A 56,453-nucleotide genomic window follows, 5' to 3' on the forward strand; every position below is an offset into this window, starting at 1 on the left:
TTAAGCAGGCAATCAAAAAAGAATGGGCGACATTGTTGCCATCACCGACAAAAGCGGCTTTCAATCCTTTGAGTTTTCCTTTATGCTCCTTGATTGTAAGTAAATCAGCCAGAGCCTGGCAGGGGTGATACGAGTCCGTCAGTGCATTGATAACCGGGACATCTGCGTGCGCAGCCAGTTCCTCCACTGTTTCATGGGAGTTTGTCCGGATCATAATGCCGTCCACATAGCGGGAAAGCACGTTGGCAGTATCTTTCACCGGCTCACCGCGGCCAATCTGCATGTCCCTTGGACTTAAAAACAGAGCATGTCCTCCAAGCTGAGTCATCCCTGTTTCAAAAGAGACTCTTGTTCTCGTCGAAGCATTTTCAAAAATCATCCCGAGCGATTTCCCTTCGAGCAGAGGATACACAGGTCTTGATTTTTTGTCTTCCTTTAATGATTCCGCCAAATGAATCAGATCGTGCATTTCCTCCGCCGTGAAGTCCAGCAGCGTCAGAACGTCTCTGTTTTTAAGGTTATTTAATGGTTGTACCCGTTCTGCATTATTCATCTTTCAAACTCCTTCATCAGCCGTTGTATTTGTCTCCAGCCATTCTTCTATGGAACGGGGTTCTCCTGCTGTGCCGGTCATCGCCTGCACCATGACCGCCAGTGTATCCGAATTGGTGACAATCGTTTTCCGTTGCTTCAGGGCTTCCTGGCGCATCTCTTTTCCTGTTGAATAACCGGTTTTTGGAATGCTGAACAGGGCCACCGCATCTGGATGGTGAAGCCACTCCTCAAATGTCATATCGTGACGGGTCACGATGATATATCCTTTGTCCTCCAGCGTTTTCAGAGACGGAGCAGCGGCGGTGCTTACTGTTTCATCGATGTCGCAGAAAATCAGTCCCTTCTTCTTAAAAAGAACCGGCACCTGCGCTTCCGACCAGGCAAACGCCTTATTAAATGCTTCATCCTTATCCCGTGCGATACTGATCAGTTCCCCGGTGGATTTCATTTCCGCTTCCAGAAGCGGGTCAATACCAGGAAGCCTGTCGTTGGAAAAGACCGGTGCTTTCACGGTGTAATACGACGTCTCTGTATGCAGGCCGGTCCGTCCGTTACTCCATTCTTTCAGCGGCGTTCCAAGGAACATTTCCACTGCACCTTCCACCATGTGAATGCCCGTCACTTTTGAAAAAATCGGAACGGTACGGGATGCGCGCGGATTAATCTCTATAACATAGAGGGTTTCTCCATCATAGACAAACTGAATGTTAAAGATTCCCTTAAAATCCATACCTTCAGCAATTCTTTCGGTATACTCTACGAGTTTTTGTTTCACGTCCAGTGATATGGAAAAAGGCGGCGTGACAGCCATCGAGTCACCGGAGTGTACCCCCGCCCGTTCCACATGCTCAAAAATCCCCGGCATGAAAATGTCTGTTCCATCAGTGAGCACATCCACCTCGAGCTCTGTGCCCGGCAGGTAGGCGTCAATAAGTACAGGATACTCCACTTCTTTTCCACTGTCATTAAGGTATTCAAGCAGCTCTGCTTCCGTTGTACGAACCGCCATGCCCTGTCCTCCAATGACGTAAGACGGGCGGACCAGGACCGGATATCCAATATGGGAAGCTTTTTCCATGACATCTTCCTGATTATAGGCCGTTTTTCCCGGAATGTGAGGTACCCCCACCTCATTCATAAACTCGTAAAAACGACCGCGGTCTTCAAGTTGGTCGATGGTATCCGAAGATGTTCCGAGCACCTTCCATCCTGCCTTTTCCAGCTCTTCGGTGAGCGAAATACCAGTCTGTCCGCCGAGCTGAACAATAATTCCTTCCACCTGTTCCGTTTCAGCGACATGCATCACGTCTTCCGGGGTGAGTGGTTCAAAATACAAATGATCAGCCATCTCAAAGTCTGTACTTACGGTTTCAGGATTGTTATTGACAATGACCGCTTCGAAGCCTGCTTTTTGGACTTCCATTGCGCCGTGTACCGAGCAGTAATCAAATTCAATTCCCTGGCCGATCCGGATAGGGCCGGATCCGGCAATGAGCAGTTTCGGTTTGCCGGTCTCTTTTTTGTCGTCGCCTTCTGCATACCAGCTGGAGTAGTAGTAAGGAGTTTCCGCCGTGAATTCGGCTGCGCACGTATCCACCATATGGTAAGACGGCATAAGATTCCACTGCTTTCGTTTTTGGTAAACCGCAGCCGGCTCTACGTTCCACTGAAGAGCCATCCATCCATCGGTGAAACCTGCCTTTTTCCAGCTGTACAACTGTTCTTTTGTTACATTCTCCCAGGCTTTGCTGCGGATGTCATTTTCCAGTGACACGAGCTTCTCAAACGAACGCAGGAAGAACAGATCGATGCCGGTGAGACGGTGAAGTTCAAGAGTTGTTTCCCCTCTGCGGAGGAGCTCCAGCAGGATAAAAAAGCGTTGATCATCCTGACGGTTCAATTCCGCGTAGAGGGTATCTTTTTCTTTTCCGCTCAAGCCCGGAACTTCAAGTCCCGTCGTTTTAATCTCCAGCGAACGAACCGCTTTCTGCAGTGCAGCCTCCAGGTTTCGTTCTACCGCCATGACTTCGCCGGTGGCTTTCATCTGTGTACCGAGTTGTTTATCGGCATGAACGAATTTATCAAACGGCCACCGTGGAAACTTGACGACCACATAATCCAGTGCAGGTTCAAAACTGGCATACGTATGGCCGGTTACTGGATTCAGCAGTTCGTGCAGATGGTAGCCGACGCTGATCTTCGCTGCCATACGCGCAATGGGGTACCCGGTAGCTTTGGAAGCAAGAGCCGAAGAGCGGCTGACCCGCGGGTTCACTTCGATCAGGTAATAGGATTTGCTGTGTGGATCCAGAGCAAACTGAATATTACATCCGCCTACAATACCAAGGGCACGGATCACTTTCAGTGAAGAAGCCCGCAGCATCTGATACTCTACGTCCGTCAATGTCTGGGACGGAGCCGTTACGATGGAATCTCCTGTATGAACACCGACCGGATCAACATTTTCCATATTGCATACCGTGATGCAGGTGTCATTGGCATCGCGCATAACTTCATACTCCACTTCCTTGAACCCGGCGATGCTTTTTTCAACAAGACATTGATGAATCGGGCTGGCTTCAAGACCTCCTCCGATAATATAGCGGAGTTCCGCTTCATCATGGGCAATGCCGCCCCCGCCCCCTCCAAGTGTATAGGCAGGACGCACAATAATCGGATAACCTGCAGTGGCGGCAAACTGAAGTGCTTCTTCCTTTTTCTCCACAATATCACTTTCCGGAACAGGTTCACCCAGTTCATGCATAAGCCCGCGGAATGCTTCCCGGTCTTCCCCCTGTTTAATGGAGCTCACCGGGGTTCCAAGCAGTCTCACATTGTATTTTTCGAATATATCTTCATCTTCCAGGGAAAAGGCAAGGTTCAAGCCGGTCTGGCCGCCAAGCGTAGCAAGCAGACCATCAGGCTGTTCTTTCTGAATAATTTTTTCCACGGATTCAACGGTCAACGGTTCAAAATAAACTTTATCTGCACACGCTTCATCGGTCATTACCGTTGCTGGATTGTTATTTACCAGAATAACTTCGATTCCTTCTTCACGCAGCGCCAGGCAGGCCTGTGTGCCGGAATAATCAAATTCAGCTGCCTGACCGATAACAATCGGCCCGGATCCGATGACAAGTACTTTCTCTATCGTTGTATCTTTAGGCATACGTTTTTTCTCTCCCTTTGTTCTTTAGATGTTCAAGGAACTGGTCCAGTATTTCTTCGCTGTCGGCGGGACCCGGATGAGCCTCAGGATGGAACTGAACCGTCGTAATGTCATGTGATGTGTGAGACAGTCCTTCAATGGACTGATCATTAATGTTTTTGAAACGGACGGTGAACTCACCGGCAGGAAGAGAATCTTCCTTCACAACATAACTGTGGTTCTGTGATGTCATAAACACTCTGCCCGTTGCGGTATCCTGTACCGGCTGGTTCGCCCCGCGGTGCCCGAAACGGAGCTTTTCGGTATCTGCTCCATAAGCAAGGGCAAGCAGCTGGTGCCCCATACATATACCAAGACTTGGGTACAGCCGGGATAGTTCGCGGTAATGACCCAGAAGATGATGCAGCTGCTTTGGATTCCCCGGGCCGTTGGAAAACAACAGGCCGTCCGGATGAAGTGACGCGATTTCTCTTTTGTCTGTGTCATAAGGTATAACAGTCACTTTGCATCCTTTTTCTTTTAAGCGGTGCGCCATGGAATGTTTATATCCAAAATCCAGCAGTACAATGTGCTCTTCTCCGTCTCCGATCGTTTCAGGAGTCTGAATGGTTACGTCATCAATCAGCATTTTACTGCCTATTGGTTCGTAGCTGCCGGGATCTGCTTCAGCAGGAGATGTCGTAATAACAGCTCCCATATCCCCTTTCTCCCGGATGTTTTTCACGAGCGTCCTGGTGTCAACCCCGGTAACCAGTGGAATGCCGGCATGTTCTGCGGCTTCTTTTATTGTCTGGTCTGCTTCGTAATGAAAAGCATCCGGGGAGGCTTCGCTGATAACCAGACCGGCCGGCTGCGGATGATGACTTTCATAGTCTGATGGATTCCATCCATAATTTCCGATGAGGGGATAAGTAAAAACGACAATCTGACCATAAAAAGACGGGTCCGTCATCACTTCCTGATAACCGGTCATTCCGGTAAAAAAAACAATTTCTCCGTAAATGTCCTGCTGTTCTCCTGTTTCAATCGTACCTTCAAATAGTTCCTCATTTTCGAGCTTTATATATCCCTTCATTGATACAAATCCTCCTCGAATCCTGCTTATAATCTATGACTGTATGGAAGAAAGGGCTTCTTTAATATTCTGAACGCCCTTCAGAAGTGTTTCTTCTTTCATCGTGAGAGGGGGGAGCATGCGGATGACATTCGGCCCCGCTCCAATAACAAGCATCCCTTTATCCCGAAGTTCCTTAATAACGGGCGCAGAGGACTCTGTCAATTCGACTCCGGCCATCATTCCCATGCCTCGGACGTCTTGGACAACCGGCAGGGGACGGAGCTCCTGGTCCAGTTCGTTCAGGAATCGTTCTCCCTTAGCAGCTGCCGCTTCCATCTGTCTTTCTTCAAAGAGTGTCCGCAGCGTCGCTGTGACAGCCGCCATCGCCAGCGGGTTCCCGCCAAACGTCGTGCCGTGGCTGCCGGGACCGAAGGATTCTTTCAAAAACAGTTTTCCAATCATGGCACCTACCGGGAACCCATTTCCCAGTCCCTTGGCGCTTGTTATGATGTCCGGCTCGATTCCGTATTGTTCATGGGCAAAAAAAGTACCGGTACGGCCGATGCCGGTCTGAATTTCATCGCAGACGAGCAGAGCTCCGCTTCCCTCGACCTGCTCGACCACCGCTTTGACGAACGCTTTATCAGCGGGACGGACCCCGCCTTCTCCCTGGACCATTTCAATCATGACGGCAGCGGTGTCTTCATCAATGGCTTTCTCCAGTTCACTCACGTCATTAAAAGGAAGTCGGACAAACCCTTCCGGCATCGGGCCGAATCCTTCCTGAACTGCTGTCTGTCCGGTAGCAGCCATACTGCCGAACGTCCTGCCGTGAAAAGACTGGACAAAACTGATGATTTTTTTGCGGCCGGTATGTTTTCTTGCCAGCTTAATAGCAGCTTCATTGGCTTCTGCTCCACTGTTTGCAAAGAAAACAAGATCTCCGCACGAGTGTGATGTCAAAAGATGCGCCGCTTCCTGCTGCTGATTGTAGTGGAAAAAGTTAGACGCGTGCCAGCCCTCATGCAGCTGCTTTTCCACCGCCTGCACAACAGCGGGATGACTGTGCCCGAGATTGACGACTCCGATACCGGCCATGAAGTCCTGATAGGTATTTCCGTTTGTATCCGTGATTGTAGTGTCTTCTGCCTTCGCAAATGTGACATCCCACCGTTTGTAGGTTGGAAATAATTCTTCCTCTACCCCGACGGTATCTTCCTGATTCTTCATTGCTGCCCCTCCTGGTTATTCATCATTTCTATCTTGTGATCGGTTGAAGTATGTTCTTTAACAACGGTCGTCCCTTTCAGGGTTCCGTCTTCGTTTTTGTTTTTTCCATTTCCATTGGCGATGGTTACTTTATTAATGGATCCTTCGAGACACGCAGCTGCAGCCTTGACTTTCGGAATCATTCCACCGTAAATGATACCTTGATCGATGTATGTTTTGACAGATGATTCTGTAAGCGTTTCTTCCAGTCTGCCTTCGCGCAGTACGCCGTCTACATCCGTAACAAAAACCAGCTCCCCGGCTCCAAGTGCTGTTGCCACAGCAGCAGCAGCAGCGTCGGCATTAACATTCAGCCGTCCGTGACTTTCAGAGGAAGCGATGGGAGCGATAACAGGAATACAGCCACTTTCCATAAGCTCTTCCAGCCGTTTTGTATGGACAGTATCAACAGCTCCGACAAGTCCCAGATTCTCTATATCCACCGGGGAAGCCTGAAGCAGGTTATGTTCACTTCCTGTTAATCCAAGTGCAGGGGCACCGCTCTTTTCAAGAGCGTGCACCAGGCCGCGGCGGACATCGCCTGTCAGTGCTTTTTCCACCGCTTCCAGCACTTGAGGCGTCGTCTTGCGGAGACCATCCACAAATTCGGTGGGAACACGGTCCTTCTCCAGCCTGCGGTTTATAGCAGGGCCGCCGCCGTGAACGATGACAGGATGCAGTCCCTGCTTCTGCATAGCAGCTATGCTTTCAAAAAAATCCGCTCCCAGGTTCTCAAGAGCGGCCCCTCCGCACTTCAGGACAATAACATGCTCCATCCCACTTCCTCCTTTCTGCTTTACGTCCGGTAACCGGCGTTTATTCTGACGTACTCATAACTGAGATCACATCCCCAGGCTTTTCCGAATCCACTTCCTGAATGCAGATTCACATGAATGGTGATTTCTTCATTTTCAAGATAAGCTTTAGCTTCTTCTTCCGAAAAAGAAACAGGGCGGCTGTTCTTTAACGTCGTGATGGAACCGAGGGATATATCGATCGTTTCAGGATTCAGTTCCACTCCGCTGTACCCAAGAGCCACGATGATTCTTCCCCAGTTTGCATCCGTTCCATAAATGGCTGTCTTCACCAAATCACTTCCGACAATCTGTTTAGCAGCCTTTGCTGCTTCATGATCATTTAATGCACCGTCCACTTTCACCTCGACCAGTTTCGTAGCCCCTTCTCCGTCCCGGGCTATTTTTTGGGCAAGCTCTTCACAGGTAATCTGCAGGCTTTGGACGAACGTGCTCCATTCCGGGTGTTCCGGGGTCAGCGCTTTATTTTCCGCACATCCGCTTGCCATAACTACAACGTTGTCATTGGTCGATGTGTCTCCGTCCACCGTAATACAGTTAAATGTCTTGTTCGTGACTTCTGATAATGCCTGCTGGAGATACTCCGGCTCGATCACAGCATCTGTTGTAACAAAACCGAGCATGGTAGCCATATTGGGATGAATCATTCCGGATCCTTTGGCCGCGCCGCCAAATGTTACCTGTGTATCATCAATCGTCGTTTGAAAACAGGCATGCTTTTTCACCGTATCAGTCGTCATAATGGCTTCATTGAACTGGTCCGCATCTTTAAAGGCCGGCATCGGCTGCAGGTCCTGAATGCCCGGTACGATTTTGTCCATCGCAAGTCGTTCGCCGATGACGCCGGTAGAGTTCACGGCCACTTGATGAACCGGAAGCTGAAATGTTTCTGCCGCTGTCCTGCGCATTGTATAAGCGTCCTGCAGCCCTTCCTCTCCAGTACAGGCGTTGGCATTTCCACTGTTAATAACAATGGCGCGGAGTTTCCCTTCTTCGGCTATACTTTCTCTTGTTACCTGCAGGGGAGCGGCCTGTATTTTATTTAACGTGTAGACAGCTGCACTCGAAGCCGGCACATCACACAGAATGGCCCCAAGATCATTTCGTTTCCGCTTTACCTGCGTATGAATGCCTGCTGCTTTAAAACCTTTCGGGGTAATAATGCTTCCACCGCTTATTTCTGTAATGTTATCGGTCTTGTATACCGTTCCCATGCTTCTCTCTCCCCTGTTATTCTATTAATGACTTGCTGCCTATGGATATATTGGAATATAGTCGAGTCCTTTGGTTTCCGGGAAGCCAAACATCAGATTCATATTCTGGACGGCCTGGCCGGAAGCACCCTTCATTAAATTGTCCGTGACAGAAACAATAGTGGCACGCCCGGTGCGTTCATCCACCGTAAAGCCTATATCACAGTAATTCGTCCCATACACTTCTTTTGTAAAGGGGAGGGCCCCGTCTTTTCGGATTCTTACGAATGGACTGTTTTGGTAGCACTGCTCAAACAGATTCTCCAGATCCTTCCCTTTCCACCCCGGTGGGAGGGGGGCGTACATCGTTGCCATAATGCCGCGTGTCATCGGCACAAGGTGGGGACTGAATGTAACAGGGGCTTCCTTCCCACTGAAACGCGAAAGTTCCTGTTCAATCTCAGGTGTATGCTTATGCTCATTGACCTTGTAAATTTTAAGATTGTCGTTCATTTCACTGAAGTGCGTGACAGCCGATGGGGAGCGTCCTGCTCCTGTCGTTCCCGATTTTGCATCTATAATCAGGTTACCTGCATCAGCCGCCTGTTCCTGAATGAGCGGCAGAATACCTGTGAGCACTGTGGTTGCGTAGCAGCCTGGATTGGAAAGCAGGCCCGCTGTACGAACTTCTTCTCTATGCCATTCGGTCAATCCATATACCGCTTCCTGAAGAAGAGCGTCCGGTGCACTTTCCCGTCCATACCAGCGGCAGTAGGTATCCGCATCCTTTAACCGGAGATCCCCGGAAAGATCAATAACTCTGACTGCGCCATTCAATGCTGCGCTTAGTTCCGCGGACACCCCGGGGGGCGTGGATAGAAATACGACATCGTGCTTCTTCAGATTTTGCGGTTCAATATCTTCCAGAGTGAGTTCTACAATCCCCGTGACATGAGGATAACTTTGCGCCATCTGTTTCCCTTCCTGAGAAGAGGAGAACACGGTCATGCTCTCTATATCAGGATGATTGTGAAGCAGACGTATTAATTCTATTCCTCCGTATCCGGTTGCTCCCACGATCGCTGCTTTCATAAACTTGCACCTCGTTTTATCTTTATACATCATCTTTTCTTATTATTATAAGTGTGAATATATATTAATGCAACTGTATTTTTATATTTTTCTATACCCATTTTTCAATGATTCGGTATGCGCCTTTTCAATGTTATTACCGCTTTTCACCGTAACAGCCTTTTTGCGCATGATTGTATGTATATACATAACGTAGTATAAAATGCACAACGCCGGAAAGGTCATGCTTTTTGAAATAAGAGCACACTTCGTTTGCAAACGTCCTGCCGCCCGCGCTGGGGCCGGGGCTGCATCATACTCCTTTGAAAGAAAAAGCTGGTCCCATGTACCGGGGCCAGCTTCTGTTTAATTTAACGCATTCTTTATTTTTTCAGCAGTGCTTTCGATATTTGTTCCCCATAAGTCGTTTTCCTGCGATGTGATGAGTTCCCCGTCTCCATTGAAAACCGAGTACCCTCTTACCGACATCCCTTCTCCAGCCATATCGGCTTTCTCTACAACATCAAGGGAAGCGTCGGACAACATGGTAAAGGTGAAACCCATCTGCTCTTTTAACTCTTTATGTGCTTCCGGGGAATCATTGCTGATGGTATAAATATCAGCTTCCATGTCTTCAAACAATTCCATATTCTCCTGCAGCTGCACGAGCTGCGAAACACAGTGGCTTCAATTGACACCTGTGAAATGAAAAAGTACGGAAGGGTTTTCTTTATCTGCGAGGTTGACAGATTCCCAGTTTTCATTATCAAGCGACATCTCCCCGCCGCCTTCTTCCTGTCCACAGGCAGCGGCAGCCAAAACTGCCAACACCGTCATCACAAGGAACCCGGTATATTTCTTCAGTGACCGCACATCCCCACCTCCTTTCTGTACAATCGTTACTAATCGACGGGAGTCAAACGTTTCAGGTCTTCCAGTACAGGCTCGGTGTCATTTTCAAGCCCGTCGTATTTTCTTATCACATTACCTTCGGGATCAATGAGAAAAAAAGCCGTCGCATGTATAATGTTCTGATTTCCGGTATCCTGCTTCAGTGAACTTAAAAAGGACGTTTTGGATAACTGTTTGATCTCTTCCACTGAATAGCCGGTAAGAAAATCCCAGTTGCTGAAATCGACTCCGTAGTTCTCGCCGTACTTCGTTAATGTCTGTGGATCGTCGCGTTTTGGATCAACCGTAAAAGACACTAATCTCACATCTTCCAGTCCTGCTTTTTCAATCTGACCCTGCAGGTTGAGCATATTCGGGGTCATCGTGTTGCAGACGGTCGGGCAGTTCGTGAAAATCATGTCAGCAATCACGTATTCTCCCTGGAGGTCCTTGTTCGTTACCGTTTCTCCGTCCTGATTTGTAAAAGAAAAGGAAGACAAGGATGGTTCTGCGTCCCTCAAGCTGGTTCCATTCTGAGCCCCTTGCGACTGGCCGATCTGATACAGCCAGCCACAGCCTCCGAGCGCTGCCAACAGCAGTCCTGCACCTGCCAAGAGCATGATACGTTTCATCGCTTCACCCTTCTTTCAAGCTTTCTCATTTTAAACGATCTGTATCAGCCGGGATGTCGCTGATGGTCCTTTCTCCCTCTTTGGGCTGTTCTTTGGCCAGCCATTGTTTGAATACATATCCAATGGCTGTGACATACACCAGCTCCTGCGAGATCTTCATGACCACGCCGGCAAGCTGCTGGTCGGAATGAGCCTCCAGAAACGACATCGCCCCCGGTCCATTATTCATCATCGACGTCGGCGGAGCAGTTCCAGGCGGGAGGCAGTATGCCATTACTTCCGACCATACCTCGGGATTGGTGTACGTTTCATAGAGAGGACTTCCCGCAAATATAATCATCGCACACGCCGGTGTGATCAAAATGCCGTTTGCAAAAATGTAGACAATCCGGCGCAGATCCGGGAGCTGGTGATCAGATGGAAGCGGTGACAGCATATGCCACCACATCAGCCACGCAGATGCAAATAATGCGCCCTGATAAACACTGTGAAGAACCGGTGCCTGCATCACTTCATCAAAAACAACCGGAATATGATAAAACGAAAACAAGGCGTTGAATGCAATCAATCCAATAATCGGGTGCAGGACAATGCGGTAGGTCCATTCCGCTTTTTTCCGCCACCAATCAATACCTGATTGCAGGAGCCATTTCGGAAGCGCCAGAATGAACAACGGCACCGCTGCAAAGTAAGCAAATACCATCTGTGTCATATGGAGGGTAATAATAGAATGACCTGCTACATACAATGGACTGCCCCAGCCGAGATACAAAGCAGCCAATCCGAGCAGAAAGTATATATTCCGGCGGACAAAAAACTCGTCCGTCCCTTTGAAATTATGCCTTTTTTTCAACATTATGCCGTAATAAATGAGAGCTGTAAGAGCCAGAACAACCATAAGTTCCGGGGTCCATAACGCACGAAAAGAATAGGTCGAAAAAAAATCCGCGATCACCGCCCACCTCCTTCTTCTTCAATTTAAGCAGAAACTTTCATTTCAACGCCAGCTGAAGTAAAATAGGACACGCACACTCTTTTCATCATATTAGCATATTTGAGCCGCATTATACTCATGATTCATGGTACATTTTTAAGTCATTTCTTACAATCTGATGAACGACACGTTTGCAGCAGCAGTGACTTCCTGACAGAAAGACGAGGGTAAGCGCCATGGAAAAACATTTAATTGTACTGGATTTAGACGGCACCCTGCTGAAAGAAGACAAGACCATCTCGACCAGAACGTACAAAACGCTCCAGGAAGCAAAAAAAATGGGACACCTCATTGCAATTGCTACCGGAAGACCTTACCGGGCCAGTAAAATGTATTACCAGCAGCTCGGCCTGGACACCCCTATCGTTAATTTCAACGGGGCGTACGTCCATCATCCGGGGGATGCTTCTTTTCACACGTACCATTCTCCGCTTGATCTAGTAACGGCAAAAACCATCATTGATACGTGCAAGGCATTTCAGGTAAATAATATGATGGCGGAAGTGGTGGACGATGTATTCCTTCACGACTATGATGAAACGTTTCTTGATATGTTCGCGCTCCACACGGATCCCGCAGCGTGCGGTGACCTGAAGACACTGCTTAAAAGCGGTCCTACTTCCCTTCTGGTCTATCCAAAGCTGGAGCATGCCGAAAAGCTCCGGAACCTCATCTCCGGAGAACACGCGCAAGGAATTGAACAACGGTCCTGGGGAGCACCGCATCACATGATTGAAATTATCAGCACCGGCAACAATAAGGCAGCGGGCCTTGAGAAAGTAGCTCGTTACTGCGGTGTAACACTGAAAGATGTGATTGCTTTCGGCGACGAGGATAACGACATTGAAATGCTGTCTGAAGCAGGAAGCGGTGTTGCTATGGGAAATGCTTCACCTGAAGCAAAACAGGCAGCGGCAGAAGTGACATACAGCAATGAAGACGAAGGAATTGCTGTTTATCTGGAGGAACGGCTCCAATTAACCGACAAGAAAAAATTTGAAAAGCAGAAATAATACTGGCAAGGGAGGAGACCTGACCAATGAATATTTACGAAATACCTAAAAATGCACCGGAAAGTCTGCGTAAAGAAGTGGCGGATCTGTTGATGGAGCAGATGGCTTCCATCGGCAGGGATAACGCCGGCGAATTATTAAAAGAATCCATCCATCTCACCCTTCAGGAACACTCAGGCGCTCACATTTTTGTTGCTGAATCCGATGGGGCTGTGGTTGGAGCGGCCTTTTTCAACCTCGGCATCTCCCTTGAGAAAGGCGGTTATTATATCTGGTTGAATGATTTATTCGTACATAAGGAACACCGCAACCAGGGTATTGCCAAAAATCTTCTCCTGAAAATTATATACTGGGCCGAAAACCAGGGCATTAAGGGTATTGAACTGGAAACGGGCGTCAGTAACGCAGCAACCAAAGCGCTTTACAACTCTCTTGGTTTTTACGATGTTGTCTCCAAACGGTACGGGTTTCGTTTCTGACTGATCGACTGTTTACGAATAATAGATAATCATCATGAAACGTACCATTTCTTTCGTTTCGTTGATGTATCCATGGTCCACGTCCGCTTCAAAACGAAGGGCGTCTCCTTTTTGCAGTTGGAAGGTGTCGCTGCCAACGACGACTCCAAGCTCTCCTTTATTTAGGAAAATGTATTCTTCCACCCCTTCCTGGTGGGCATCGGAATAATAGTGACGGTTCGGGGACAGGTCGACATAGAACACTTCAAATGGTGTATGGCTGTCTTTTGAAAATACAGGCTTCACATCGAAGCCTCCCCGCTCCCCTTCCAGTGTTTCCAATTCATCAAAGCTGATTTTTGCAGCAGGCGGGCGTTCCACTTCTACAAATGTCGTAAAAGGGACCTGCAGGCCGTCGGCTATCTTCCAGAGAGTCCCCACGGTTGGATTGGAAACCCCGCGCTCCATCTGCCCGAGCATGGGCTTACTTACTCCTGTCCGCTCTGCTGTTTCATCAAGACTAAGCCCTTTTCTGTTTCTAATCTCCCGGAGTTTCTTTCCAATATGAGCATTGAGCTGGTCTTTTTTCATTTGCACCACCTTGACGTATTGTATGTTATAACATACAATAATTATACTATAACACAATTCCGGTGTCACCCTGTGAAACAGAAGTTTCACAAGATAGAAAGGAGGCCTCTGTTGAAAGAGTTATCTATGACCGGATCATTCCACCCATTTGTATACGGCTTGAAAGACGGATCTTCCATTGCGCTTGGTTATGTTCCAGCAGCCATAACGTTTGGATTTATTGCCCAGACTGTTCCATTAACAGCCCTTGAAACGCTGCTGATGAGCATGCTCGTGTTTGCCGGAGCTGCCCAGTACATGGCTCTCAGCCTGCTTGCAGCAGGGACTGGAGCGTTTGAAATCATTTTCACGACCTTCATCGTCAATATCCGGCATTTACTTATGAGCGCTTCTTTAAATGAAAAGGTGCTCCCGGACCACCCGTTAAAAAAAGCCGGATACGCGTTTGGTATTACAGATGAAGTCTTTGCTGTCACTTCCATGAAAGAAGGAACAATCAGCTCCGCTTACATTTACGGTGTTTTTTTGATTTCCTACATAAGCTGGGCCGGCTTTTCAGCGGCGGGACACAGTATCGGCGATCTGCTTCCTTCTATGTTACAACAGAGCCTTACATTTGCACTGTACGCTCTGTTTATCGCATTACTTACCCCTTCCTTAAAAAAACACCGGAAAGTGATTTTTCTAGCCTGCCTGGCAGCGGTAATGAACAGTCTCTTTTCATTATGGATCGCCGAAGGCTGGGCTCTGATTCTTTCCGTTATTTTGTCCGCAGTGCTTATAGAATGGGCTGCGCCTCAGGACATGGAAACTCAGCAGGATGTAAAGGAGGAGTCTTGAATGTCCCGGGAAATCATCATCATCATTGCCGGCATGGCTTTGGTAACCTACATTCCAAGAATGCTTCCGTTTATCTTCTTTCGTACGGAAAAAATCCCTCCGAAAATAGAAGGGATTCTAAAAAATGTGCCTTATGCTGCGCTTGGAGCTCTTATTTTCCCTGGAGCGGTATTCATTCACGATAATCCATTGTTTGGAATCACCGGTATTGCTGCAGCCTTTCTGATTTCGCTTGCCGGAGGCGGGTTGATTGTAGTCGTCCTTGGATCCATCGCTGTACTTACCATTCTCACCCCCCTATTTCAGGGAGTTCTGTTTTAATTATCTCTACGGAACATGCCAAAGATTTCGGTCGTCGTAACAATATTGGTGAAAGCACTTGGATCCACTTCTTCAATGACCTCCCGCAGCGCAAAGAGCTCGTACCTTGTAATAACAATCATCAATACTTCTTTTTCACTGTAATCATACCCGCCTTTAGCAGGTATTCTTGTAATCCCGCGGGTAATATGCTGATGAATCGCTTCGCGCAGAGCATCCGGCTGTTTTGTCACAATCATGGCCGTGACCTTCACGTGACGCGTGTGGATGGTGTCAATCACACGGGAACTGACATACACAGCCAGAAGGGTGTACAGCGCACTTTCCCAGTTAAATAGCAGGCCGGCCGCGAGCACAATAATGCCGTTCAACATAAAGAAATAGGTTCCGACCGGCCGGTCACTGAATCGTGCGAGTACGAGCGCAACAATATCCAGCCCACCGGCAGATGCGCCCCATTTCAATGGTAAAGCCGCTCCCATAGCCGTGATAACACCACCAAATACAGCGTTCAGCAAAATATCTTCCGATGGCGCCTCCACTGGTACGATTTCAAGAAAAAACGTCGTCAGTGCAACATGCAGGAAACTGTAGAAGGTGAACAATTTCCCTACTTTATACCAACCGAGGAGAGCAATGGGGATGTTGACAAGCAGCAAAAACACACCGGTGGAAAGTGGAAAAAGGGCCGCAAGCAGCTGTGCAATCCCTGTCGCACCGTTTGAAAAGACATCAGCGGGTATCAAAAACGTGTTCAATCCAACGGCCATCACCAAGGTGGAAATAACAATGATTAGAACTTTCTGTAATTCTTTGAGTATTGTTGAATTTCTTGTAATCATGGAAGAGCCCACCACCTTATAGCTTGTTGCTGAATAGGTTGAACCGCCCGGCCTGTCAAAAACAGTTTCATCTAAAGACAGCACACTTCACCGGCAGAATATTACTGTCGTTGTTTATCGCGGATTTTTCAGGCAAAACCTCACGCCGTTTATGTATGCCTGTATCATGAGAGCCGGTTTTTATGTCGTGTACAACCAGCAGGTATTATTGTTTTCAAACAACGAGTTCCGTTCCATTGTACTTTAAACCTTACGGGGTTAAAAGGAAAAACCATTCTCTTTTTCCGCCCGCCGGTTCTTTTTGGGGACACAGCCGATCCCGGCCGTTTTGTCATGTAAAAACTGCTGTACCGTCTTTCATTCGGGCACAGCAGTAACAACTTGGTTCTATTTGTTATCCTTTATCGTAGTATGAACCGGTTCTTCCCCTTTTTCTTCTGCTTTATCAAAATGATGCACAGAATGCACGGCACCTTCTGATACCATTTCATTGTCTTCGAAATCATAAGGACCCGAGTGACCTACTTTTTCGTTCAATTCCTGATCTTCATCTTCTTTTGTCTTCCCGGTCCATTTCGCAACGGTATGCTTTGATACATCCTTCACTTTTTCTCTTTTTTTCTCATCCATTAAGAAATAAGTGGCGGTTCCAACAGCGCCTGCTACTACTGAGGGCATAAGCAAACTGCATTTTTTCATAATTACACCTCCGCATTGTGCCTGAATAATTTTTCAGTTTTCACTCTTCGTCTTTTTCCCCGTTTGCTTTACAATAAACCTCTGTTTATCTTTCATACCCTTCGAGTTGAAAATCCCATATACCGATTCGTTCCACTTCCTCTTCTTCATTGGCGATGAACCATAAACTTCCGTCACTAACGTGATAAATGTACACCTTCTTGCCGTCGATTGTCTGTTCGATATATTCAGAGCCGTGCAGGCGCCGGACGTCAAACAGTGTGTCACCGACCGCTGCTCCTTTTGCGGTCTCAAAATCAGAGGAAGAAAAAATCATGTATGTTAATTCGTCGTCTATGATTTCCAACTGCATATCCGGTACTTCACCGGAGCGTTCTTCTCCGTAACGGTTCGTGTAAGTAAATTCATGCATGTCCCCGTGAAAACCGATATAGTCTGAAGGTTTGCCGAATCCGGTCTTCCAGTCAATAGTCAATGTGTCATCCACTTCCTCCATGGAATCGCCAATACGCATATCACCTACTGTCAGGAGGTCGGCGGTTTCAAGGTGCAGACGTCCGGGGTTATCGAGCCATTCCGCCCGGATACCCAGTTCCTGAATGTTGGAAACTCTTACTACTTCCTGCCCGTCCACCTCTTCAATATAATCCTGCTCTTCCAGGAAATCAAATGATGATTCTCCTTCGTACGGAACGTTACGATCTATATCTTCCTTATCGTTCATCACCTGTACTGCCGCTTGTATAGGAACATACAATATACCTTTTTGAAAGACCGGACCTCCGGTGTAAGTCTGGAGCTGCCCATCTATGTACAAATCATGCTCCAGTCTGTTTTCTTCCGCTTCTTCTCCCTGCTGCTCAGTATCCCCTGCATTCCCTGCATTCCCTGCATCTGTCTGAAACAAAGCGCGGGCATCCGCTTTTCCTGCCGAAAACAAAAGGCCAAGTGTCATCAAACATCCCAATATCATTCTAATGTTCACGTGCCATCTCCCCTCCCTCGTCCCTTTCCTTTGCATTTGTGTTTCTTTTAGAAAAAAAAGGCTCTATTCGAGCCTTTTTTTTTACTTATACAATCTGCCTATATCATCCTGCACCGGGTTTTCCATGCCGGTGTTCATTTCATCATCCCATGCGAGCATTCCACCGGCGAAATTCTTTACATTCTCGATGCCGTTGTCTTTAAAATACAGAGCCGTATGCTGACTCCGGCCGCCGCTGCGGCAGACAAGCAGGTACTCTCTGTCTTTATCGAGCTGATCAACAACTTCCGGAACCTGATTCATGGGAAGCAGCGGCACTCCTGGAATATGACCTTCAACGTATTCCGAAGGTTCCCGTACATCAATGACAATCGGATTTTTTTCATTTTTTTCGCTGATACTTTTCACTTCTTCTTTTTCCAGTTGTTCAATGCCATCCAATTCGTATCCCATATTTATCTCCTTTCTCTTTAAACCTGCCCTTTACGTTGTATCTTCCGGCGGCTTGTTTCTTAACTTTAACAATCTGTACGTATGACTGACAACTACTTTGCCGACCGCATAGGCCGGAACTGCCAGGAGTAGCCCTACAATACCGGCAAAATTGGAAGCAACCAGCAGCAGCAGGATGATAGTTAAAGGGTGGATATCAAGTTTGCGTCCCATAACCTGCGGAGAAATAAGGTTGCTCTCAATCTGCTGCACAATGACAACAACGATAATGACAAGCAGTGCCATAAAGGGTGATGTGAGCAGTCCGACGATGACACCTGGAAGAGTGCCGATCCAAGGACCCAAAAATGGAATAACATTAAAAAACATCGCTGCCGCAGCCAGTACAAGCGGATAATCGAGTCCGATAATGACATATCCGATAAACACACAGATACCCACAAAAAAGCTGACGATTATCTGTCCCTGAATGTAGGAACTTAACGCTTCGTCCATGTCTCCGAGAATACGGCGTCCTTCTTTTTCCTGTTTAGCAGGCAGAAGCCGCAGAATAAAATTTGGTGCTTTTTTTCCTTCTTTGAGCATGTAGTACAGAATGAACGGCAGAATGAGAATGATAATAACAACATTTGTAATCATTCCTACTACATTTGCGATATTACTCCCAATATCTGAAAACAGTTGATTGGCATATTCACCTGCCCGTGTCGTTACTTCCCGCCAGGAAAAGTCCATTTCAGCGATAAAGTTGTTGAACCATTCCTGATTCTGCAGATTAACAATCATCCGTTGTGCTTCGTTCATAAGCGCGGGCGCATTTTTCACAAGATTATTGAACTGGTTCTGAAGCGCCGGCCCTACTGCGAACACAAGCAGCACCAGCAGACCAATAATAATGATATACAGCAGAAGAATGGCCAGGCTTTTCGGCAGTTTCCAGGAAAGGACGTTCACCACCGGCCGAAACAGATAAAACAGCACCCCTGCAATGACGATAGGGGCAAACAAGGTGGAAAACAGAACAACCAGGGGCTGGAATATAAAATCCACCAATGTTCCGAGATATACAATCAATAATACAATAATCAACCCGTAGCCGAGTCGAAAATATTTTCCCTCCGGCATGCCATCACCACATTACTTAATGATTTTATTGTTCCATTGTACCATATATTTACTTGCAAATATGGGTATGTTTACGCTTTTCTATAGATAAATTCCGCGATTCTTAGTAGCATGAATGTAACAATGTTGAAGAAAGGGTCGTGCTGTCATGCTGAACACATTGAAACGTCTTTTTCCTTCCACCGTGTATGAAAAAGACCTCACTGCTACCGAGCGCGAATATTATACTATTTTTCACTCCAGCCGTTTTCCCGAAGCCTTTGCGATTGAAACCGGGGAATTGAGTGAAAGGGATCAGCAGCTTCTTTTGCTTTCTTTTGACCTGCAGAGTAAAGAAGCTCCGTTTCAAAGCGGGAATCGTGAGTGGTTCACCTACTTTGCAGACGGCGGCGAACGGCCGGACTCCCTGTCCCAGTATTCTTCGTTCCGATTGTATTATCTTGAAGGGCGAAAACTTTATGAAAATCAGTCCGACCTTGGAGAAGCCATTCGGTATTATTTCAATGAACAAGTGAGGACTGTTTTCATCAACAGGGAGTTTCTTCTTGTACTCGTGCCTGAACATTCATCCGAAGAAACCTCCCTGTTTCATGCCGGCGAACTTGCCGGTATCCTCGCTGCCGATTTACTGCTGGACGTATTTATTTATGAAGGCAGACGCGTCCACGTGGAGGAAAATATAAAAAAGATTTTTGCACAGGAGAAAAGACTCTTCCAGCTTTCACGTTCGCTTTTTCCAAAAGAACGAACGTTTCAGGGATATGAAATGCTTCCTTTTGTCCTTGCGCTTCTGGAGGAACACGAACAAAGAGAACTTTATCACTATGCGCTCGCCGGACTTGAAAAAGAATCAGAACTGGTTGAAACCCTGTATCACTTCTTCCTCTGTAACTTAAACCGGAGCCTTACGGCAAAGGAACTTCATATGCACCGCAACACCCTGCAGTACAGACTCGATAAAATTTTTGAAAGAACCGGCATCGACATGAAACAGTTTGCCAACGCAGCTGCTTTGTATGTACTGATCAGAAAACTCGAAAGATAAACGTAAACGCAGGGCTTATGCATCGTGCACAAAAGACATCGCTTCCATTTTGGGCAGTTGTTCTATATGAAAACGCTTCCTGTTACGCTATACTACGAATTAATTCATAACATTAATCACAAAAAGGAGCGGGGACAAAATGGCGGAAATTGCAATGAACCAAATCAAGAAAGTATATGATGGCGGAGAAGCGGCGGTTGATGATTTTAATCTCAAAGTGGAAGATAAGGAGTTTATCGTATTTGTCGGTCCTTCCGGGTGCGGAAAGTCAACCACTCTGCGGATGATTGCAGGACTTGAAGATATCACAGAAGGCGACCTGCTGATTGACGACAAACGAATGAATGAAGTTCCACCAAAAGACCGGGACATTGCGATGGTATTTCAAAACTATGCACTATATCCCCATATGAACGTGTATGACAATATGGCATTCGGTCTGAAACTACGTAAATTCAAAAAAGAACACATAAAAGAACGCGTGGATAACGCTGCCTCCATTCTCGGACTTGAAGAATATCTGGACCGGAAACCGAAAGCGCTCTCCGGTGGTCAGCGTCAGCGTGTTGCTCTTGGCCGTGCTATTGTCCGCGATCCAAAGGTGTTCCTGATGGATGAACCTCTTTCCAACCTGGACGCCAAGCTGCGTGTACAGATGCGTGCAGAAATCATCAAACTCCATAAACGCCTGGATTCTACTACAATATATGTTACCCACGACCAGACCGAAGCTATGACGATGGCAACCCGTATCGTCATCCTAAAAGACGGCATCATCCAGCAGGTCGGAAGTCCGAAGGAAGTGTACGAAAGTCCGGAAAACCTTTTCGTCGGCGGTTTCATCGGGTCACCAGCCATGAACTTTCTCGAAGGCAAACTTGAAGGGAATTACTTTAATATTGGAAATAATATTTCCATCGGCGTTCCGGAAGGGAAAATGAAAATACTCCGGGAACAGGGATTTGAAAACAAATCGCTTCTCATGGGCATTCGTCCGGAAGATATTCACGACGAGCCTTTGTTTCTCGAATCATCGCCGGAATCCAAGGTGTCGCTTCCGATTGAGGTGGCGGAGATGAATGGTGCTGAAATTATTCTTTATAGTACAGTCGGAGGACAGCAGCTGATAGCGAGAGTCGACTCCCGTTCGGAAATTGAAGCGGACACTACAGTCGAAATGGCCTTTGACATGAACAAAGTGCACTTCTTCGATCCTGAATCAGAAGCACGCATCCGCTGATACGTTTCCCGGCCCTGCCGTCAAACGTAAAAAAAGCCTTTCGATACTGTTTCGAAAGGCTTTTTTTACTGGTCAAATTTTTTATCAAGCCGGCTTTTGATACACAAAACATTGGAATGTTTTCCGTTTATTTTTTTGACTATTATGAACAATAATTGTTATACTTTTACTGTTTGTACCAGTACTTTTTACGTTTGTTGATTCTCATAAAAGAAAGGTGATGATACGAAACATGGCCCAGCCCAAGTACTTGACGAAGATTGACCAGATCAAACAGATTTCGGAGGAAGAAAGAGAACGCCTGAAAAAAATAACAGAAAAGTTTGTATTCCGTGTGAACGAATACTATCTGAGCCTGATTAACTGGGAAGATCCGAACGACCCCATTAAGAATCTCGTGATACCCAATGAAGGAGAGCTTGAAGAATACGGGCGGTGGGACGCATCGGATGAAGACACAAACTATGTCGTACCAGGCTGTCAGCACAAATACGAAACCACAGCTCTTCTTATCTGTTCAGAGGTCTGCGGCGCTTACTGCCGTTATTGTTTCCGAAAACGACTGTTCCGTAATGATGTAAAAGAAGCGATGATTGATGTTAATCCAGGACTTGAATACATTAGAGAACACCCTGAAATCAACAACGTGCTCCTCACAGGCGGAGACCCGCTTATTCTGGCAACCAAAAAGCTTCGTTACATTATAGAAGAACTCCGAAGCATACCGCACGTAAAAATTATCCGGATCGGCTCGAAGCTTCCTGTCTTCAATCCGATGCGTTTTTACGAAGATGAAGAACTGTTGAAACTGATCCGTGAATATTCTACGGCGGATCACCGCATTTACATTATGGCGCACGTGAACCATCCGCGTGAAATTACCGAAGAAGCGAAAAAAGGATTTCAGGCCCTCCATGACGCGGGTGCTGTTATTGTAAATCAAACCCCGGTGCTGAAAGGAATCAATGATCATCCGGATGATTTGACCGAACTGCTTGATAAATTGTCCTGGGCCGGTGTCACTCCTTACTATTTCTTTATTAACAGACCGGTCGCCGGTAACAATGATTTTGTTCTCCCTTTAAAAGAAGCCTATGATGCTGTAGAGGAAGCCAAAGCAAGAACGAGCGGCCTTGGGAAGCGTATCCGGTTATCCATGAGTCATACTTCCGGCAAAATTGAAATACTGGCGGTTGAAGATGGAAAAGCATATTTGAAATACCACCAGTCCAGAGATGGGCAGTACGGCAGATTTATGGTGCTGGACTGTCCCGAAGATGCTTCCTGGTTTGATGACCTTCCGGGCAATGAACAATACTGGCACCAGCCGGAGAAAAAAGTGGAAGATGTTGTATCCGTCAACGACATGCCCGATATTCCGCAGAAACAAAACAAACGAGCCCGGGCCGCTTCCAGATAAACTACCAAAAATGTCTGATCAGATCCCTGAAGAAGAGACTGGGACAAAACGATTCATAGATAACAAAACGCCGAACGATCCTTAAATGGATCGTTCGGCATTTTGTTGTTCATCAACTATCGCTGCGTCAAAATACTTCGCTTTCACTCCAGAGCACAAGGGCGGCATCGATTCGCTGGGGCTCATCGTGTCTTCTATGCCGCGGGCACGGCTCAAAAGGAGGAAGATCGGCTAAGATCGGCACCTCCTGGCGGGCGCCGACCTGACCCGCATCCTGCGGGCCCTCGGAAGAAACCCGCTTCCTGCGGGGTCTTGAGACACGTGCTGTTCCCGCAGGAGACGAAGTATTTTGACTACGCTATATAAACTGCTCTCACCATTTCATCCGAAATGTTCGTGTTTTTCCTATCGTCGATCTCTTTTGTCCCAAACTCTTTGTATTGTTTATAGACTATGATACGGCGTAATCTGTTTGCTGGCAGCATACCGAAAAACCGAATAAATATGTTAAACTGAGCCTGTCATATTATAAATAAAAGGATGTTATGTTATGAAGCGGTTTCTGGCCGTTTTTCTTCCCGCTGTTATACTTCTTGAGGCCTGCAGTAATGCTGACACTTCATCCAGCGAAGAGGTTACAACGTTTTCCAACGAATTGTATACCGTAACATTTGAACATACAACGCGTGCCGAAAACGCCGATTCGAACTTTTCCCTCTCTTTTTCAATTGCTGCTGAGGATGAAACGAGACGAATCGATTCTTCCGACGTGACGTTACGTTTTCCCGAGCAAGTGTCGGATGCGCAGGGAAACAACTATCAGACGACAGGAGACGCGCAGTACAGCCAAAAACAAGAGCAAAGCCATATGGTAACGGTCGAACAGTCATTTTCCGGCCCCCTTCATGAAGAGAGCCGTCATATTACAGCGCCGCTTCTCATGGTCATTGAGAGTGACACAGAGGAAGTACTTTTTCAGGATGTCACTGCTGATTCTTTTCCTCTTACGAGAGAAGAATTGAAAATAACGAACATGAAAAGAAACGGGAAAACACTAAACGTTCAGGCTGCAGATTATATATCCGACGGAAAACTGGAGTGGTCCATGAACGTACAGGGAGAAAAAATTTATCCGGCTTTTACAAACACTGTTGTAAACGATAATGGAACATACGAAGGATCTCTGGAGTTCGCCTTTCAGCCGGCGGAACGATTCTCCATCATGGCAGAGCGGTCCCGAACAGAACCGATGGAATGGGAACTCCCTTTCGTTATCCCTGTATCATAATTATCATTGGACTCTGTTTGTGAGCCGGCCCAGTCCTTCGGCAGTAACAACCACTTCATCACCGGGATGTAAAAGACGTGGAGGATTGAATCCCTTTCCCACTCCGGCTGGGGTACCTGTGGCAATAACATCACCGGGCTGGAGTGTTATTGCCCGGGAAATAATTTCAATGAGGGAGGATACCGAAAAAATCATCTGGGAGACAGCCGCCTGCTGCCGGCGTTCTCCGTTCACATACGTTTCAAGTGTGATATCTTTTCCTTTTATTTCTTCCGGTCTCACAATATACGGACCCATCGGGCAGAATGTATCCAGACTTTTTCCGAGAAAGAACTGCTTATGTCTTTTCTGGAGGTCTCTTGCTGTGACATCATTTACGAGCGTATACCCGAAAATGTGATCATCAGCCTGTTCTGCCGAGATACCGCTCCCTTCCTTTCCGATGATGACAGCTATCTCCCCTTCGTAGTCCACTTCCTCTGTGATTCCGGGATGTGAATGTATCTCCTCTCCTGGACCTATAACCGTAGTAGGAGCTTTGGTGAAAATAATTGGATCCTCCGGAACATCTGCTTCACTTCCCATTTCCAACGCATGGTCTCTATAGTTCTTTCCGGCACACATAATATTTTTTAATGGTGCAGGGATCGGCGCGGATAAAGTAACATCGTCAAACGTCTGGATACAGTCTTCACGGTTGTTAGCCAGCACCCACTTTGTCAATTTCTCTGCTTCTTCCCAAAACACCTCTCCCTCCGCAGCTGCCTGGATCATCGTTTCGGGAACGTGGTAATCTGAACCACTCTGCCGGGCAGCCGTTGTCATGTCTATAACACGTTTATCCTCTGTAACAATCGCCAGCTTTTCTCTGACACTTCCTTCTGCCTTGACTGCTGCAGCTTTCATGCTTCCACCTCCTGCATTATCCAAGCACTGCTTTGTCATTTGCCATTTTTTCTCCGCGGAGACGTTGAAATTCTTCGAGCAGTTTTTCAATCGTCAAATTCTGTTTTTCCTCTCCTGCCACGTCCAGAATAATCTGACCCTGATCCATCATAATCAGACGCGTTCCAAGATCCAGAGCCTGCTGCATATTATGCGTAACCATCAGTGTCGTAAGCTGGAACTTCTCCACTACGTCTGCGGTAATGCCGGTAATCAGCTCTGCTCTCGAGGGATCAAGCGCGGCAGTATGCTCATCCAGCATCAAAATGTCAGGTTCTGTAAATGTAGCCATTAACAATGATAATGCCTGTCTTTCTCCGCCGGAAAGCAGTCCGACCTTTGCGGTCATGCGGTCTTCGAGTCCCAGGTTCAATGTTTTCAAATGTTCCCGGAATACTTCTTTTTTCTTTTTATTGACACCCGGCTTCAACGTGCGTTTTTTGTTGCGGGACCAGGCCATAGATAAATTTTCTTCAATCGTCATAGAAGGAGCGGTGCCGGCCGATGGGTTTTGAAAGACCCGGCCGATCATCTGCGAGCGTTTATATTCCTGCATCGGAGTAACAGCCTGACCATTAATAAAAATGTTTCCTGTATCTGGAATGATGGATCCGGAAATCACATTCATCAAAGTTGACTTTCCAGCTCCGTTACTGCCGATAACTGTCAAAAATTCACCGCTTTTCAGTTCGATATTTGCGTTCTGCAGGGCCTGCTTCTCATCCATCGTTCCTTCGTTAAATGTAAGAGAAACCTGTTCAAGTCGAAGCATTCTGCTCTCCCCTTTCGTCAGCCGGTGATGCTTTGGAAAGTTCCGCTTTTTTACGGAGCCTGCGTTTCTTTTCCCGCCGCGATTCAATAAGTTTCGGTGTAATCAGCGCGCCGATAACAATCACCGCTGTAATCAGTTTCATGTCTCCTGTCTCAAGAAAATCAGCCAAAAGAGCCATGGTTACAACAATGCGGTATACAACGGCACCGATAATAACGGCGAACGTGGTGCGTGCTATGGATTTCGTTCCAAACAACGCTTCCCCAATAATAACAGACGCCAGTCCGATAATAATCATGCCGACTCCCATACCGGCATCGGCAAAGCCTCCCTGCTGTGCAACAAGGGCACCTGATAAAGCTACCAGCGCATTGGAGAGCCCGATACCGAGGATGATCAGTCCATCCGTATTGGCGGAAAAGCTGCGGATCATCGACTTGTTGTCACCCGTCGCGCGAAGAGCCATGCCGACTTCCGTTTTGAGAAAGTAGTCGGTGATAAACTTGACGATAAAGGTCAATATCAGCGCTGTGAAAATAATGGAAGGGTCGGTAATGCCGAGGCCGGCCAGAGACTGATTAACGGGCCGGCTGATGCCAAGACTCGTCCAGAACTCTGTTATCATAGTGAATATCGTTTGTTCATTTAACAACGGAACATTGGACTGTCCCCCCATGATACGTAAATTGATGGAATATAAAGCAATCATCATTAAGATTCCTGATAACAGAGGATTGATTTTTCCTTTCGTATGGAGAATTCCGGTAATGCACCCTGCCAGAAAGCCCCCTGCCGTTCCGGCTGCTGTTGCAATAATCGGGGACTGCCCGCTCGTGATAAGTACCGCGGCAATGGCAGACCCTGTCACAAAGCTCCCATCTACTGTAAGATCAGGAAAATCAAGCACCCGAAACGATATGTAAACACCAAGCGCCATTAACGCGTATATGATTCCGGTTTCTACAGAACCGAATAATGCGGTCCACATAACTGCATGTTCCCCCCTTTCCTATAGTCATCAGAAGACCCGGTTCACCGCCGGAAACTGCGGGATCCATAACATTCTGATGCTTCGTTTCCTATTATGCATGAAAAAGTCCGGTCCGTTACTTTGTAAACACAGACCGGACCAGGTTTATCACTAATTGATAAATTCTGCTTCTTCTTTCCATGCTTCCTTTATCTCTACTCCCTGTTCTGAAGCCGCATCCCGGTTAATCATCAGCTGCATTTCCTTTGGATACTCGGCCGGAATGTCGGAAGGAGAGGCTTCTCCGTCCAGAATCCGGGCAGCCATTTCTCCGGCACGATGCCCAATCTGCTCGTAGTCAATACCGTAGGTAACAAGACCGCCGCGTTCCAGAGAATCCGGTTCACTTACTACCATAGGGATGTCCTGCTCGTTCGCAACTCCCACCACAGATTCCAGAGCCGATACAACGGTATTGTCCGTTACAATGTACATAACATCAGCTTCTCCTGCAAGAGATTCCGCCGCCTGCTGTACTTCTGCAGAGGAGGAAACACTGCGTGTTACGGCTTCCAGATTCGTATCTTCCATCGCAGTCTTCACGTCTTCCACCTGTGTCACCGAATTCTGTTCTCCGGAATTATACACCATGCCGACACGGGCTTCCGGAAAGTTTTCGGATATGAAACCGACTGTCCTGTTAATCATTTCCGGATGAAGATCCATTACGCCGGTGATTAATTCTCCCGGAGATTCCGGGCTTTCTATGAGACCAGCTTCTGCAGCATCTGTCACTGATGTGAAAACGATGGGAGTTTCAGAACTGGCCTGCAGAGCCGATTGCGCACTCGGGGTGGAATTGGCGAAAATAAGGTCCACTCCGCTTGAAATAAAATTATTGGCAATAGTCTGAGCATTACTCATATCGTCCTGTGCATTCTGCATATCGTATTCAATATTTTCACCTTCTGTGTAGCCATTGTCTTCAAGCCCCTGTTTGAACCCTTTATACGCTGCATCCAGGGAAGGATGTTCCACAATCTGTGTCGCTCCCACCTGAACCACTTCTTCCTGGGACCCTTCCGTTTCCCCCGAATTTTCTGGACTGCCTTCATCCTGCCCGCAGGCTGCCAATACGGATGTGGACAGTATACCTGTCAACAATACCTTTCCCCAATGACGAATCACCATCTGTTCTTCCCCCTCTTATATGTATGCTTTTCTTATAGTTATACTTATCTTATAAGATGGAACAATTCTTGTAAATATAAATTTTTTCTACAGTAAAGCGTTAATGCAGAGATCTTTTCATGAACATGGAGAAGGCTTCGATAATTATAAAAATCCTCCCGCTTATCGCCGCAGGAGGAGGGGGTGGACGCTTAGGAAGAATCAAGGAGATATCACGCTTTGTTCCAGCTTCACGCCCGGAAAATCGGTGCTTTCGTTTTCTGAACCGGGCGGCAGTTCCGGCTGCCATTCTTCTTCATAAAGCTGCTCAAAAGCAATCCGCCCGCGGTTGATGAACACACCGTTTCCTTCTATATAATTTTCATACTCTTTCAGGAATGCTTCACCATCGGTAATGGTAAATGTATAACGAATGGTTTCTCCGCTTTGTTCTTCATCCCGTGTATAACCGAAATCGTAAAGACGTTCCACAACCGCATACGACCCAAAAGGAATGACCACGCTTTGTTCCCTTTGTGTTTCCTGTATACCATCAGATGTTACGACGCGTTCACCCATAGCCGCCCGGTCGGTGAACCACTCGGCAGTGTATAAATACAAGGCTGCCATCACAGCAGCAAGAATGACCGCGGCTGCCCGTTCTTTCATCTTCGTCTTTTTTTCTTTCTTCTGAATCAACCGGTGCAGCACCATCCCCACTGAAAAAGTGATGCCAAGAAGCAGCACGGACAACAGCAGGTAAAAAATCCAGGTATCCAACATCCAAATCATCTGTATCTCATCCTTTTTTCAATCAATAGAAACGTATCTCGTACCCAGTTTTCTATCATATCACTTCCCCCGCCGCACCCTCAAAACACAAGATTTACGGTGTAGTGGAAATAAGCTTTTCTGCATACTTCTCTACGCTTCTAAGACGTTTGGCGCGCCCGGCTTCATCGGCCTGGACAACGTTGCCAAGCTGTAGAAAGGGGAGGGTCTCAAAGCCGCAGAAAGAAAAAATCTGTTCATCCCACAATGCTTCCAGACGCTCCCGTGATGAACGAAAATCTTCTTCCGGCGCGCCGGTTGTATATACTGCTCCGAGCTTTTTCCCTTTCATTTCAGGGACCGGGGTCTCCCCCTGCATAGTGTAGGCAAACCGATAAGAAAGCACACGATCCATAAATCCTTTCCCCGCCGCAGGGAAACCACCCCACCAGAGGGGAAATACTAAAAGGACAGCATCCGCCCAGTTGATCCAGGAATGTTCATATTGTATCTCTTCGGGATATCTCCCGCGGAGGGATTCATGATACTCGTTTTTCGTTAACTGAAAGGAGATATTTATTTCCGGAATCCAGCGCACATGAGTTTGTACATCCCCACGCTCCAACTTCTGCTGCAGCGTGTTCAGTACAGCCCCATTAAAGCTGTTTCGATCCGGGTGCATAAACCAGATGAGTATTCGTTTCATTCCCGCTTCCCCCTTTATGATGAAGAAAAGAGACGGAAAAAAACACACCGTCTCTTTTCTGCTGCAGGGCTTCCCCCTGTTATATGCATTACTTCGGATCGACAAGGAACAACGGTTGACCGTATTCCACCAGTTCCCCGTCATCCACCAGAATTTCAACAATCTCTCCGGACATTTCCGCTTCAAGTTCGTTCATCAGCTTCATAGCTTCGACGATACAGACTACGCTGTCTTCTTTGACCTGGTCTCCTTCTTTGACATATATGCTTGCTTCAGGAGAAGGAGCACGGTAAAACGTGCCGACCATAGGGGATACAATCTCTTTCAAATGATCATTTTTCTGCGGAGCCCCTTGGTCTTTATCTTCAGGTTCCACAGCAGGGGCCGGTGCCGCCTGCTGTACCGGCTGTACCGGAAGAGCAGACTGAACCGCCGCACCGGAAGTACCTTCTTTTTTAATTGTGATTTTTTCCTGTGTTTCTCCCTGAATTTTCAATTCACCGACAGAAGATTCATCCACCGCCCGGATTAACTCTTTAATTTCATCCATCGTAAACATTTACTACACTCCTTGTCCTCTGTTTCATTAAATTTTTCAACCTACTTTATGCCCCAGGAAAAAGCGCTGGTATTCCGGTTTGTTTCTGGCTTTTTCCGTCAATACCGCCTGCATAATTAAATCAGCATAAATATCAGCTATTTCCCGTACCGAATACGCCCCGTCGGATTTATACCATTTATATGTCCAGTTTATCATACCAAAAATCGCCATCGAGGTAATAGGTACGGGAAGTTCCTGCCGGAAATCCCCCTGGCTTTTTCCGTCTTCAACGACAGAAAACATCATGTCTTTGTAACGGTCCCGTTTCTTTTTTATACTGTCAAAATAAACCGGCGACAAATACAGGCTCTCCTGATAAAAGACCGTCACATGGGCCTGGTATACTTCAAACATACGCACAAACGAATGAACCGTCTCATATAACTTCTCCGCCGGGGTATTCCAGCTTGTATGCGCCTGGTAGGCTTTTTCGATGATATATGTGATAAAGGATTCATGGATGGTATAGAGCAGTTCATCTTTTGATTTAAAGTTATGGTAAAAACCGCCTTTGGATGTTCCGCTTTTTTGTACTATCTTATCGACGGTCACCGCATGAAATCCGGATTCTTCAAACAACTGAAGAGCCGCATCCGTTATCCGCTGTTTTGTGGTTGTTACCGGCACCGTATCACCTGCTTTCTATTCGTCAGAGGATGATTCCATAACCTGATGTTCTTCAAGGAACGCTGTTGTGAAGTCTCCTTTGCGGAACACGTCATGATCCATTAACGCCGCGTGAAAAGGAATTGTAGTATAAACACCTTCGACTACAAATTCTGATAAAGCCCTTTTCATTCTGCTGACAGCTTCTTCTCTGGTGGCACCTTTTACAATCAGCTTTGCTACCATGGAATCGTAATGAGGTGTAATCGTGTAGCCTGTATACACCGCACTGTCTATTCTCACTCCAAAGCCGCCCGGCGGCAGGTACGTATCAATTCTTCCCGGCGACGGCATGAAGTTTCGGCTCGGGTTCTCCGCATTTATCCTGCATTCGAGGGCCCATCCTTCGATTCTGATGTCTTCCTGCCGGTAACTCAAGGGACGTCCAGAAGCTGCCAGTATCTGTTCTTTCACAAGATCTACGCCGGTCACTTCTTCTGTCACCGGATGTTCCACCTGAATCCGCGTGTTCATTTCCATAAAATAAAACTGATTATGTTTGTCCAGCAGAAATTCAACGGTACCTGCTCCGCAGTAATCCACGGCTTTGGCTGCATTAACAGCAGCACGCCCCATCTCCTGCCGTGTTGCTTCGTCCAGAGCCGGGGACGGTGCTTCTTCGACCAATTTCTGGTGCCTGCGCTGGATGGTGCAGTCTCTTTCCCCTAAGTGAATAACACTGCCGTGCCTGTCTGCCATAATCTGAATTTCCACGTGCCGTGGTTCTTCAACAAACTTCTCCATATATACGGCAGGGTCGCCAAATGAAGTCGCTGCTTCCTGCTGGGCCATCTGCACAGCCTGCTGCAGTCCTTCGGCATCACCGGCCACACGCATGCCTTTTCCCCCACCGCCGGCGGTCGCTTTTACAATGACGGGATAACCTATATCTTCTGCAGTATTTAAGGCTTCCTGCTCGTTTTCAATAATTCCTTCGGTGCCGGGAACAACTGGAACACCGGCATGCTTCATTGTTTCCCTGGCAACGGCTTTTGCTCCCATCTTGCTGATGGCTTCCGCTGATGGTCCGATAAACGTCAGGTTATGGTCCGCACAAATCTCCGCAAATTCCGCATTCTCGGATAAAAAGCCGTAGCCTGGGTGTACCGCATCCGCTCCCGTCTTCAGCGCTGTTGCTATCAAATTGGTTTTGTTTAAGTAGCTTTCCGCAGAAGACTTCGGCCCGATGCAGTATGACTCATCAGCCATAAGAACATGTAGAGCTTCGCGGTCCGCATCCGAATGAACGGCTACCGTTTCAATCCCAAGTTCCCTGCATGCCCTTATAATACGTACTGCTATCTCTCCACGATTTGCTATCAATACTCTTTTAAACATTTGAGCACCTTCTCTCCATTGCTTCCAAATCTAAAAAAGACCGACTGGTCAGTCTGTCTGTGACAGAAGAAACATTTATTTCGTCTATAAAGACAAGTTTTCCTTTCATATTGTACGTACCATTCTGCTTTATTACAAGTGTTTTTTTGGAGAAAAAGCTGCAGATAACAGATTTATGTTTCTGTCATCCTTTTCAAAGGAAACGTCACACACCGGAACGCACCTCCGGATTTAATTATTTCCGACAAGTCGACTTCGATGACATGAAATCCCCATTCTATTAATTGGTGATTCACCCGTTTATTTTCCGGAAGTGCAATGACAGTATGAGAGCCGATTCCCAGCACATTCACAGCAAGACGGAACTGTTCTTTTTCTCCTATGGAAATCGTCCGGTAATGCATTCTGATATTTCGCAGCGCTTCTTCGGTCAAAGCCGGTTCATAAATGACAGCTGTGCCTGGAGAGAGAATGTTAAATACACAGTCCAGATGCAGATACTGTTTTTTCAGTGGAATGCGGATCAGTTTTTTCTCCGGAAACCAGCTTTTTAGTTCCTCCAGCGCCTCCGGGGTCGTCCGGCTGCTTTCTCCAGCAAAGAGCAGGAAGTCATCGATAATGATATCCCCGCCTTCCAGAGCGCCTGTTTCCATTTCTTCATAACTCCAGTCATTCGCATCCAGCCATTGTTTCACCCTTGCTGTTTCGGGCTCTCTTACCTTTTCCTTCATGTTTCCGATAAGTATTCCTTTGGTTGATGTAAATCCAAGGTCCCTTGTAAACACCTGTTCCGGCATACTTTCTTCCGGAGGGAGAAGATGCACATGCACTCCGTGATTTTTAAGGACAGTTCTCAGTTCCTGATGCTGTGCTGCCGCCTTCTCCTGATCAATGTTCTTCATTCTATACCTTTTCTGGGTGTCATTGATGACTTCCACGATTTTCATCTGCTCGGGGCTGCACATCAACACTTCCGATAGACGTCCGTATTCGTTTTCTGCAAATCCATTATGCATAGTCGAATTCCTCCCCTTTTCTACTACTACATATAAAGGTTCCCTGTTCTTTTATTTCCTACGCATGGTTTCGTTATGTACCTTTCAGGTTTAAGAATGTTTAATTCAGGGAACGAATTTGTTGTGATTATGCTTAAGGAGGTGTTGCATGAGCACACTGGACAATGAAGTTATCGAACGGCGGCTCAATGAACTGGACGGTTGGAAACGTTCTGATGCGAAGAGCATTGAACGTACCTTTTCTTTTGAAGAATTTCTGACAGGCATTTCGTTTGTCGATAAAGTAGCGGAATATGCCGAAGAAGTACAGCACCACCCTCATGTTACGATTGACCATACAACCATTACCATCCGGTATTCCACGCACGATCAAGGCGGCATCACGGAAAAAGATATGGACTCTGCTGCAGCCTGCAACCGGATATTCAGCGAAATAACATCCTAATGTGTTTTTCTCCGGATTTTTTCCGGAGTTTTTTTGCGTTTACATACGGTCGAAAAAGGGTAAGTGAAAGTTGGAATTTGTCGAATGCATGAAGGGGGATGAGTATGTCTGAGGAACAGGAGACAAAAAACAGAAAACTTGAAAAACGCAGGGAGCCGCCCGAACGGGATGAAATGAAAAAAATGGAGATGCTTGTTAACAAACTGGAAGAAATAACGACAACTTCACGGATGAAAGATTTAGCCTATCATTATACGAAAACATCGGAAGTCATTAAAACAAATTTGATCGCCGGTGTGGCACGCGGCGTGGGGTTAACGCTTGGCACCGCACTTTTCCTTGCTTTATTGTTTTTTCTTCTTACCCAGCTCGCGGGTATACCGGTTGTTGGCGAATACATTAGAAATATGCTGGATATTGTCGCAAATCAAAGGGAATCGTAAACATAAACGGTCCGTTTCATGATAGAATAGGCAAAAGAAACACTAGGAGGGATTATGTTGGATTTAGTAGGAATCAGTATACTTATTATTGCAATCGCATTTGCCGTACTCGTTATTTTCCTTGCACGGACCCTGCACAACCTTACCAACGTGCTTGGTGGAGTGAATAAGACAGTCGAAAAACTCCCGGATCAGCTTGATGATGTAATGAAAGAAACCGGGGTGGTCATTCATAACAGTAATGAAACACTCCTTGATTTAAATGAAAAAATGCGCACACTGAATCCGTTATTCTATATTCTCGGAGATGCCGGTGAAGCTTCGAGAAAATTGTCCTCTTCTCTTGTCGATATGACGGATTCCATGAAGAAAAACACGGACGAAGCCAAAGAAAAAGCGGAGAACCGGGATTTAGGCGGGCTGTATGGCGGCGCGGCTCTTGTCTATTATCTGTATCAAAAACGGAGTGCCCTTAAAGAATTTAAAGAAGGTAACAAAACATCATGAATAAACAGATACGGTGGATCAGTGCTGCCGCAGGCTTTTTTTCCGCTTTTGCCGCCACACTCCTGACGGCTCCCCAAAATGGAAAAACAACGCGCAGACAGATTGCCCGGCTGTGGGGATGGACGATCAATGTTCCTTCCAAAGTGAATGCTGCCTACCGCGGCCGTAGAGATAAAACGTACGAATACGGCAGAGGCCGGTATAAGCAGTGGACCGAAGATTTGAATGCTCTAAAAAAAGAAGCAAAGCAATCAGCAAAAGATGCCAACGACGAATCATAACCACAAACAAAACCCGGATTCCAGGCGGATCCGGGTTTTGTTTGTTTATCACGGGTAATATACAGTGTATAACCACGGAGTGTCCCCGGGGTGCCTGTTTACCGATTATCAATGTTTTCAGGATACATGTCATGATACAGCAGTCTCGTTTCTGCCATTTGTTCATATTTTGTGCCGGGGCGTCCGTAATTGGCATACGGATCAATGGAGATCCCTCCGCGCGGGGTGAATCTGCCGAGCACTTCAAGATAGCGCGGATTCATCAGTTCGACAAGGTCATTGACGATTGTATTTATGGCATCTTCATGAAATCCGCCGTGGTTCCGGAAGCTGAACAAATACAGCTTCAACGATTTGCTCTCCACCATATTTACATCAGGAATATAGCTGATATACAGGGCAGCAAAATCGGGCTGCCCCGTCTTCGGACAGAGCGTCGTGAACTCGGGACAGTTGAATTTAACGAAATAATCCCGGTTCGGATGGCTGTTTTCAAACGTTTCCAGGAGCGAAGGATCATATTCAAACGTATAACTCGTCTCTTCCTGCCCCAGGTGAGATAGGTTCTGGATATCATTTCGTTCCGGCATGGTTATACCCCCTGTTTATTTCCCCACAGCAGTGTGTGCAGCTGCGGCAGTACTTTTACATCATTCAGCCTTTCAGAATGCAGGGCCTGCTCCACCAGCCACTCATATCTATTCAGAAGGTGGGTTAGAAGCCATTGATTCTCGGCTGTGCTCCATTCATCGTTTCCGGTCTGCAGAAACATTTCCACTTCCGGATACCTTTCGTGAACCTCTGCAGCATAGGAAAGATCGGTCTCATCGAATATAACGACTTTCAGGCTGACCTGTTTTTTCTGCCGGCCTTTCAGACGGTGGATATACGTATCAAGCTGTTCCCAGTTTGTCTGCATTCCGGAACTCGGCGGTTTCGGGGAAATCGTAACCTCGTCAATATCTGTCATCCATTCCTTCCAGAAACTTCCCTGGGTTTCCACCGCTGTCTGAATACCTTTCTCCTGAAGAAGACGGACCACTTCGCCAAGACCGTCATGAAGAGCGGGGTTGCCTCCGGAAATAGTGACATGGCTGAAGAGAGATCCACCTTTGGCTTCCAGCTGCGTCACAATCTCCTGCGCCTCCATAAGATCCGGCTTCTGTGAGCCATCCCATGTGAACGCAGAATCACACCATGAGCATCGGTAATCACAGCCGCCGGTCCGCAGAAACATCGTTTTTTGGCCGATTACCATTCCTTCTCCTTGAATAGTAGGACCAAATATTTCTAGTAAAGGGACTTTCTTCATAACGAGAAGTCTCCTTCCTTTGCCCGGTAGACGACGTAGCTTGTCGGTGTTTCCCGGACAATGACCTGGAGGCAGCGGGGCTGGTTGAAACGTGTATCCAGCTCCCGCTGAATGTTCTGCCAGATCGTGCGTGCGACTACTTCTGTCGTAGGAAAGGTGTCAGGATCCCCGCCGTATTGGCCGGCAAAAGCCTCGTCGTCATTCAGGAGGGAATGATCAAAGCGGTCATGAACGAGTTCTTTTATCATTTTAAAGTCGACGAGAAATCCGGTGTGATCCAGCCTGTCCCCTGCTATGGTCACGTTAATGACATACGTATGCCCATGCACATTGGCGCACTTTCCGGCAGCTTCCGCCGGAATAAAATGAGCGGCGGACAGCTGCATATCCTTGTTCAGTTCATAACGATAGGTGTGCGGCACCTGTGGATAAAATTGATGAATCATTCGAGTTCCCGTTCCTTTTCCTGCATATACTGCTCATAGCCGGCCCGGCGCAGCTTACAGGCCGGGCATTCCCCGCAGCCATTTCCGCGGATGCCGTGATAGCATGTCAGAGTGTTGTCTTTTACATATGTCAGCCGGCCGAGCTTATCAGCGAGTTCCCACGTTTCTTTTTTATCAAGCCACATAAGGGGGGTATGAAGCACAAATTCTTTCCCCACCGCCAGATTCAGCGTTACATTTAATGATTTCACAAATACATCGCGGCAGTCCGGGTAACCGCTGTAATCTGTTTCACATACACCGGTGACAACATGTTTGGCACCTTTTTGTGAAGCAAGAATGGAGGCAAAGGAGAAAAACAGCAGGTTTCGTCCCTCTACAAACGTCGAAGGCAGCTCTCCATCCTCTCCTTCTTTCACTTCCATATCGTCCCGCGTGAGCGCATTCGGGGCAAGCTGGTTTAACAGACTCATATCGAGAACGTGATGTTCCACGCCCAGATCAGCTGCAATATCCCGCGCTGTTTCAATTTCATTGTCATGGCGCTGGCCGTAATCAAATGTGACAGCAGTCACTTCCTGAAACTGTTCAAGCGCCCAGAACAGGCAGGTCGTACTGTCCTGGCCGCCGCTGAATACAACCACCGCCTTTTCCTCTGAAAAACCCAATTTCCATCCCTCTTTCTATCTAATCCCGGTACCGGGTACCATTCTTTTGTGTTGTAACGTTCCCATTATAACATTCTCACGCAACCCCGGCTTTTTGTGTGCCTGCGCACACATAAAACAACGGTCCGGCTTCTGTAAAGACCCGGACCGCTGGATGATCACGCTTCCCTGCTCCATGAAAACTCCTGTATTGTTTTCGGCACGGAAAAATAGTATCCCTGGAAGTAAAAACAATCCATCGCCAGCAGTTCCCGGGCCTGCTCTGCTTTTTCAATTCCTTCGGCCACTACTTTCATGTTCAGGTTTCCGGCCGCGTGGATAATCGTTTTAACAATCGCAGCGTTCTTCTGTTTTTCATTCATGTCTTCGATGAAAGACCGGTCGATTTTCAATGTGTCGACCGGCAGCTCTTTTAACTGGCTCAGGGAACTGTATCCTGTCCCGAAATCATCAAGACTCAGACGGAACCCGTATTCTTTCAGACGCTTCAGAACAGGCAGCATCCGGTCCGGGTGCATCATCGTACGTTCGGTGATTTCAAGTTCCAGCTGATGCGGCGCAATCTCATAGGCGTGGACAAGATCAGGAAGCTCTTTGATAAAACCTGAATGCTCCAGCTGCCTGCTGGAAAGATTTACAGCTGCTGTCCAGTTCCGGTGACGCTTTAATACAGGACCGGCTTCTCTGCATACTTCCTTCAGCACCCACCATCCCAGTTGATGAATTAATCCGTTCTCTTCGGCCATCGGAATAAACGTAGACGGAGGAATCATTCCGTGAACCGGATGCTTCCATCTAAGCAGCGCTTCCATTCCTTTGGTTTCACCCTTATTGCCGTAAACAAACGGCTGGTACATGACAAACAGTTCCCCGCGTTCCATTGCAAAATATAAGTCATTTTCTATTTCGTATTTTTTTCGGGCTTCCTGTTCGATACCAGGCCGGTAAACCCCGTACTGCTGATTGCTCCGCTCCGCGTGGGAATATGCAATATCAGCCTGCTGAAGCAGAAGCTCTGCTTTCTTGCTTCCATCTTCATCCTGGGCAATACCGGCTGTAAAGGATACAAAAATGTCCCGGCCGTTTATTTTCACAGGCTGTTCAAAGGCGCGGTCCAACGCATGTACAATCTGCTCTGTGCTGTTTTTCTCCCGAAGAAGAAGCATCAGAAATTCATGATTGTTCTTACGGGCGAGTGCTTCCTGCTCTTCAAGGATAGATTGGAGCTTGGCTGCAGCTGCAGCCGCTGCCCTGTGCTCTGTGTCCATCCCCATTGTTTCACTGATACGACGGAAATGGTGAAAAGTAACAGCTATGACCACCCGGTTCTGTTCTGCATCCATTTCCTGGAGGTGTCTTACAAAGAAAGCTTCATTCGGCAGTTGAGTTGTTTTATCGTAATAAGACAACTCATAGATATTATGTACCGCTTCCTGATAGGCACTGACATCTTTGAATGCTGCAATGATAACCCGGCTGTCTGCAAATCCTGTTTTGGTCGTTTTCACTCTCACCGGCAGTACCCGGTCTGACTCGTCGGTGATCTCCCAGTCAAAGGTCAGTTGTTTATTATCCAGTATTTGGTTCTCCTGCATAAGTGCTTCCTCTTTCCAGGTTCCACTGGACAATTCTTGAAACGTCAAATAGGGGCGTGCTCCCTTTTTGCCCAACCATTCCGACGCCCGTTTGTTCCATTCGTGGAAACGAAGGGGGGCGTCTTTTTCCGGCAGAAACGCAATAAACAAAAAATCTGTGACGTTGTCAAACACCGCTTCATACATCAGGTCTGCTTTTTCTTTATCTTCCCGGTGCATCCGGCTGGCTGCCAGATGTTGCTGCAATACGAAGTAAAGAAGCACAGCAGTACCTCCGACAAACATACTCCCTTTTAGTGTCTGCATGCCGGTTTCCTCAGGCAGCAGACGGTCACTCAGCACAACCCACAGCATTCCTGCTGCAAAATAAAAAACCGTGATAGACAAAGCCTTCTTTCTCATCCTTTACTCCTCTCTGCTGAAACAGCAGGTTCGTCCTACTCTTTATTTCGGACATTTGAAGAAAATTATGAAGGAATTGTATTTTTTATGCACGAGGTGATATTTCCGGCAAAGGTCAGATTAATCGGAGTCTTTGTCTAAATAAACCTGACTTCCGACTGCTTTTTTCTGTCCCTGATACTTCCCGTCATAAGGAGATGAAGCTTCCTGATCCATAAATGCAAAAACGAGCTGGGCAATCCGGCGCTGTGCTTTCAGCCGTATGGGAAGCCGGTTGGCATTGTACAATTCGAGTGTAATTTCCCCTTCAAAGCCCGGATCCACCCAGCCGGCGTTCTGAATAAAAAGACCCATCCTGCCGATGGAACTCCGCCCTTCCACAAACGCTGTGACGTGATGCGGCAGGCGGATGTATTCTTTGGTCGTTGCAAGCAGAAACGAATGAGGAGGAATGATTACTTCCTCGCTTTCAAACTCTACATAACGTGCCGGTTCATCGAGAGCAATAGCCTCTATCGCATTCTCATCTATTTTAAGAAAGTGCGTCCCTAAACGGATATCCACCGAAGCCGGCTGGATTTGATGCTCATCCACCGGGTCAATCTGCAATGTCTCCTGTTCCATCATCTGCTTTATCGTCTGATCTGATAAGATCACCGGTATGCCCCCTGTTTACATGTCGTTCTTCTATTCACCAGTATAACGATTTCTGCCGGGAAACGCCATCCACGGTACAGATATTCTTCAGATTTCCCGAAGCTTCCAGCCGATAGGCTCCTGCAGCCGGTTCCGGATGGTTGCTGCGTGAAGCCCTGCGAGAAGCACAACCCCCGTGTTCATGCCGAGAATAACGCCGTCCATCCGAAGATCAGGCATGGATCCAAGGACATACATCAGAAGAAAGGATACAGAAGTGGACCAGACGGAATGAACAAACGCATCTGTCACAAGCCCGAGCCCGATAAGAAACGCCTGCATCGGAATAACGAAAAAATGAAAGAAAAAATACGGGGTCAGCAGCTGCAGATAGACCGATGCGGGAGACTCTTCAAAGAAGAGTCCCGTCAATTCGTCCGCAAAGAAGAAAAACAGGCACACCGCCGGCACTGAGTAAATGAGCGTAAAAACGGCCATCCGGCGGAGCATCGTTTCCAGTTGATGTATTTCTTTTTTGGCATACGCTTCGGATACGGCTGGGATAAGAACAAGCAGCAGGGAATGGGCGATAAACGCGGGAAAAAAGCCGATTGTAAAGGCCACCCCGGCCAGCTTCCCGTATTGAACGACTGCCATTTCTCCTCCAACTCCCGCCTGCACGAGCGCCGCCTTTATCAAAAAAGGTTTCACCGCGAACGAAGCTGCATGAAAGATTCGAAGTCCCGTAGCCGGCAGGGACACCGACAGTAACAGACGCAGAACCGATTTTTTTTCAATCGGCTTCCGCGGCTTTTGTTTCATCTGCCTGAGACGTCGAAGGCAGGCCGGAAGCAGATACATGCACACCGCAAGCTCTGATGCTATCAGCGTAACCAGACTGAGCAGAATCGCCGCCTCCGTTTCAACATGAAAAAAACGGAATACGATAACAAGAAGTACAAGCTGCGTCACACGTTGTAATACATTGGCTGCTGCAATCTTTCCCATGTACTTCGCGCCCATAAAATACCCTCTGGCCACAGAGGAAAAAGAAGTGATGGGAACAAGCAGCAAAAGAAGGTAGGAAAGCAGCGGATGGTAATCATTAAAAACTGGAAGCAGCGGAAAAATGAGTGTGCCAACAGCCAGGCAGACAATGGTGAATCCTGATGCAAAGTAAAACGTGTGCTGCAGTATACTACGGTGATAAATCGGATCTTTTTCCGCCGTTGCTTTGGAAAGAGAGGCAGGAAGCTCCAGACCGGCAATAACCGCGAGAAACATAATAACCGGAAGGATCGACATATATAGTCCCAGCCCCGTCTCCCCGAGTTCCCGTGCCAGCACAATATTAATTGTAAATTCCAGACATTCTCCAAGCAGTGCCGCACCCATCAGCAGCCATATATTTTTCCATAGTACGGAGGACATGACAGACTCTCCTTTTTTCCAGCTTCGATTATTCTATGAGACAAGCCGGAAAAAGAGAACATCTGCACGAAAGGCCTTCTCTACCTTCCAAGTAATAGGTCCCGCGCTTTTTTTTTTTGGATCAAGTGGCAGATGCGGATGCTGTGGAATAGCGGAGTATTTTGACGGAGCGATAAACGGACGCTGAAATTTTCCATTGATGGTGTTGTCCCCGTCCCATTTCCGGACAGGAGACTGACACAGACGGTTCCCGGCAGCACTTGAGAAGCCGTTTCCAGGAGCGCAAACCCAAGTGTTTTCCAATGCACTAAAAAAGGAGCCGCCTGTTAAGACGACTCCCCCACGGTTTATTTCGTTTTAAAATCGAGTTCGAGTTCATATCCCTGTTCGGAAATAACTTTTCCCGCTCTATATTCGCCAATCAACGCATTGTAGTGTGATGTCAGTTCCTGAAACAGTTCCGAATCCCCGGCATCCAGTGCTTCATCGATCAAGCGGCGCAGACGTTCTTCATTAAAATGATACACGGCGTATTCCATCATCATCTGTGCATACAAAGACTGGAGCACCTGCCTTGACGGTCTTTTTCCGTGTTTATCGGATTTTACTTTCTTCATGAAGTGCTGTTCATGTGTAGGATGTAACATTTTCGCGGAACCCCCTATCTTTTCCACCGGTTTTCATCCGGTTGGTCGACTGCTGTTCCTGTTTTTTACCCACATACATTACGTCTGATTCTGTGTTATTTTATGTGCTTACTGGTAACATACCCACAAGTGTTATCCCTCAAACGTTTTGTATGCGCTTTCCTATAGTATAACGCATCTCCCTTCTCTTTTAAAAGAATCAAATGCCCGGTGCGGAAAAATCTTTTTCCCGTACCGGAATGTTTCTCCACTCTAACCAAAAGGAAGCACTTGTATAAAGGAACATACATTCGGTACAATATATACAAACAAACGTTCTTATCAGGAGGGGCTGTTATGCAGATCAAAGAAGAAGAGCATATTATGGTCCACTACTATATTCTGCTTCTTCTTGTCAAAAAAGTGCTTGAAAAGGACAGAGAACTGTTCGAACATGGATCATTCAAAGTAAAGGATCCGTATCTGAGCGTCATACAGGAGGCGATGCAGCTGCTTCATCAGGATATGCGGACCATTAAAACGTATATGCAAAAACACCAAATGCGGGTCCAGTTTGAGGAAAATGACGGGATGTTTTCACGCTACTCTTACGTCTGCCGGGGCTATGAAGGAACGAGCAGCTACCTGAACGCCAATTTAAAACGCCAGGCCCGCCGCTGCATGGATGTTTATTTTTCGAAACATTCCCCGCTTCATTCAGACTCTATCCTCCATGAGTGAAAAGACATCACCGAAAAATATTTCGTTTTATCTACGATTGACAAACGACGGATGCAAAGAGTACATTACAATTATCTTTGCTGCATCGCGTTCGTTAATCTGCCCGGGAACGAATGAGGGCAGGCGGAGGAGGAGACAGGAACCGTGAAAAAACAATTTGCCATTATCGGATTGGGAAGATTCGGCGTCAGCGTAAGCACAGAGCTGCATAAGCTCGGTCACGAAGTGCTGACGGTCGACATTAATGAAACAAAAGTGAATGAGATGGTCAACGATTCCACCTACAGCTCCGTTGCCGATGGCGCCGACGAAAAATCCCTGCGCAGCCTCGGCATTACAAACTTTGACCACGTCATCGTTGCCATCGGGGACAACATCCAGGCGAGCATTCTATGTACACTGCTGTTAAAAGAAATGGGTATTGAATCCGTGTGGGTAAAAGCCCAGAACTATTATCATCATAAAGTACTCGATAAAATCGGTGCGGATAAAATCATCCACCCTGAACATGACATGGGAAACCGGATTGCCCAGCACCTGGTATCAGACAAAGTGATCGACTATATCGAACTCTCCGATGATTTCTCGATTGCAGAAATTGCGGCACCTTCATTTATGAATCAGAAATCCCTGATCGACCTTAATATTCGTGCCAGATTCGGCGTTACCATCCTGGGACTGAAGCGCGGAAAACAATTCAATATTTCGCCGCGGGCGGAAGATCAAATACAGGAGAACGATATTCTCATCGTCATCGGTCATAAAAACGACCTGAAACGGTTTGAAGAAAACACATAAACCCGGCTGCTTCTGCTGGAAAAAGAGTACAGAAAAAGACCCGGTCCGCTTTTTTCACGCGGTTCGGGTCTTTTTTTCTGAACACGACATAAACCACGGGAAGGTGACGTTTTCTTCCCTGTCATCCGTCCAGGTCGGCAGCAGGACCAAAGAATTCAAAATGCCTGCGTTCTTCAGCAATGTTAAGTTCTTCTTTCAGCATTTTGTGCACCGCCTGTAAAAACGGAATCGGACCGCAGAAATAATAATCCGCCTCTTCGTCCGGGACGATGGAACGAAGCCACTCCGCGTCGAGACGTCCTTCTTTCTGCACATAAGCATCCTCATGATCCGCGTCCATCCATATATCGTAGCAGACATGATACGATACACGATCATATTCGTCTGCTGTTCCCGAAGTGCGGGCATGCATAGCATGAACAGAGCGGGAACGTGCCGTTTGGATAAAAGTGACGGACCGGGACGTTTCAGAAACGAGCGTACGGAACATGCTCATCAGCGGGGTCAGACCAACGCCTCCGCTGATGAGAACAACCGGCCGCGTTCCATCCTGGAGCTTGAAATCACCAGCAGGTGCCGTCAGCTCTATGGTGTCCCCCTCTTCTACCTGTCGATGCAGAAAGGTCGATACTTTTCCATCAGGAAGCGTATCTGTGCTGTCTTCACGTTTTACGCTGATACGAAGGTGACTCTGTCCCGGTGCGTCCGACATGGAGTACTGCCGCAGGTGCAAATATTTTTCTCCGGGGATGTCGGCTTTGACGGTGACGTACTGTCCCGGGTAAAACCACGGCAGCGCCCCGCCGTCCACCGGCTTTAAATAAAAGGACGTAATAACGTCACTTTCCCTGACTTTCTGTGCCACCGTAAAGGTACGAAAGCCATCCCATCCACCTGTCTGGGCAGCTGCCTCCTCATACTTCTCCTGCTCCACCGAAATAAACACATCGGCAATCACATTGTAGGCTTCTTCCCACGCTCCAATTATGTCATCGGTTGCTGCTTCTCCCAGTACTTCCTTCATGGCCGCCAGAAGATTCTTTCCGACAATGGGATAATGCTCCGGCTTCACCTGCAGGCTTCGATGTTTATGCGCAATTTCCCGGACCACCGGGAGCATCGTTTCCAGCTGATCAATATTTTCCGCCGCAGCAAGGACCGTGTTAGCAAGTGCTTCAGGCTGCCTTCCGCTTTCCTGGTTTGTCTGGTTGAAAATATGAAGAAGTTCCGGATGCTGTTCAAACATTCTTTTATAAAAGTGTTCGGTAATTTCTGCTCCTCTTTCCCTTAGTACAGGAGCAGTTGCCTTCACGGTTTCCACGGTGCTTTCTTTAAGTAAAGTTTGATTTGAAGCCATTTTTGTCCCTCCTTAAAATATGCATTTATAATACATATTTAATTGTAGCATAGACACCGAGCAGATGATGTGGCGATTCTGCGAAAATGTGGTACGATGATGTAAATAACAACATGAGACATTGGAGCGTTCAATATGCAATTGACTTCATATACCGATTACTCCCTGCGTATGCTGATTTACCTTGCGGCTGTCGATCACCCGAAACTATCAAGCATTAAGCAGATTTCAAACGCCTATCACATATCATACAACCATCTGACAAAGGTGGGACATGAGCTGTCCAAACTGGGACTGATTGAAACAGTGAAAGGAAGAAACGGGGGTATCCGGCTTGCCAGAAGCCCGGAGGATATTAATATCGGCTGGGTGGTAAGACGGACGGAGGATAACCTCGATCTGGTGGAATGTTTTGATCCGGAAAACAGCATGTGTGTCCTCACCGGCAGCTGCCGGCTGCAGAGTATTCTCCACGAAGCACTTCACGCCTACCTCCAGGTTCTCGACCGTTACACCCTGCAGGATGTGACCGTCAATCCAGAGAAATTGAAAGAACTCCTGCTTTCCTGAAACAAAAAGAAAAATGGCGGAAAAGATATCCGTACATCCTTTCAAAACAAAGAAATGGGAGGAATGAACAGAAAGGATGTCCGGCTGCAGCGCACGCCTTCCATGTTCATCACTCCCTTTTGACTGTTATGGTCTTTTGATACAGCCCCACTTACAGCCTAATCTGTGGTGGGGTGATCTTTTTTAGTCAGGGAAAAGAAAGCAGCACCACCGATAGTTGCAGTAATACATAATATGGCTCCCATCGGAACAGCGGTGGTTTCATTAATACCGACAAGTGGAGAGACGGTGGAGCCGAATAATAACGGAAGCATTCCCAGTAAAGCACTGGCACTCCCTGCCCTGTGTCCCTGATGCTCCATTGCCAGTGTGAAAGTACTTGTTAATACCATTCCCATACAAGTCATGTAAATATATATTGGTATAACCAGTGCTGCCAGCGGCCCTTCGATAATCGTCATAACCAGAAGGAAAGAGGTTGCCATAACGGCTGTAATAACAGCCGTTTTCAATAAATTTCTTTCATGAACAATACCTCCCAGGCGTCCGATGATAAAACTTCCTGAAATAATGGCAAGCCCATTAATACCAAATAAAATACTAAAGGTTTGCGGGGACACCCCGTAAATATCCTGATAAACAAACGGTGTTCCCGAAACATAGGCAAAACTCCCTCCGTGTACAAAACCGATGGTTAAAGCATAACCAATAAACGATCGATCCTTCAAAAGGCTCCCTATCGTTTGAAGAGAATGTCTTACCGAGCTTGGCGTTCGTTTTTCCGGCGGCAGCGTTTCTTTCAGCCGGAATGCTATAACTAAAACGATAATAAGTCCGAGTAAACCCAGGAAATAAAAGATGGTATTCCAGCCTGCAAATGGCAACAGCAAAATGGCTCCGCCCATTATTGGCGCAATCATAGGAGCCACTGCGTTTATGACCATTAGAAGCGCGAAAAATTTCGTGAGATCTCTACCGCTGAACACGTCGCGCACGACGGCCCGGGAAAGGACAATACCTGCTGAGGCAGTTAATCCCTGCAAAAATCTCGCTCCCACCAACGCAGCGATATTTGGCGCCAGGCTGCAAAGAAGAGAAGACAACGCAAATAAAGAGATCGATATCATTAAAGGCTTTTTTCTCCCTTGTGCGTCACTGATAGGCCCGACGATGATCTGACCGACAGCCAGCCCGATCAAACAGCTGGTTAAACTAAGTTGTACAAAGGAAGCACGTGCTCCCAGGTCACTTGCGATATCAGGAAAGCTTGGTAAATACATATCAATATTAAGAGGTCCTAATATGCCGAGCATACCAAGTAGAAGGGCTAAGCCAAAACGCTCTTTCCCCGTTGGATTATGTATCATATATCTATTAACCCCTTTTCGCCGTTTGTATAAAAGCACTCTATTAGAATATCATAAGAAAACAAGCAGAGAGAAATTTTATGTACAAACCCCCCCCAAAGATGTACGTACAATTTCAGGAAAAATATTGAGAAAATTCAGCAATTAGTGTAGGCTGAACATTGAGCGTTTAACTTGTAAGGACATGACATTTTTGTAAGCGGTTCATTTAATGAGAGGGGATAGGTGAATGGAAAGCAGAAAAGTGGTAAAAAAGGCGCTGTTCAGCACACTGGCTGTTGTTTTCATTGGTGTTGTTTTTTGGACAGTCATTATAAGTAACGAGGAGGAAACAACCGTGGAAAGGAACGGATCTGCTGAGAACAATAACAAAAAAAACAAAGAGCCAAACTTTTCAGAAGTTGCGGTACATGATCCATCTATTATAAAAGAAGAGGATACGTTTTATATTTTCGGCACACATATCGAAGCGGCAAAATCAAAGGATTTAATGAATTGGGAATCGTTCACCAATGGATATGAAACGCCCAACAATTCATTGTATGGAGATCTTTCTGCGAATCTGTCGGAATCCTTTGAGTGGGCTGGTGAAGACGATGCGGACAGTCAGGGAGGATTTGCTGTATGGGCACCGGAGATATTTTGGAATGAAGATTATGTGAATGATGACGGGTCAACTGGTGCGTACATGATTTATTATTCCGTATCATCAACCTATATCCGTTCGGCGATAGGTTATGCTGTTTCCAAGGATATAGAAGGTCCCTATGAATACGTGGATACCGTCGTTTATTCCGGATTCACAGAGCAGGAGGATTATGATGAAAACAGCGATGTTAACAAAAAATGGACGAACACAAATATTCCTGATTTGGTTGATGAGGGGCATGTCAGTGAAGTAACCCCCGCCTGGTTTAATCAAGACGGTTCATATAACAATACGATGTATCCAAACGCTATTGATGCCAATGTCTTTTATGATAAAAACGGAACACTATGGATGAGCTATGGGTCTTGGTCCGGCGGAATCTTTTTACATGAACTGGATAAAGAAACAGGCGGGGTCATCCACCCGGAGGAAGACGGAAAAACAGAGGATGGCCGTATGATAGACCGTTATTTCGGGACAAAAATTTCAGGGGGATATGGAAAATCAGGCGAAGGACCGTATATCGTATATGATGAGGAAAGTGAATACTACTTTTTATATAAAACATATGGATGGCTTGGATCGGATGGAGAGTACAATATGCGCGTGTTCCGGTCCGAAAGTCCGGAAGGTCCATTCGTTGATGCACAAGGGAATCCTGCCGTTCTCCCTGAGGATACAGACAATGCACCATTTGGAAACAAATTGATGGGGCACTATACATTTAAAAGTGCATCAGATGACTCCAGCTTAGGTTACTTTTCCCCCGGCCACAATTCTGTTTATGTTGATTCTGATACAAATCAACAGTACCTTGTTTTTCATACACGTTTCCCGGATTCTGGAGAAAAGTTTGAAGTACGTGTGCACCCATTATACATGAATGAAAATGATTGGCCTGTGGCTGCGCCGTATCGCTATAGTGGAGAACGTTTAGAGGAGGTATCAGAAGAAAATGTAATTGGAGACTATAAATTTATTAACCATAAAAAAGATAATACGGATGAAGTGAAAACCTCATCGGAAATAACGTTACATGACAACTATGATGTTTCAGGTGAAATCGAAGGAACGTGGGAGCTTTTAAATGAACATGAAGTTCGAGTCACCGTTGACGATGAGACATACAGCGGGGTCTTTGTTAAACAATGGGACCCGCTTGAAAAACAGAACGTATGGACGTTTACTGCAGCATCTGATCAAGGAATGACCATTTGGGGAAGTCGAACGAGTGCCTTGAAATAAAAGCTGAATAGAAAAAGAGTCTGGGACAAAACTTCTATAAGATAGAAAAATACCGAACGATTTCAAAAAATCGTTCGGTATTTTTCGTTGCTGAGACAAGCCGCTGCGCCAAAATGCTTCGCTTTCCGCGGGCACGGCTCAAGCCTCCTCGGAAGAAAACCGCTTCCTGCGGGGTCTTGAGACTCGTGCTGTTCCCGCAGGAGACGAAGCATTTTAGCTCCGCTTCTATACGGCTTTTGATCAGTGACCCGGAACATTCGTGTTATCTACCGCCTCATGTTCTTCTGTCCCAGACTCTTTTTCCATGATATAAAGAATGTAATGATAGGCAGGAGTGAAAAGAGCCCTCTGCAACACAGGTCCAATACGGGAGCGGCATACTTTCGGCTGCCATTCATCCGCTTGTGGACACTAAGCCCGCTGTAAAACGATGTAGTGTCCACGGAACTGCTGCGGACCGGAATTCACCACAGCCCAGCCTCCACCTTGTTCAGTTCCATCATTAATCCTTTATATCCCAGTCATCTCGTTTGAACGTACCGAGAGTGTGTATACTCGAACGGCCGTCTCCGGCAGAATCAATTTCGAGCAGATCCGGAAACGAAGCGCTGCTGCATAAAACGTGAAACGCTGCGGTGTCTGCCAGATGCGACAGCATTTCGGGATCCGTTTCAAATACATACAGTTTCAGGCGGTCCGCCTGTTTTACGACAGGAACGCTCAGTGTCTCGGCCGCTCCGTGGAAAGGCTGGTATTTTATCCAGCCGGACAGCGTGCCGGATGCACCTTCCAGGAGAGGAAGAAGATGACTGGATACATGTATCAGATAAAGGTAATAGGACGTATCATAAGAAAAGTAATCCGCTGAAATCCGGGAAAACCATGCCGTTTTAAACCATTCTATCAACCGGAAATACGTTCGTTCTTCCGGATCAAGATACAGCACCTGGGCCGTGACGTCGCTTATGACCTCTTGAACCGCGGTCTTCCATGAATCAAGCCTTGAACTATACACAGGTTGGAAGGGATTATCGTGATTGTGATAGGATTCAAATGGTTCGTTCAATGCCCTTCCCCCTTCTCACGCTGTTTTATTACCCATATTGTACGAAACCCTTCGCTCCCTTGTAAATGTATTTTTAAAATTCCGATTCAAAACCAGGAGAGATTTTTTTACACTATTGCATGTATTGAAGCAGCGATGTCGCAATCAAAAAGTAAATCATAAGGCTGATGACATCACTTAACGTTGTAATAAAAGGACCGGAGGCGATCGCCGGGTCCATTTTCAGCTTATTAATAAGCATTGGTACCGTCGTTCCAATCACACTCGCCGCACCGAGCGATATCATAATCGACACACCGACAATAACTCCAAGAAAGAAATCACCATAAAAAAGACCAATGAGAACGATAATAACAGCGGCGCATGCGACCCCGATATAAAAACCGGTAAGAAACTCCCGCGCAATGGTTTTCATGAAGCCCCGTTTTTCCAGATTTCCGGTGGCCAAAGCCCGTACCGCCACCGCAAGCGACTGGGTGCCGGTGTTCCCGGCCGATCCCATTACCATCGGAATGAATGCAGCCAGCAGGACAACCGTCTCCAGCGTGCTCTCAAATACACTGATAACCTCCGCGGTCCCAAGACCGAAAAACATAAGAAGAACAATCCACGGCATTCTGCGTTTCGCTGCCTGGAACGGCCCCAGTGTCACATCCGCCCCGCGTGAAGCAGTAATCTCACCAAGATCTTCGGCTGCTTCTTCTTCCATTACATCAATAACATCATCAAACGTTACAATACCTACCAGCACCTGATGCTCGGTAACAACCGGAACGGCCAGAAAGTCGTATTTCTGAATAATTTGAGCCACTTCTTCCTGATCAGTTTTCACGTGTACCGACACAACACGGGAACTCATAACCGATTCAATCGTTTTGTCGGAATAGGAGGTAATAACATCCCGTATCGACGTAACGCCGACTAACTTACCGGCTTCATCCACGACATAAAGGTAATAGATTGTTTCTGCATCCGGTCCTTTTTCGCGCAGTAGTTCAATCACGTCTTCCACCGTATCAAATGCTTTAACCGAGATGTACTCCTTGGTCATAATCGATCCGGCCGTTCCTTCATCATATGTCAGAAGTTCACGGACGTCATCGGCTTCTTCCCGATCCATGGCCTGTAAAATGACACCGGCCTGATCCTCTTCCAGCTCACTGAAAAAGTCGGCAACATCATCGGCATACATACGGTTGAACATCTCAGCAGCATAGTGGTCATCCAGCTCAAGAGCAATCCGTTTCTGATCTTCGGTTTCCAGCCCTTCAAATACTTCCGCGAATTCGTCCGGACTCAAAAATTCATAGACGCGTTTGCGTTCAGGCGGTTCCAGACTCAAAAACACATCGGTCTGATCTGCGGGGTGAAGTTCAAGAAACATTGTTCGAAATGTTTCTATTTCTTCCGTTATGACGGCTTTCATAATATTGTCCAAATATGATTCTCTTGTTTCTTCATTTAATTTTACCACTATGGATTCCTCCCGCAGCAGAGGTTATTTTCAGGAAAGACCCGGTCCGGGGTTTCCCGTACAGGCCGTACCCGCTTCCGGCCGCGGCCGGCTGTGCTGTAAGATACACATGTTACAATATAATGCCGCTGTCGAAAGCTGTCAATTCACCCCCGGACATTTGGTTCGTTTTTCTTCTGTTTGGACCCATATACTTTTTTTGTGAGCGCAGGAGCATACAGAAATAAAATAATGCCTGACGCGGCCGAAATGACGATGAACAAGCTGCCAAACGCCATCACTTCCGCCGTAGCAGCGCTGGCTATGATAATCGAAAATTCGCCGCGGGGCGTAAAGGATAGTCCAGCCCGAAACGCCGACCTTGGGGACAGGCCGTACAGGCGTCCACCAGCCATGCCTGTCAGCCATTTACCAAGCAGGGACCATCCAATTAATGCAGCAAGCAGTGAAGGATACATGACGCCCCCGTCCAGATTGATCTGGGTGCCGAACCAAAGGAAAAACAGGGGAAGTGTCAGTTCGCGCACCGGCTGAATAAGCGGCTCAAACGTTTCACTGCGCCCGGTTTCAGCCAGCATAATCCCTGCCAGAAATGCTCCAAGCACTTCTGAAAGTTCCAGATATACAGCTATGCCGCTGACAGTCAAGGCCAATCCAATCAAAAACAGGTGAAAAATATCGGACCCTGCATTGCGGTCGATAAAAGTCTTCAATTTCGTGAAAACAAACCTTCCAAGTAATATGGCAGCCAGTGTCAACCCTGCGACCTTAACCGCAAGAAGCAAAAAGTCTATTCCTGTTATCTCTCCTCCTGCCATAATCCCTGCAAGAACAGCGACCATGACAGGAGCGACCATGTCTTCAAAAATAAGCACCCCGAGCAGGAATTCGGATTCCGGGTTGGCGGTCCGCTTCGTATTCTGCAGCATTTTCAGTGTGATCGAAGAACTGGTCGCATAAAGGATACCGCCAATGAGAAAGGCTGTTAAAACATCCAGGCCGAAAAGAAGACAGATTCCTGTTGAAAGGACAAAATTTAGAAATAAGTCAAGCAGTCCGGCAGGTGTTACTCTTTTTGCAATCGCTCCAAGCTTGCGGATGGGAAATTCCATACCCAGCATGAAAAAAAGCAGCACGATACCAATTTCCCCTGCAAAGTACAGAATATCCGAATCACTCAGCAGACCGCTGAACACGATGCCTGCTAAAATAAACAGGATAACATCGGGAATACGCGTTCTCAGCCCGAGAAATCCAATAACAAACATAGCCAAAAGAATAAAACCTGCTGCCAGCAGCTCCGGTATTTCCAATTCCACGTAGGATTACCCCTCTCCTTCCGCCATTTCTTCAAACAACGCAATTTGACTTTTTTTCCCGATTACCATGATCGTATCTTCCGGTTCAAGGGTTTCGTCCACGCCCGGACTCGCAATTACTTCATTATTCCGGAAAATTCCTACTACCGACACGCCTGTTTTCTTTCGTACTTCTGACTCTCCGATGGTTTTTCCGGCAAACTGGGAACTCTCCTGAAGCTCTATCCATTCCACGATGACCTTGCTGCGGAAAAGTTTCATCTGGTCACTATCCACCGGCTGGAACATCGCACCTAACAGCTGTGCCCCCAGTTCCCTCGTTTCATTGGACGTCAATTCCATGGAAAAGTCCGGCTCATCATCATCGGGCTCCTGAAAAAAGTACAACTCTCTTTTTCCTGTGTGATGGGTAACCAACACAATCATATTTCCCTGAGCAGTGTAAAACGTCATTTTTTTGCCGATACCGGGAAGATCCGCTACTTTTACATCCAAACTCCCTCTCTCCTTTCTGTCGCTGTCTCCATCCCTCTATATTGTAAGCAATGAACAGCTTTATGAACAGGCAAACCAGACAAAGCGGTACTTCTTTTTACCCTTCATTCATGATATATTCTAAAAAAAGGCTGTAAAAGGAGCCCCGGTTTTTATGTGGAAGCCCGCGCTTGTTGTATTTATCACCGTACTGCTTACCATTCTTACTGCCGGAGCCGGCTGGGCCTATCATCTATACCAAAAAGCCGGCACCCATGTGCAGGAAATGAACGACAACTACGCCGAAGATGTCGGAACGCCCATCCAATCTTCAGGCCCTCTGCGCGGGACGGTTTCTTTCCTTCTTCTTGGAATCGGAGACCGGCCTGGAGAGAAGGGCCTCGCCGATACCGTGATGGCAGCCTCCATCAACCCGGAGGATCAATCCGTTCTGTTGTTTAATATTCCACGGGATACGAAAGTCAATATACCGGACCACGGCCGGGAAAAAATAAACCATGCTTACGCCTACGGCGGGGCGGGGCTTGTAAAACAGACAGCGGAAAACAAGCTGGATTATTCATTTGACTTTGTGGTGGAGGCGGATATGCAGGGTTTTTCGAAAATAGTGCACCAACTCGGCGGGGTTAAAGTAAAAAACGACTTTGCTTTCTCCCAGGATAACGTCGACCACAGTAGAACCTTCCATTTTAAAAAAGGGCCGGTTACTTTGAATGGAGAAGAAGCGCTGCAGTACGTGAGGATGCGCAAAAGCGACCCAAGAGGTGACCTGGGCCGGAATGAAAGGCAGCGGCAGGTACTCACGGCTCTCTTGGAAGACACCATGTCTCTCCAGCATCTTCCCGACAGCGCAGATATTCTGGAAATACTGGAGAATCACGTCAAAACAAACATGACACTGGAAGAACTCCGCGCTCTGTTCACCCGGTATCGTTCTTCTTTTGACTATATACAAACATTCGAACTGGAAGGAAAGAATCAAAGAGAGAAAGGAATCAGCTATTACGAGGTTACAACGCGTGAATGGGATAAGGCGGCACTGCGCCTGGAAAACCATCATTAAAGCGGAAGATCTGTCACGTTCCGGCCGCCGTCTGTCTCTTTCGCATCAACCAGGTTAATGCAGCGTTATACACGGCGTGGGCAGCGATTGGCGCCCACAATGCTCCTGTTCGTAAAAACAAAAGGCCCAGGACAGCTCCCATCATAAAAACGATGACATGAATAAGCATATTCCCCTTATACTGCGGAATGTGCAGCGCCATGAACAACAGGGAAACCAGAAGCAGTGCCGCTGTTTCTCCTGTATAGCCTGCTGCAATACCAAGAAAAGCACCGCGGAAAAGCATTTCCTCCGAGACGCCTGCTCCAACTGCGATGGTGAACAGACCATATTTTTTTGCTGCCAGCCGTTCGATCAGACGGATGTAGAGATTATCCGGAAGTTTGATCGCTGAAACGCGGTAAAGGCCGGTAACCACGCCGGCAAACAATATTCCGGCACCGGCGCCCGCCGCCGTTTCCTGTACTGCGTTATCCAGACTCCAGAGATTCCAGAAATACTCCGGACCGTAAAAGAGTAGAATCAGGATGACTGCGGCTGCAGCAAGAAACGCGAAACTTTTCCAGATAGTTTTAAGCGGTAGATCATCTGATATTGCTGTCTGCTCCTTCAACGGGAAACGCTCCTATTCTATAACAATAATCGAAGATGATAATACAGCGTTCTGGCTGTAGTCGAAGTATAACTGCTCCACATGTTCCACAACGTGCCTTTTATATCGCTGCCTTCCATCGGGATAACCGCTGCACTCCGCTTCTTTTCCCCGCCGGATTTCACGCGTTCTTTCGTCAACGTACCGGTCAGCATGACACGGTTCCTGTCATTTAACACTTTCCATTCCCCATCGTTACCTGCTTTCAGTGTGGTGTTTGTTCCTTTCTCCTGAAGATAACTTTTTTCTTCGGAAGTAATATAGATGCTTTGATCCGGGGACTGAAAGCGCGCACCCTCCGGTACGGTCTTCCTTTCAAACGCATGAAATCCATAATCCAGAAGTTCCGTCGTGTCTTTGTAGGCGTTGTGATTCGTGTCGGCGTTCATAACAACCACTATCAGTTCTCTCCCCTGTCGTTTTGCCGAGGTCACAAGGGTGTAGCCCGCTTCCGACACGTATCCATTTTTGACGCCGGTCGCTCCTTCATATTCCCAAAGAAGCTGGTGGTGATTGCGCAGCTCGGTTTCCCAGCCCTTCCCTTTCCATTCAAGCGTTTTGGTCGACACAATATCACGAAACGTTTCATTATACATCGCATATCTCGTAATACGAGCCATGTCTTCGGCTGTGGAATAATGATCTTTTTCAAAAAGGCCATGCGGATTGCTGAAAGCAGTATTTTCGATGCCGGTCTGTTCCATCAGATAGTCAGTCATCTGCTTCGAAAACATTTCTTCTGTACCATTGAGATGCTCAGCTATCGCCGTCCCGGCGTCATTTCCGGAATTAATAAGCAGACCCTGCACAAGCTGTTTGAGCGGCATTTTTTCTCCTTCGACGAGATAAACGGAGGTGCCTTTTGTATCTGCTGCACGTGCGCTTATCTCTACTTTTTCTTCCAATCCGCCCTGTTCAAGCGCCGTAATGGCAGTGGCAATTTTTGAAATAGAAGCTGGATACATCCGCTTTGCTGCTTTTTTATCAACCAGCACCTGTCCGGTGCCGGTATCCATCAGCACGGCTGTCTCAGCGGAGAGTTCGGGTCTTTCTTCGACCTCCGTCGCTGCATAGGCCCTCTGCCAGCCCAAAGACAGCAGACATACAACACATGCGATGGCAGCCACATATAAAGTACAGCGTATTCGTTTCATAAGAAAGATACTCCCTTATGACAAACCGGGAGAGAAGACTTTCGGTCTGCCTGCTGCTTTTTCCGCCTTTCATCGTATGTTCGACAGAAACTGCATTTGTTCCTGCTGCTTTGCAGTAATTCAAAGAAAAAGAACCGGATCAGGATGGTTCAATTTCTTCCATATACCCTCTCATTTTCTCTTCTGTCATCGCACCGAGCAGAACACGCTGCACCGTTCCGTTTTCATCTATCAGGAACGTAGAAGGAAGCGGACTGACGCCGTAGCGGTTCAGAACACTTTTGTTTTCATCGATCGGCATAGGAAAGGACAAGTCATGGCGGTCCGCAAAACGATTCACAGCCAGATTCGATTCCCCGACATTGACGGCAAGAACTTCCACGCCGCGTTCTCTAAACTCCTTGTACAATTCATTCATATGGGGCATTTCCTCCTCACACGGCGGACAATAGGTGCCCCAGAAGTTCAGGAACACCCCCTTTCCCCGGAAGTCTTTCAGCTCCACTCGTTCACCGTCCGCTGTTTCCAGCACAAAATTAGGGGCTGTCTCCCCTTCCTGGACATTCGTCTCTTCACCGGACATAAAATTAGTATAAAAAACATAAGCGAGCATCACTGTAATTGCTCCCAATATTGAAGAACGCATAATCAGCCGTTTGCGTTTTTTTGCCATTCAGAATAAACCTCCTCATCTTTCCTGCATAAAAATAGAGAGACCATGTTTAGTATAAATGTTTTTTCGGTATTATGCATTCTACATACAAGCGATTTTATGAAAATATAAAGAAGG

General features: G+C 47.0%; 60 protein-coding genes and 1 pseudogene (1 of these 61 running past the window's edge). 17 read left to right on the forward strand and 44 right to left on the reverse strand.

Annotated elements, in window-relative coordinates; genetic code table 11:
• From argF to ctaG, 11 genes and pseudogenes are all read right to left on the reverse strand, one after another.
• A protein-coding gene (gene argF, locus ACFSUB_RS06340; RefSeq protein ID WP_380712341.1) for an ornithine carbamoyltransferase crosses the window boundary here: on the reverse strand, positions 1-553 show its 5' portion. The gene continues 404 nt to the left of window position 1, outside the view; the window shows 553 of its 957 coding nt (coding positions 1-553); its start codon is at positions 551-553; the stop codon falls past the left edge of the window.
• A gap of 3 nt (positions 554-556) precedes the next feature.
• Complete coding sequence (locus tag ACFSUB_RS06345) at positions 557-3,724, reverse strand: carbamoyl phosphate synthase large subunit (RefSeq protein ID WP_380712342.1); 3,168 nt, start codon at positions 3,722-3,724, stop codon at positions 557-559.
• On the reverse strand, positions 3,717-4,799 hold the full coding sequence (locus ACFSUB_RS06350) for a carbamoyl phosphate synthase small subunit (protein ID WP_380712343.1): 1,083 nt from the start codon (positions 4,797-4,799) through the stop codon (positions 3,717-3,719). Before ACFSUB_RS06350 ends, ACFSUB_RS06345 begins: the two co-directional genes overlap by 8 nt.
• Before the next feature lie 33 nt (positions 4,800-4,832).
• Positions 4,833-6,011 carry an acetylornithine transaminase gene (locus tag ACFSUB_RS06355; protein WP_380712344.1) on the reverse strand — a complete coding sequence of 393 codons (1,179 nt, stop codon included), beginning with the start codon at positions 6,009-6,011 and terminating at the stop codon, positions 4,833-4,835.
• On the reverse strand, positions 6,008-6,826 hold the full coding sequence (gene argB / locus ACFSUB_RS06360) for an acetylglutamate kinase (RefSeq protein ID WP_380712346.1): 819 nt from the start codon (positions 6,824-6,826) through the stop codon (positions 6,008-6,010). Before argB ends, ACFSUB_RS06355 begins: the two co-directional genes overlap by 4 nt.
• Before the next feature lie 20 nt (positions 6,827-6,846).
• Positions 6,847-8,079, reverse strand: coding sequence for a bifunctional glutamate N-acetyltransferase/amino-acid acetyltransferase ArgJ (argJ, locus tag ACFSUB_RS06365; RefSeq protein WP_380712347.1), 1,233 nt, complete (start codon positions 8,077-8,079; stop codon positions 6,847-6,849).
• A gap of 39 nt (positions 8,080-8,118) precedes the next feature.
• Positions 8,119-9,150, reverse strand: a complete 1,032-nt coding sequence (argC, locus tag ACFSUB_RS06370) for an N-acetyl-gamma-glutamyl-phosphate reductase (protein ID WP_380712348.1) — start codon at positions 9,148-9,150, stop codon at positions 8,119-8,121.
• A gap of 345 nt (positions 9,151-9,495) precedes the next feature.
• Positions 9,496-9,801, reverse strand: a pseudogene (locus ACFSUB_RS06375) (redoxin domain-containing protein); the annotation flags it as partial.
• Positions 9,802-9,816: 15 nt separating this feature from the next.
• Positions 9,817-10,002, reverse strand: a complete 186-nt coding sequence (locus tag ACFSUB_RS06380; RefSeq protein ID WP_380712349.1) for a hypothetical protein — start codon at positions 10,000-10,002, stop codon at positions 9,817-9,819.
• Between the two features lie 29 nt (positions 10,003-10,031).
• On the reverse strand, positions 10,032-10,652 hold the full coding sequence (locus ACFSUB_RS06385) for an SCO family protein (RefSeq protein WP_380712350.1): 621 nt from the start codon (positions 10,650-10,652) through the stop codon (positions 10,032-10,034).
• A 25-nt stretch (positions 10,653-10,677) separates the two neighbouring features.
• Positions 10,678-11,607, reverse strand: coding sequence for a cytochrome c oxidase assembly factor CtaG (gene ctaG / locus ACFSUB_RS06390; protein ID WP_380712351.1), 930 nt, complete (start codon positions 11,605-11,607; stop codon positions 10,678-10,680).
• A 215-nt stretch (positions 11,608-11,822) separates the two neighbouring features.
• Here ctaG and ACFSUB_RS06395 point away from each other — a divergent pair, with 215 nt between their 5' ends.
• On the forward strand, positions 11,823-12,659 hold the full coding sequence (locus ACFSUB_RS06395) for a Cof-type HAD-IIB family hydrolase (protein ID WP_380712352.1): 837 nt from the start codon (positions 11,823-11,825) through the stop codon (positions 12,657-12,659).
• A 26-nt stretch (positions 12,660-12,685) separates the two neighbouring features.
• The gene (locus ACFSUB_RS06400) at positions 12,686-13,138 is read left to right on the forward strand and encodes a GNAT family N-acetyltransferase (RefSeq protein ID WP_380712353.1); all 453 of its coding nucleotides are present in this window, start codon (positions 12,686-12,688) and stop codon (positions 13,136-13,138) included.
• A 12-nt stretch (positions 13,139-13,150) separates the two neighbouring features.
• Here the strand turns inward: ACFSUB_RS06400 and ACFSUB_RS06405 are convergent, their stop codons facing one another.
• Entirely contained in the window at positions 13,151-13,708 is a 558-nt protein-coding gene (locus tag ACFSUB_RS06405) for a helix-turn-helix domain-containing protein (RefSeq protein ID WP_380712354.1), read from the reverse strand.
• 126 nt (positions 13,709-13,834) lie between these two features.
• Here ACFSUB_RS06405 and ACFSUB_RS06410 point away from each other — a divergent pair, with 126 nt between their 5' ends.
• Positions 13,835-14,548, forward strand: a complete 714-nt coding sequence (locus ACFSUB_RS06410) for an AzlC family ABC transporter permease (RefSeq protein WP_380713196.1) — start codon at positions 13,835-13,837, stop codon at positions 14,546-14,548.
• On the forward strand, positions 14,549-14,869 hold the full coding sequence (locus ACFSUB_RS06415) for an AzlD domain-containing protein (RefSeq protein ID WP_380712355.1): 321 nt from the start codon (positions 14,549-14,551) through the stop codon (positions 14,867-14,869).
• On the opposite strand, the gene ACFSUB_RS06420 is transcribed toward ACFSUB_RS06415, so the two are convergent.
• The 5 genes from ACFSUB_RS06420 to ACFSUB_RS06440 form a co-directional block, all read right to left on the reverse strand.
• Complete coding sequence (locus tag ACFSUB_RS06420; RefSeq protein ID WP_380712356.1) at positions 14,866-15,711, reverse strand: YitT family protein; 846 nt, start codon at positions 15,709-15,711, stop codon at positions 14,866-14,868. The genes ACFSUB_RS06415 and ACFSUB_RS06420 overlap by 4 nt on opposite strands.
• Positions 15,712-16,098: 387 nt before the next feature.
• Positions 16,099-16,410, reverse strand: a complete 312-nt coding sequence (locus tag ACFSUB_RS06425; protein WP_380712357.1) for a hypothetical protein — start codon at positions 16,408-16,410, stop codon at positions 16,099-16,101.
• An 85-nt stretch (positions 16,411-16,495) separates the two neighbouring features.
• Positions 16,496-17,395, reverse strand: coding sequence for a hypothetical protein (locus ACFSUB_RS06430; RefSeq protein WP_380712358.1), 900 nt, complete (start codon positions 17,393-17,395; stop codon positions 16,496-16,498).
• A gap of 81 nt (positions 17,396-17,476) precedes the next feature.
• Positions 17,477-17,848: a rhodanese-like domain-containing protein gene (locus ACFSUB_RS06435; RefSeq protein ID WP_380712359.1), complete on the reverse strand. Its 372-nt coding sequence runs from the start codon at positions 17,846-17,848 to the stop codon at positions 17,477-17,479.
• A 30-nt stretch (positions 17,849-17,878) separates the two neighbouring features.
• On the reverse strand, positions 17,879-18,973 hold the full coding sequence (locus tag ACFSUB_RS06440; RefSeq protein ID WP_380712360.1) for an AI-2E family transporter: 1,095 nt from the start codon (positions 18,971-18,973) through the stop codon (positions 17,879-17,881).
• A gap of 148 nt (positions 18,974-19,121) precedes the next feature.
• On the opposite strand from ACFSUB_RS06440, the gene ACFSUB_RS06445 reads away from it, so the two are divergent.
• From ACFSUB_RS06445 to ACFSUB_RS06460, 4 genes are all read left to right on the forward strand, one after another.
• On the forward strand, positions 19,122-20,018 hold the full coding sequence (locus ACFSUB_RS06445) for a PucR family transcriptional regulator (protein ID WP_380712361.1): 897 nt from the start codon (positions 19,122-19,124) through the stop codon (positions 20,016-20,018).
• Positions 20,019-20,157: 139 nt separating this feature from the next.
• Positions 20,158-21,258, forward strand: coding sequence for an ABC transporter ATP-binding protein (locus tag ACFSUB_RS06450; RefSeq protein ID WP_380712362.1), 1,101 nt, complete (start codon positions 20,158-20,160; stop codon positions 21,256-21,258).
• A gap of 232 nt (positions 21,259-21,490) precedes the next feature.
• A complete protein-coding gene (locus tag ACFSUB_RS06455; RefSeq protein WP_380712363.1) occupies positions 21,491-22,678 on the forward strand; it encodes a KamA family radical SAM protein in 1,188 nt (395 codons plus the stop codon).
• Positions 22,679-23,228: 550 nt separating this feature from the next.
• Positions 23,229-23,966, forward strand: a complete 738-nt coding sequence (locus ACFSUB_RS06460) for a hypothetical protein (protein WP_380712364.1) — start codon at positions 23,229-23,231, stop codon at positions 23,964-23,966.
• Positions 23,967-23,969: 3 nt separating this feature from the next.
• On the opposite strand, the gene ACFSUB_RS06465 is transcribed toward ACFSUB_RS06460, so the two are convergent.
• The 10 genes from ACFSUB_RS06465 to ACFSUB_RS06510 form a co-directional block, all read right to left on the reverse strand.
• Positions 23,970-24,872, reverse strand: coding sequence for a fumarylacetoacetate hydrolase family protein (locus ACFSUB_RS06465; RefSeq protein WP_380712365.1), 903 nt, complete (start codon positions 24,870-24,872; stop codon positions 23,970-23,972).
• Between the two features lie 16 nt (positions 24,873-24,888).
• Positions 24,889-25,683, reverse strand: coding sequence for an ABC transporter ATP-binding protein (locus ACFSUB_RS06470; RefSeq protein ID WP_380712366.1), 795 nt, complete (start codon positions 25,681-25,683; stop codon positions 24,889-24,891).
• Entirely contained in the window at positions 25,670-26,671 is a 1,002-nt protein-coding gene (locus tag ACFSUB_RS06475; protein WP_380712367.1) for an ABC transporter permease, read from the reverse strand. The genes ACFSUB_RS06470 and ACFSUB_RS06475 overlap by 14 nt, the downstream gene beginning before the upstream one ends.
• 153 nt (positions 26,672-26,824) lie before the next feature.
• A complete protein-coding gene (locus ACFSUB_RS06480; RefSeq protein WP_380712368.1) occupies positions 26,825-27,844 on the reverse strand; it encodes an ABC transporter substrate-binding protein in 1,020 nt (339 codons plus the stop codon).
• Positions 27,845-28,045: 201 nt separating this feature from the next.
• A complete protein-coding gene (locus tag ACFSUB_RS06485) occupies positions 28,046-28,615 on the reverse strand; it encodes a hypothetical protein (protein ID WP_380712369.1) in 570 nt (189 codons plus the stop codon).
• 94 nt (positions 28,616-28,709) lie between these two features.
• Positions 28,710-29,300 (reverse strand): NAD(P)H-dependent oxidoreductase, encoded by a 591-nt coding sequence (locus ACFSUB_RS06490; protein WP_380712370.1) that lies wholly within the window; start codon positions 29,298-29,300, stop codon positions 28,710-28,712.
• A gap of 88 nt (positions 29,301-29,388) precedes the next feature.
• Positions 29,389-29,859: an acetyl-CoA carboxylase biotin carboxyl carrier protein gene (gene accB, locus ACFSUB_RS06495; protein WP_380712371.1), complete on the reverse strand. Its 471-nt coding sequence runs from the start codon at positions 29,857-29,859 to the stop codon at positions 29,389-29,391.
• A 36-nt stretch (positions 29,860-29,895) separates the two neighbouring features.
• Positions 29,896-30,528, reverse strand: a complete 633-nt coding sequence (locus tag ACFSUB_RS06500; RefSeq protein ID WP_380712372.1) for a TetR/AcrR family transcriptional regulator — start codon at positions 30,526-30,528, stop codon at positions 29,896-29,898.
• Between the two features lie 15 nt (positions 30,529-30,543).
• The gene (gene accC, locus ACFSUB_RS06505; protein WP_380712373.1) at positions 30,544-31,905 is read right to left on the reverse strand and encodes an acetyl-CoA carboxylase biotin carboxylase subunit; all 1,362 of its coding nucleotides are present in this window, start codon (positions 31,903-31,905) and stop codon (positions 30,544-30,546) included.
• A gap of 173 nt (positions 31,906-32,078) precedes the next feature.
• Positions 32,079-32,921, reverse strand: a complete 843-nt coding sequence (locus ACFSUB_RS06510) for a dimethylarginine dimethylaminohydrolase family protein (protein WP_380712375.1) — start codon at positions 32,919-32,921, stop codon at positions 32,079-32,081.
• A gap of 148 nt (positions 32,922-33,069) precedes the next feature.
• On the opposite strand from ACFSUB_RS06510, the gene ACFSUB_RS06515 reads away from it, so the two are divergent.
• From ACFSUB_RS06515 to ACFSUB_RS06530, 4 genes are all read left to right on the forward strand, one after another.
• Complete coding sequence (locus tag ACFSUB_RS06515; protein ID WP_380712376.1) at positions 33,070-33,366, forward strand: 4a-hydroxytetrahydrobiopterin dehydratase; 297 nt, start codon at positions 33,070-33,072, stop codon at positions 33,364-33,366.
• Between the two features lie 104 nt (positions 33,367-33,470).
• Positions 33,471-33,809 (forward strand): DUF5665 domain-containing protein, encoded by a 339-nt coding sequence (locus tag ACFSUB_RS06520; RefSeq protein WP_380712377.1) that lies wholly within the window; start codon positions 33,471-33,473, stop codon positions 33,807-33,809.
• A 54-nt stretch (positions 33,810-33,863) separates the two neighbouring features.
• Positions 33,864-34,316 (forward strand): DUF948 domain-containing protein, encoded by a 453-nt coding sequence (locus tag ACFSUB_RS06525; protein WP_380712378.1) that lies wholly within the window; start codon positions 33,864-33,866, stop codon positions 34,314-34,316.
• Positions 34,313-34,597 carry a YtxH domain-containing protein gene (locus tag ACFSUB_RS06530; RefSeq protein WP_380712379.1) on the forward strand — a complete coding sequence of 95 codons (285 nt, stop codon included), beginning with the start codon at positions 34,313-34,315 and terminating at the stop codon, positions 34,595-34,597. Before ACFSUB_RS06525 ends, ACFSUB_RS06530 begins: the two co-directional genes overlap by 4 nt.
• A 98-nt stretch (positions 34,598-34,695) precedes the next feature.
• Here the strand turns inward: ACFSUB_RS06530 and queF are convergent, their stop codons facing one another.
• The 8 genes from queF to ACFSUB_RS06570 form a co-directional block, all read right to left on the reverse strand.
• Positions 34,696-35,187: a preQ(1) synthase gene (gene queF / locus ACFSUB_RS06535; RefSeq protein WP_380712380.1), complete on the reverse strand. Its 492-nt coding sequence runs from the start codon at positions 35,185-35,187 to the stop codon at positions 34,696-34,698.
• A gap of 2 nt (positions 35,188-35,189) precedes the next feature.
• Positions 35,190-35,909 carry a 7-carboxy-7-deazaguanine synthase QueE gene (queE, locus tag ACFSUB_RS06540; protein WP_380712381.1) on the reverse strand — a complete coding sequence of 240 codons (720 nt, stop codon included), beginning with the start codon at positions 35,907-35,909 and terminating at the stop codon, positions 35,190-35,192.
• A complete protein-coding gene (gene queD, locus ACFSUB_RS06545) occupies positions 35,906-36,355 on the reverse strand; it encodes a 6-carboxytetrahydropterin synthase QueD (RefSeq protein WP_380712382.1) in 450 nt (149 codons plus the stop codon). The genes queE and queD overlap by 4 nt, the downstream gene beginning before the upstream one ends.
• A complete protein-coding gene (gene queC, locus ACFSUB_RS06550) occupies positions 36,352-37,023 on the reverse strand; it encodes a 7-cyano-7-deazaguanine synthase QueC (RefSeq protein WP_380712383.1) in 672 nt (223 codons plus the stop codon). Before queC ends, queD begins: the two co-directional genes overlap by 4 nt.
• Before the next feature lie 158 nt (positions 37,024-37,181).
• On the reverse strand, positions 37,182-39,020 hold the full coding sequence (locus tag ACFSUB_RS06555; RefSeq protein WP_380712384.1) for a putative bifunctional diguanylate cyclase/phosphodiesterase: 1,839 nt from the start codon (positions 39,018-39,020) through the stop codon (positions 37,182-37,184).
• Positions 39,021-39,140: 120 nt separating this feature from the next.
• Entirely contained in the window at positions 39,141-39,677 is a 537-nt protein-coding gene (dcd, locus tag ACFSUB_RS06560; protein ID WP_380712385.1) for a dCTP deaminase, read from the reverse strand.
• 87 nt (positions 39,678-39,764) lie between these two features.
• On the reverse strand, positions 39,765-41,087 hold the full coding sequence (locus ACFSUB_RS06565) for an oligosaccharide flippase family protein (RefSeq protein WP_380712386.1): 1,323 nt from the start codon (positions 41,085-41,087) through the stop codon (positions 39,765-39,767).
• Positions 41,088-41,434: 347 nt separating this feature from the next.
• Positions 41,435-41,734 carry an IDEAL domain-containing protein gene (locus tag ACFSUB_RS06570; protein ID WP_380712387.1) on the reverse strand — a complete coding sequence of 100 codons (300 nt, stop codon included), beginning with the start codon at positions 41,732-41,734 and terminating at the stop codon, positions 41,435-41,437.
• Positions 41,735-42,070: 336 nt separating this feature from the next.
• On the opposite strand from ACFSUB_RS06570, the gene ACFSUB_RS06575 reads away from it, so the two are divergent.
• Together ACFSUB_RS06575 and ACFSUB_RS06580 are read left to right on the forward strand one after the other, a co-directional pair.
• Positions 42,071-42,454, forward strand: coding sequence for a hypothetical protein (locus tag ACFSUB_RS06575; protein ID WP_380712388.1), 384 nt, complete (start codon positions 42,071-42,073; stop codon positions 42,452-42,454).
• A 144-nt stretch (positions 42,455-42,598) separates the two neighbouring features.
• Positions 42,599-43,252, forward strand: coding sequence for a potassium channel family protein (locus ACFSUB_RS06580; protein ID WP_380712389.1), 654 nt, complete (start codon positions 42,599-42,601; stop codon positions 43,250-43,252).
• 121 nt (positions 43,253-43,373) lie between these two features.
• Here the strand turns inward: ACFSUB_RS06580 and hmpA are convergent, their stop codons facing one another.
• Positions 43,374-44,609 carry an NO-inducible flavohemoprotein gene (gene hmpA / locus ACFSUB_RS06585; protein ID WP_380712390.1) on the reverse strand — a complete coding sequence of 412 codons (1,236 nt, stop codon included), beginning with the start codon at positions 44,607-44,609 and terminating at the stop codon, positions 43,374-43,376.
• Between the two features lie 135 nt (positions 44,610-44,744).
• On the opposite strand from hmpA, the gene ACFSUB_RS06590 reads away from it, so the two are divergent.
• Positions 44,745-45,179, forward strand: a complete 435-nt coding sequence (locus ACFSUB_RS06590) for an Rrf2 family transcriptional regulator (protein ID WP_380712391.1) — start codon at positions 44,745-44,747, stop codon at positions 45,177-45,179.
• Positions 45,180-45,337: 158 nt separating this feature from the next.
• On the opposite strand, the gene ACFSUB_RS06595 is transcribed toward ACFSUB_RS06590, so the two are convergent.
• On the reverse strand, positions 45,338-46,546 hold the full coding sequence (locus ACFSUB_RS06595) for a Bcr/CflA family efflux MFS transporter (RefSeq protein ID WP_380712392.1): 1,209 nt from the start codon (positions 46,544-46,546) through the stop codon (positions 45,338-45,340).
• 229 nt (positions 46,547-46,775) lie between these two features.
• Between ACFSUB_RS06595 and ACFSUB_RS06600 the strand changes: the two genes are divergently transcribed.
• A complete protein-coding gene (locus tag ACFSUB_RS06600) occupies positions 46,776-48,440 on the forward strand; it encodes a glycoside hydrolase family 43 protein (protein WP_380712393.1) in 1,665 nt (554 codons plus the stop codon).
• A 502-nt stretch (positions 48,441-48,942) separates the two neighbouring features.
• Here ACFSUB_RS06600 and ACFSUB_RS06605 read toward each other — a convergent pair.
• From ACFSUB_RS06605 to ACFSUB_RS06620, 4 genes are all read right to left on the reverse strand, one after another.
• Positions 48,943-49,506 carry a hypothetical protein gene (locus ACFSUB_RS06605; RefSeq protein WP_380712394.1) on the reverse strand — a complete coding sequence of 188 codons (564 nt, stop codon included), beginning with the start codon at positions 49,504-49,506 and terminating at the stop codon, positions 48,943-48,945.
• A 112-nt stretch (positions 49,507-49,618) separates the two neighbouring features.
• Complete coding sequence (gene mgtE, locus ACFSUB_RS06610; RefSeq protein WP_380712395.1) at positions 49,619-50,980, reverse strand: magnesium transporter; 1,362 nt, start codon at positions 50,978-50,980, stop codon at positions 49,619-49,621.
• Positions 50,981-51,126: 146 nt separating this feature from the next.
• Complete coding sequence (locus ACFSUB_RS06615) at positions 51,127-52,299, reverse strand: cation:proton antiporter (RefSeq protein ID WP_380712396.1); 1,173 nt, start codon at positions 52,297-52,299, stop codon at positions 51,127-51,129.
• A 6-nt stretch (positions 52,300-52,305) separates the two neighbouring features.
• Positions 52,306-52,794: a cation:proton antiporter regulatory subunit gene (locus ACFSUB_RS06620; protein ID WP_380712397.1), complete on the reverse strand. Its 489-nt coding sequence runs from the start codon at positions 52,792-52,794 to the stop codon at positions 52,306-52,308.
• Between the two features lie 154 nt (positions 52,795-52,948).
• On the opposite strand from ACFSUB_RS06620, the gene ACFSUB_RS06625 reads away from it, so the two are divergent.
• Complete coding sequence (locus tag ACFSUB_RS06625; RefSeq protein WP_380712398.1) at positions 52,949-53,857, forward strand: LCP family protein; 909 nt, start codon at positions 52,949-52,951, stop codon at positions 53,855-53,857.
• Positions 53,858-53,870: 13 nt separating this feature from the next.
• Here ACFSUB_RS06625 and ACFSUB_RS06630 read toward each other — a convergent pair whose 3' ends face one another.
• From ACFSUB_RS06630 to resA, 3 genes are all read right to left on the reverse strand, one after another.
• On the reverse strand, positions 53,871-54,470 hold the full coding sequence (locus ACFSUB_RS06630; protein ID WP_380712399.1) for a CPBP family intramembrane glutamic endopeptidase: 600 nt from the start codon (positions 54,468-54,470) through the stop codon (positions 53,871-53,873).
• Between the two features lie 17 nt (positions 54,471-54,487).
• Positions 54,488-55,663, reverse strand: a complete 1,176-nt coding sequence (locus ACFSUB_RS06635; RefSeq protein ID WP_380712400.1) for a D-alanyl-D-alanine carboxypeptidase family protein — start codon at positions 55,661-55,663, stop codon at positions 54,488-54,490.
• A gap of 139 nt (positions 55,664-55,802) precedes the next feature.
• Entirely contained in the window at positions 55,803-56,336 is a 534-nt protein-coding gene (gene resA / locus ACFSUB_RS06640) for a thiol-disulfide oxidoreductase ResA (protein WP_380712401.1), read from the reverse strand.
• Between the last annotated feature and the right edge of the window lie 117 nt (positions 56,337-56,453).

The sequence above is a fragment of the Salibacterium lacus genome, from assembly GCF_042684865.1.
Classification (GTDB): domain Bacteria; phylum Bacillota; class Bacilli; order Bacillales; family Marinococcaceae; genus Salibacterium; species Salibacterium lacus.

What these genes read in the sequence shown, in the direction of transcription:
- ACFSUB_RS06490 (WP_380712370.1), bottom strand. Translation starts at nt 29,300, where the DNA reads ATGAAACGAATACTCATCTGGTTTATGCACCCGGATCGAAACAGCTTT.
- ACFSUB_RS06480 (WP_380712368.1), bottom strand. Translation starts at nt 27,844, where the DNA reads ATGGTGATTCGTCATTGGGGAAAGGTATTGTTGACAGGTATACTGTCC.
- ACFSUB_RS06590 (WP_380712391.1), top strand. Translation starts at nt 44,745, where the DNA reads ATGCAATTGACTTCATATACCGATTACTCCCTGCGTATGCTGATTTAC.
- ACFSUB_RS06525 (WP_380712378.1), top strand. Translation starts at nt 33,864, where the DNA reads ATGTTGGATTTAGTAGGAATCAGTATACTTATTATTGCAATCGCATTT.
- ACFSUB_RS06460 (WP_380712364.1), top strand. Translation starts at nt 23,229, where the DNA reads ATGAAGCGGTTTCTGGCCGTTTTTCTTCCCGCTGTTATACTTCTTGAG.
- ACFSUB_RS06420 (WP_380712356.1), bottom strand. Translation starts at nt 15,711, where the DNA reads ATGATTACAAGAAATTCAACAATACTCAAAGAATTACAGAAAGTTCTA.
- accC (WP_380712373.1), bottom strand. Translation starts at nt 31,905, where the DNA reads ATGTTTAAAAGAGTATTGATAGCAAATCGTGGAGAGATAGCAGTACGT.
- ACFSUB_RS06475 (WP_380712367.1), bottom strand. Translation starts at nt 26,671, where the DNA reads ATGTGGACCGCATTATTCGGTTCTGTAGAAACCGGAATCATATACGCG.
- ACFSUB_RS06350 (WP_380712343.1), bottom strand. Translation starts at nt 4,799, where the DNA reads ATGAAGGGATATATAAAGCTCGAAAATGAGGAACTATTTGAAGGTACG.
- hmpA (WP_380712390.1), bottom strand. Translation starts at nt 44,609, where the DNA reads ATGGCTTCAAATCAAACTTTACTTAAAGAAAGCACCGTGGAAACCGTG.
- ACFSUB_RS06345 (WP_380712342.1), bottom strand. Translation starts at nt 3,724, where the DNA reads ATGCCTAAAGATACAACGATAGAGAAAGTACTTGTCATCGGATCCGGG.
- ACFSUB_RS06425 (WP_380712357.1), bottom strand. Translation starts at nt 16,410, where the DNA reads ATGAAAAAATGCAGTTTGCTTATGCCCTCAGTAGTAGCAGGCGCTGTT.
- ACFSUB_RS06385 (WP_380712350.1), bottom strand. Translation starts at nt 10,652, where the DNA reads ATGAAACGTATCATGCTCTTGGCAGGTGCAGGACTGCTGTTGGCAGCG.
- ACFSUB_RS06570 (WP_380712387.1), bottom strand. Translation starts at nt 41,734, where the DNA reads ATGTTACATCCTACACATGAACAGCACTTCATGAAGAAAGTAAAATCC.
- resA (WP_380712401.1), bottom strand. Translation starts at nt 56,336, where the DNA reads ATGGCAAAAAAACGCAAACGGCTGATTATGCGTTCTTCAATATTGGGA.
- ACFSUB_RS06520 (WP_380712377.1), top strand. Translation starts at nt 33,471, where the DNA reads ATGTCTGAGGAACAGGAGACAAAAAACAGAAAACTTGAAAAACGCAGG.
- ACFSUB_RS06485 (WP_380712369.1), bottom strand. Translation starts at nt 28,615, where the DNA reads ATGATTTGGATGTTGGATACCTGGATTTTTTACCTGCTGTTGTCCGTG.
- ACFSUB_RS06450 (WP_380712362.1), top strand. Translation starts at nt 20,158, where the DNA reads ATGGCGGAAATTGCAATGAACCAAATCAAGAAAGTATATGATGGCGGA.
- ACFSUB_RS06440 (WP_380712360.1), bottom strand. Translation starts at nt 18,973, where the DNA reads ATGCCGGAGGGAAAATATTTTCGACTCGGCTACGGGTTGATTATTGTA.
- ACFSUB_RS06510 (WP_380712375.1), bottom strand. Translation starts at nt 32,921, where the DNA reads ATGCATAATGGATTTGCAGAAAACGAATACGGACGTCTATCGGAAGTG.
- ACFSUB_RS06410 (WP_380713196.1), top strand. Translation starts at nt 13,835, where the DNA reads ATGACCGGATCATTCCACCCATTTGTATACGGCTTGAAAGACGGATCT.
- ACFSUB_RS06400 (WP_380712353.1), top strand. Translation starts at nt 12,686, where the DNA reads ATGAATATTTACGAAATACCTAAAAATGCACCGGAAAGTCTGCGTAAA.
- ACFSUB_RS06555 (WP_380712384.1), bottom strand. Translation starts at nt 39,020, where the DNA reads ATGAGAAAGAAGGCTTTGTCTATCACGGTTTTTTATTTTGCAGCAGGA.
- ACFSUB_RS06575 (WP_380712388.1), top strand. Translation starts at nt 42,071, where the DNA reads ATGCAGATCAAAGAAGAAGAGCATATTATGGTCCACTACTATATTCTG.
- ACFSUB_RS06530 (WP_380712379.1), top strand. Translation starts at nt 34,313, where the DNA reads ATGAATAAACAGATACGGTGGATCAGTGCTGCCGCAGGCTTTTTTTCC.
- ACFSUB_RS06395 (WP_380712352.1), top strand. Translation starts at nt 11,823, where the DNA reads ATGGAAAAACATTTAATTGTACTGGATTTAGACGGCACCCTGCTGAAA.
- ACFSUB_RS06515 (WP_380712376.1), top strand. Translation starts at nt 33,070, where the DNA reads ATGAGCACACTGGACAATGAAGTTATCGAACGGCGGCTCAATGAACTG.
- ACFSUB_RS06445 (WP_380712361.1), top strand. Translation starts at nt 19,122, where the DNA reads ATGCTGAACACATTGAAACGTCTTTTTCCTTCCACCGTGTATGAAAAA.
- ACFSUB_RS06625 (WP_380712398.1), top strand. Translation starts at nt 52,949, where the DNA reads ATGTGGAAGCCCGCGCTTGTTGTATTTATCACCGTACTGCTTACCATT.
- queE (WP_380712381.1), bottom strand. Translation starts at nt 35,909, where the DNA reads ATGAAGAAAGTCCCTTTACTAGAAATATTTGGTCCTACTATTCAAGGA.
- ACFSUB_RS06455 (WP_380712363.1), top strand. Translation starts at nt 21,491, where the DNA reads ATGGCCCAGCCCAAGTACTTGACGAAGATTGACCAGATCAAACAGATT.
- ACFSUB_RS06595 (WP_380712392.1), bottom strand. Translation starts at nt 46,546, where the DNA reads ATGATACATAATCCAACGGGGAAAGAGCGTTTTGGCTTAGCCCTTCTA.
- argJ (WP_380712347.1), bottom strand. Translation starts at nt 8,079, where the DNA reads ATGGGAACGGTATACAAGACCGATAACATTACAGAAATAAGCGGTGGA.
- ACFSUB_RS06355 (WP_380712344.1), bottom strand. Translation starts at nt 6,011, where the DNA reads ATGAAGAATCAGGAAGATACCGTCGGGGTAGAGGAAGAATTATTTCCA.
- ACFSUB_RS06635 (WP_380712400.1), bottom strand. Translation starts at nt 55,663, where the DNA reads ATGAAACGAATACGCTGTACTTTATATGTGGCTGCCATCGCATGTGTT.
- queF (WP_380712380.1), bottom strand. Translation starts at nt 35,187, where the DNA reads ATGCCGGAACGAAATGATATCCAGAACCTATCTCACCTGGGGCAGGAA.
- ACFSUB_RS06565 (WP_380712386.1), bottom strand. Translation starts at nt 41,087, where the DNA reads ATGTCCTCCGTACTATGGAAAAATATATGGCTGCTGATGGGTGCGGCA.
- ACFSUB_RS06470 (WP_380712366.1), bottom strand. Translation starts at nt 25,683, where the DNA reads ATGCTTCGACTTGAACAGGTTTCTCTTACATTTAACGAAGGAACGATG.
- queD (WP_380712382.1), bottom strand. Translation starts at nt 36,355, where the DNA reads ATGATTCATCAATTTTATCCACAGGTGCCGCACACCTATCGTTATGAA.
- argC (WP_380712348.1), bottom strand. Translation starts at nt 9,150, where the DNA reads ATGAAAGCAGCGATCGTGGGAGCAACCGGATACGGAGGAATAGAATTA.
- accB (WP_380712371.1), bottom strand. Translation starts at nt 29,859, where the DNA reads ATGTTTACGATGGATGAAATTAAAGAGTTAATCCGGGCGGTGGATGAA.
- ACFSUB_RS06415 (WP_380712355.1), top strand. Translation starts at nt 14,549, where the DNA reads ATGTCCCGGGAAATCATCATCATCATTGCCGGCATGGCTTTGGTAACC.
- ACFSUB_RS06435 (WP_380712359.1), bottom strand. Translation starts at nt 17,848, where the DNA reads ATGGGATACGAATTGGATGGCATTGAACAACTGGAAAAAGAAGAAGTG.
- argB (WP_380712346.1), bottom strand. Translation starts at nt 6,826, where the DNA reads ATGGAGCATGTTATTGTCCTGAAGTGCGGAGGGGCCGCTCTTGAGAAC.
- ACFSUB_RS06465 (WP_380712365.1), bottom strand. Translation starts at nt 24,872, where the DNA reads ATGAAAGCTGCAGCAGTCAAGGCAGAAGGAAGTGTCAGAGAAAAGCTG.
- ACFSUB_RS06600 (WP_380712393.1), top strand. Translation starts at nt 46,776, where the DNA reads ATGGAAAGCAGAAAAGTGGTAAAAAAGGCGCTGTTCAGCACACTGGCT.
- ACFSUB_RS06405 (WP_380712354.1), bottom strand. Translation starts at nt 13,708, where the DNA reads ATGAAAAAAGACCAGCTCAATGCTCATATTGGAAAGAAACTCCGGGAG.